This is a genomic window from Chthoniobacterales bacterium (assembly GCA_036569045.1).
GTDB lineage: Bacteria > Verrucomicrobiota > Verrucomicrobiia > Chthoniobacterales > JAATET01 > JAATET01.
The window spans coordinates 1-57,671 of the sequence record DATCRI010000029.1; the positions used below are offsets into that span (position 1 = coordinate 1).

Consider the following 57,671-nt stretch of genomic DNA (forward strand, 5'->3'; position numbering starts at 1 on the left):
CCCGCCGCGACGGCTCCATCTCCACAAAGTAGCCCTGTCGCGCCACAACCACCCCGCCCGTCGCGGTGACCTCGCGCCCCGAAGAATCCACGACGCGCGCGGTGACGTCGTAGCGCAGATCCCGTCGCCCATCGAGTGGCGTGCTCACCCGCATCTCCGCCGTGCCATCGGGCCCCGTGCGGAGCGTCTCGTTCTGCACAGCCCGGCCCGAATCGCCATCCTCCAGGGCGAACGGACGGACCGCAGTCGACTCGCGCACCTCGACCACGACCTTCGCATCCGCGACCGCGCCCCCGAAGTAATATTCCGCAGCCACCTTCACGGGAAACTCCTCCCCGAGTCGCAGCGGACGATCAGCATCGCCCACCGCCACGTTCACCTTGAACTCCGGCAGCCGATACTCCTCGAGGCGGAACAGCGTTTCCTCAGCAATCACTTCCTCCCCACTCGAGAACTGCACCTTGTATTCGCCCAGCGGCCACTCGGCCGGCAGCGGCAGATCGCCCCACGCCCCACCGAATTCCGTGAGCTTCACCTCCCCGGAGTCCACCTTCTCGCCGAGAGGACTCGTCACCGTGAATTTCACCAGTGCCCCGCGAGGCGTCGCGTAGGCGCCATCGGCTCGCTTCCGCGCGATCAATTTCCACCGCACCGTCTCGCCCGGACGATACGCCGCACGATCCGTGAACGTCTGGACTCGCCATTTCGCCGCGGGCTCCACTTCGGCCGATGCTTTGTCGCTCGCGATCACCGGCTGGCTGCCATTTCGGCCAAAAAGCAGAAGCGAGCCGTTCCAGTCCCGGCGCGTCTTTGGAAGCGTGAACGTCAGCAGGCCATCCGTCGCCGCACCACTCTCCACGGACTGCCAGTTCCATTGCCGATTCGTTTCCCGCACTCTCCACAAGATTCCGCCGCCCTCCTTCGCCCGGTCGCCCGTGCGCGCATCGCACAGAAAGGCAACGACCTGATCACCGACCAACTGGAAAACCGCCGCGCCCTGAGTCACCACGATCAGCGCGCGCGCTCGTTGCTCGCTGGCCAGAGCCTCGAGCAGATACGTCCCCGGCTCCGCAATCTCCTCGAGCCGGAGCATGCGTTCCTCCGGTTCGTGACTCCCCGCCGGCGGCCCCGCTTCTTTCCACTGCCGCACCATGCCCTCCGCGCCTGCCCGCACCGCGTCGATCCATCGCTCAGGATCCGTCTTCGGCGACGGCACGAAATCTCGAGTGAGGTCGACCCGGGAGAGCGTGAACTGCACTTCGCCGACATTGCGCCACGTTGCGCGCACCACGGGCTTCGTGCCCGGCAGGAACTGATGCTCGGCCCGCAGCTCGAGCGCCGGTCGCGTCAGCTCCGCGATCTGCGCCGCGGCCTTCTCTGTCAGAGCCGAGCGGCCCTTGGGGAATTCCTTCTCGAAGCGGCGAAACAATTCCAGCGCTCGACCGTAATCCGGCCCGAGAACGAGGCGATCGCCATCCCATTTTTCCGCACCCGCGACGAGGTTCCACTCCGCCCACTCGAAAAGAGCGGATTCGTAAACCGCCGTATCCGCGCCCGCCTCGACCGCCGCCTGGAACTCCCGACCCGCGCGACGCTGGGAATACGGGTCGCCGTCCACGGCATACCAGCGGCCAAGGAAATAGTGAGCGCGCGCCTGCTCCTCACCCGGCGGCGCAATGCGAAGGGCGTTCGCGAGCACGTCCAGCGGCACGCGCCGCTCATTCCCGCGCTGCCCGGGAGGACCCGTCGCCTTCCAGACGATCGCCAGATAACGTGCACGCGCCGCGTCGAGGTCCGTGGAGGCCGCCCAGAACTTCAACGCACGCTCGTAGTCCGTCCACCCGCGCATCCAGTCCTTCTCGATGGCCAGCCACGAGTCTCCGAGCGATTCCGCCGCCTCGGCCGCGAGCGCCTCCTTGTCGCCGGCGAGAACTTCCAGCTGTTTGCGCGCCTCGGCGAGCTGCGGCGCATCCGGACGCGATCGCCAGAGCGAGTCCGCGAGATAAAAACTGAGCGTCTGCCGGTCTTCGGGCGGCACTCCCAGTTTCTCCGCGTCGCTCCATGCCTGGTGCGCCAGCGCGTAGGATTGCTCGGAATAATAGTCCGCCGCCCGGGCCTGCAGCGTGGCATAGCGCTCCGCCGCCGACTGGGCGAAGGCTCCGCCGACCATGCCCCACCCGATCGCGAGGCCACAGGCTACGCGCGCCCAGAACAGGGAAGGACCAGAATTCATCTCCCTACGATAACGAGATCGTCGCCGCCCACCGGCGAAAACTTTGCGCGCAGACGCGTTATTTCCGATCCGCGTCGAGGGCGGCCTTCACGGCCTCCTCGATCTCGGCGAAGAGCGCGGGATCGTTCTTGAGGGCTTCCTTCGCGGCATCGCGCCCCTGCGCGAGCTGGGCGCCCTTGTAGCTGAGCCAGGAGCCGCGCTTTTCGAGGATGTTCTTCTCGATCGCGAGGTCGAGCAGCGAGCCCGCGCTGGAAATCCCCTCCGCATACATGATGTCGAACTCCGCCTCGGTGAACGGCGCGGCGACCTTGTTCTTCACGAGCTTCACGCGGGTGCGGTTGCCGGTGACGGCCCCGTCGCTATTCTTGATCGCGCCGATGCGGCGGATGTCCACGCGCACGCTGGAGTAGAATTTGAGCGCCTTGCCGCCGGGAGTCGTCTCGGGATTCCCGAACATCACGCCGATCTTCTCGCGGATCTGGTTCGTGAAGATGACAACCGTGTTCGCCTTGGAAATGAAGGCCGTGAGCTTGCGGAGGGCATTGCTCATCAGGCGGGCCTGCGCGCCGACAACGGCGTCGCCGATCTCGCCCTCGAGCTCGGACTTCGTCACGAGCGCCGCAACCGAGTCGAGCACGATGACGTCGAGCGCGTTCGAGCGCACGAGCGTCTCGCAGATGCGCAGCGCTTCCTCACCGGAGTTCGGCTGGGAAACGAGCAGGTCGTCGAGCTTCACCCCGAGCTTCTTCGCGTAGGTCGGGTCGAGCGCGTGCTCCACGTCGATGAAGCCCGCAAGGCCGCCGCGCTTCTGCGCCTGGGCGATCACCGTAAGCGTGAGCGTGGTTTTCCCGGAGGATTCCGGTCCGTAGATCTCGATGATGCGGCCACGGGGGAAGCCCCCCACGCCAAGCGCCCGGTCAATGAGAATGTTGCCAGTCGGAATGACCTCGACCTCGGAATGCGTCGCATCGCCAAGCCGGCGAATCGCCTCGCTGCCATAGTCCTTCTCGATCTGCTGAAGAGCCAGGTCGAGGTTGCGGTTACGGGCGATGATCGCCTTGTCTTCGGCGGGAGCGGTTTCAGTCTTGGCCATGATTCAGGGATGCGTTGGCGGAAGCGTAGAGCCGCCCCGGCGGCCGCGAAATGAAAAACTCCCGCCGCCCCGAAGGAATCGCTCTTGCCATGCCGCGCCCGGTTTTTCAACTTGGCCGTTCACCGACGAATGAATTCCCAGCGGCTCACCTTTTTTCTGCGCCTCGGCAGCACGGTGACCCTCTGGGCGATTATTCTCGCGTCGATCTTCTCCGGCCGGGAATGGGCTTTCTTCCTCGTGATCGCGGGCATGCCGATGATCGCGCTCTGGGAATACTTCCGCATGCTGGACAAGGACGGCATTCCGAACTTCCAGCTCACTGCGCTCATCTCCGCCGCGGTCTTCCTCGGCGGGAGCTTCTACTACTCGAGCGTCAACGGCTCCGCCCGCGCGCTCGACGTCGACATGGCGATCCTCGTGCTGTTCGTCATCGTGATGTTCGCCCGCCAGATGTTCGTTTCCATTCGTGACCGCGAGCCGCTGCAAACGCTGGCCTACACGCTCTTCGGGCTGTTCTGGATCATCTGGATGTTCAGCTTCATCACGAAGATCCTCTTCCTGCCGCCGCGGTCACCGGCGGGCGATCCCACCGGGCAGTTCTACGTGCTCTTCCTCGTTGCGGTGACGAAGTTCAGCGACATGGGCGCGTATGTCTTCGGCAGCCTTTTCGGCAAACACCCGTTCGTGCCGCACATCAGCCCGAAGAAGACCTGGGAAGGATTCTTCGGCGCGCTGTTTGCCTCGCTGCTCGCCGCCTTCGGCCTGCACTGGCTCATCCCGACGAAACTCGCGGCCTTCGGCACGATCGATCTCGCCGTGCTGGGCCTCGTGCTCGGCTTCGCGGCGGTGATCGGAGACCTCGCGGAATCCATCGTGAAACGCAGCACGCAGATCAAGGATTCCGGCGCCGCGCTGCCGGGCATCGGCGGCACGCTCGACCTCATCGACAGCCTGCTCTTCACCGCGCCGCTCCTCTATTTCTACATGCGCTTCGTGCTCGGCATCTCATGAGGAAACGCCGGGTCGTCATCCTTGGCGCGACCGGATCCATCGGCCAGAGCGCCCGGCAGGTCGCCCGCAATCTGCCCGACCGGATGGAAATCGTCGGCATGGCGGCGCACTCGAATGCCGCCGGCCTCGCGGAAGCCGCCGCCGAGTTTCCCGGCGCCCGCACCGTGCTCGCCAGCGCTCCCGGTGGCGCGGACGCACTCATCGCCCTCGCCACCCTTCCCGAGGCCGATCTCGTGCTCGTTGCCATCGTCGGCACGGCCGGCCTGGCCCCGGCGCTCGCCGCCATCGAGGCAGGCAAGGATATCGCCGTCGCCAGCAAGGAGATCCTCGTGCTCGCCGGCGAGATCGTGATGGCCGCCGCCCGGCGCAAGGGCGTCCACGTGCTGCCCGTCGACAGCGAACACAACGCCATCTTCCAATGCCTCGAGGGCCGCGCCCCGGACCACGTGCGCCGGCTCATCCTCACCTGCTCGGGCGGGCCGTTCCGCAAGACGCCGGCCGAGGAAATTGCCCTCGCCACCCCCGCGATGGCGCTGAAACACCCGACCTGGACGATGGGGCGCAAGATCACGATCGATTCCGCCACGCTCTTCAACAAGGCGCTGGAAATGATCGAGGCCCGCTGGCTCTTCGACGTCGGCATGGACCGCATCGACGTCGTCGTCCACCCGCAGAGCATCGTGCATTCGCTCGTGGAATTCGTCGACGGCTCGCAGCTCGCGCAACTCAGCCAGTCCGACATGTGTTTCCCGATCCAATACGCGATCACGTATCCCGACCGCGTCGCCGGAGCGCTCGCTCCGCTCGATCTGGCGACGGCGGGTCGACTGGAATTCGAGGCCCCGCGCGAGGATGTCTTTCCCGCCCTCCGCCTGGCCCGCGAAGCCGGCGCCACCGGCGGCACGCTGCCTGCCGTGCTGAACGCGGCGAACGAAATCGCGGTCGACGCCTTCCTCGGAGACCGAATCGCGTTCCCCGATATCTGGCGTCTCGTCGAAGAAACCATGGCGGCGCACGCCGTCGTTCCCCATCCCGATCTCGCGACCCTGCTCGAAGCCGACGCCTGGGCGCGGCGAACGGCCTCCGCCCGCTAAAAGCCGAAAAGGCGCTCCGTCATGCGGAGCATCCCCTGAGATCTTCTTTGCGAGAACCGCTGGGAATTACTCCTCGCCGCCGCCGTCGTCGCCACCACCGTCATCGGAGGAGTCGTCACCGCCCTCGTCCGCCGAGTCGTCAGCCTCATCCGCTGAGTCGTCACCCTCATCCGCCGAGTCGTCGCCCTCATCCGCTGAGTCGTCGCCCTCATCCGCCGAGTCGGCGTCCTCATCCGCCGAGTCGTCGCCCTCATCCGCCGAGTCGGCGCCTTCATCCGCCGAGTCGTCGCCCTCGTCCGCCGAGTCGTCGCCTTCATCCGCCGAGTCGTCGCCTTCTTCCGCCGAGTCGGCGCCTTCTTCCGCCGAGTCGGCGCCTTCATCCGCCGAGTCGTCGCCCTCGCCCGCCGAGTCATCGCCCTCGTCTGCCGAGTCGGCGTCATCGGCAATGTCCTCCTCGGTGTCCTCCCACGAGTCGTCCTGCGATTCTTCGTTGGCCTCGAGGCTTTCCTCGTAGTCGGACTCCTCGATGTAGGTGTCTTCAGAAACTTCCTCGCTGCTCGATTCTTCGACGTAGCTGTTGTATTCGGACACTTCGGTTTCCGAGATGCTCGAATCCCACGTGTAGTCGTATTGATACGAGATGTCGGCTGACTCGTAGTAGGACCAGTCACTCACCGAGTAGGAGTCGTAGTATTCCCAATAATAGGTGTCTGCCTGTTTGAACGACGTATCAACCCACGCCCACTCGGTGCGATAGGTCACCGGCACATAGTAGGTATAGGCATCGTATTCGCCGGAGAGGTAGTCGAAGAGCTCGAGCGCGAGGAGGAAGCCTGCCAGCGTCTCCTTCGCGGAGGAGATCGCCTTCGATTGCTTGAACAGGCCGTCGAGGTCGGCCACGAGCTTCTTGTTGCCTTCCTTCACAGCCTTCTCACGCACCGGCGCGAGCTTCGCGACGAGTTCGGCCTGCTGCGTGCGGAGTTTGGCGAAAGTCTCCTTTTCCTTGTCGGTGAGCGGACCACCAGCCTTCTTGCGGGCGGCTTCTTTGCCGAAATTCGCACGCAACGCGTCGAAGGAATCGAGCACGATCTTCACGCCATCGTTGATCGGCTTGTTCACGATGCCGATGCGCGGCGCGGTCACACGGAGCCTGCCGACGGCGGTCGCCGTGTCGCTGAGCGTCTTGAAATAGGCGGGATCCTTCGCCGCGAGCTGCTTCCTGAGCGTCTCGGTGTTGCTGGCGACCGTCTTGAGGGAGGCAAAGAACGGCGCGGCGGCCTTCGATTTCGGATCGAGCTTCGCTTCCTTCGCGCCCTTGCCGATGAGGGCGATGCCTTTCTCCACTTCGGTGATCAACGCCGTCGCATCGACCTTCTTCGCGGGTTTTTCCGCATTCTTTTTCTTCGCCGCCGATTTGGGCTTCGCGGGCGAGGGAGACGCCGCGGCTGGGGCGTCAGCCGCGTGAGTGACCGGGGTCAAAGCGAGACCTCCAACGAGGAAAACGCGCCAGGCGATGATGGGAAGGACGACGAAACGAACGGCGGATCTGAGCATAGAATGGATGCGAAGGGGGAGCCTAAGTTCATGGCGAGACGCGAATTACGGCGCAAGAAATTTGCGCGCCAGAGAGTCAGAAAGACGGACTATCTCTCAGCCCAATACGCAAGGCCGCCGAAAATCAGGCCTTGTAAAAAGCCGCGATGGTCGCCACGACCTCCGCATGCTCGGCATCGGAGAGTTCCGGGAAGATCGGCAGCGCGATCGTTTCCGCCGCAGCTCGCTCGGATTCCGGAAAATCGCCCTCGGCGTGCCCGAGATACGCGAAACATTCCTGCCGATGCAGGGGCACCGGATAGTAAATGCCATGTCCGATACCGTTGGCCGCAAGATGAGCCGCGAGCTCATCGCGCCGCGCGGCGCGCAGCACGTATTGGTGGAAGATGTGATGCTCGGCCACCTGGCCGGCGAAAGGCGTGGCCGGCAGCGTGAGAAATTCCAGCAGGCCCTCGCGGGCAAACGCGGCCGCGTATTTCTCGGCATTCGCGCGGCGGGCGGCGTTCCAACCCGCAATGTAGGGCAGCTTCGCGTGAAGAATGGCGGCCTGAAGCGCGTCGATCCGGAAATTACCGCCAACCTTGTGGTGAAAATAGCGCTGCTCCATCCCGTGATTGCGCATGAGGCGCAGCTCGCTCGCGAAAGCCGCATCGCGGCAGGTCGCGAGACCGGCGTCGCCGAAGGCCCCAAGATTCTTGGCCGGGAAAAAGCTGAAGTAGGCGGAGTGGCCGAGCGTGCCGGCCTGGCGCACGCCATCGCGGGAGGGATATTCCGCGCCGATGGCCTGGGCGGCGTCCTCGAGCACGGGCAGATCGAACTCCGCGGCGAGATCGTTGATTGCATCCATCTCGCAGCAGAGACCGAAAAGGTGCACCGGACAGATCATTCGCACGCGGTTGCCCCGGGCGGTGCGCAGCACGCCCTCGGCGTCGCGGTGGCAACGCTCGCGCAGGCATTCCTCGAGCCGGGCCGGGCTGAGGTTCAGCGTGACGGGATCGATGTCGACAAAGACGGATTCCGCGCCGACGCGGTGGATGCAGCCCGCGGTCGCAAAAAACGTGTAGGGCGTCGTGATGACCGCATCGCCCGGCCCGATGCCGGCTGCCATGAGCACGGCGAGCTGCGCATCCGTGCCGGACGACATGCCGACGGCGTGGCCGCAGCCGATCTGCGCGGCGATGGCGCTCTCGAAGGCCTCGACCTTCGGCCCGAGGATGAAATGCTGCGAGGCGACGACGGCATCGATCTCGCGCTGCACGTCCGCGCGAATTTGCGCGAACTGTCGCGTGAGATCGAGAAGGGGAACGGCCATTACGACGGCGCCGCTCCGTTACTTGACGACACCAAATTCCGCGCGGCGATTCTTCGCGTCGTTGCTCGGATCGGCAGGCATTTCCTCGCCGAAGCTGACGGTCTGAAGCCGGTCGCCGGAGACGCCCATGCCGATGAGCGACTCGCGCACGGCCTGCGCGCGACGTTCGCCGAGGCCGCGGTTGTATTCCTCGGTGCCGGCGCTGTCGGTGAAGCCGGCGATGATGATGTCGTTCTTGCCGCCCTTCACGGCGCTCGCGACGGCGTCGAGCTTCGCGAGTTCGGCATCGGAAACGGTGAAGCTGTCGTAGGCGAAGTAAACGGGCTGGAACTGGCTGCGATCGACGGTGCCTCCGAAGAAATTCGCGCCCTCGACGCGATCGGGCAGCGGCGTGCCGGTCACGTAGTCGCCATCGACGCCCACGGAGTCCTCGCCGCCGTGCTTTTTGCCGGCGCAGGAGGAAAAGGCAATGGTCGCGCAGGTCGCGAGGGTGAAGAGGAGAGTGGGCTTCATGCGGGTATTAAAAGCGGAGGTTGGAATAAGGAAATGAGGAAATCAGGAAAAAACGTCAGTGCGACCAGGTGGGCTCGGAGACCTTGCCGAGGCCGCTGACGATCGGCACCGTGCGGCCGTTCTGGGCATCGAGAAGGACGAGCGAAGAGCCCGTGCTGAAGATGATGTGGCGGGAATCCGCGCCCCAGACGCCATCCTCGCCAGAGGCGAGCGTGCGCGTCGCGCCGCTATCGAGATCGGTGACGGCGATCGAGAAGCCTCCCGAGCGCACGGTGAACGCGATCTTCCGGCCGTCGGGCGACCAGCTCGGCTCGGTGCAGAAGGACTGGCCGGTGCTCACCGCGCCGGAGGCGCCGCCGTTCGCCGAAATGCGGAACAGTCGCGGACTGCCGGTCTCGTCCGACGAATAGACGATCTCGGAGCCATCCGGCGACCAGCTCGGCGAGGATTCCACCCCGCGCGTGCGAGTAAGGCGTTTCGCGCCGCCGCCATTCGCGCCGACGACGTAGAGCTCGGGATTCCCGTCCTTGCTGATCGAGCAGGCGATCCGGCCGCCATCCGGCGAGAACGCGGCGCCAGAGTTCGTGCCGGGGAACTTGATGATGCGATTGCGGGCGCCGCTGCCGAGATCGACGAGGTAGATGTCCGCGTAGCCACTCTGGTAACCGGTGTAGGCGAGCTTGCGGCCGTCGGCGCTGAGCGCGGGAGCGACGCTGATGCCGCCGTCGTGCGTGAGCTGGCGGACGTTCGCGCCATCGTAGTCGGCGGTGTAGATTTCCTTGCGGCCGGAGGAATTCCCGACGAAGGCGATCTTCGACGTGGCGATGCCGGGATGACCGGTGATCGTCTCGACAATGTCGTCGGCGAACTGATGCGCCACGGCGCGCGCGCCGCCGGAGTAGCTCTTCGAGAGAACCGTGCCGCCGCTGCGATCCTTCACCTGCCCCTGCAGCGATCCGCCGGAGGCCGTGCCCGAGACGACGTAGGAAGCCGTGCCCGCCTGGCCAAGGCTGAACGCGCCGGCAAGCGTGAGGTCGTTTTGCAGGACTTTCGTCACCGCCGGTCCCTCGCCACCGCCGATGCCGGTGAGGGCAAGGTTGATCGCGTCGCTCTTGCGAATCGTGATGGTGGGAGTGTCCTGCGCGACAGCGGAGGAGAGGGCAAGCAGCGCCATGGCGCCAAGGCAGAACGGAAGTCGGGATTTCATGGCCAGATAGCGATTGGGCCGATACCATGCCGCGCGTTCCGTGCGCTTTTCAACTACGAAGAGAATTCCTTCTCCGGCCGACCACGCCACCCAGATCCGACCGTGGCGCGACGCCCTGCTCGCAGGAGCGACCGTGGCCCTCGCAATTTGCCTCGGTGCGACCATCGTCTACCAGCGCGCGAAGGCGGAAAAACTCATCGACGTGCATCGTCACCTCGGCGAGATCGCGAGCCGGCTGAGCAAATCCAGCATATCGCCGATGCGCTCCGACGCCCTCGATGCGCTCGTCGGGTCGCTGCGCACCGTGCGGGACACCGCCGCGGAGGTCCGCCGCATCTACACCTTCGCACTGGAGGACGCGGAGCAACAAACGCGGCTGGACACCGGCTATGTGAAGGAGGCCTCGGGGTCACGCCCCCTGCCCCCGCACGCCCGGCAGGCGCGCGCGCATTTCCGCGAAATCGCCAATGCAGTCAAGGACGCAAGCTGGAGCGTGGTCGAGGACACCAACGCCACGGTGTTCTCCCTCGTTTTCGACGACCACTCCCGGCCAACGGGAATTCTCGCCGTCGAAGCGGACGCGGACCAGCTCCTCATCGGCCTTTCCACGATCCGGCAAGCCCTGTGGTTCACCTGCTTCCTCGGCGGAACGGTGGGCATCGGGGCCGGCATGGTCGTCTGGCATCTCCGGAGACGCGCGGCCGCCGCGCAATGGCAGCTGCGCGAAAGCCGGCACATCGAGGAAGCCGTGATCGCGTCGCTCGGCGAAGTCGTTTACACCTACAATCCCGAAGAGGCGCGGTTTCGCTGGCGCGGAAATATCCATACGCTGCTCGGCCTCACCTCGGACTATGGCGGCGGCGGTCTCGACGCCTGGGTCGAGCGTCTGCATCCCGACGATCGCTCTCGCTACCTGATGACGCTCGAAGCCGCCGCCGCAAACTCCCAGCCGATGAGCCTCGAGTATCGCGTGCGCAGCGACACCGCCGGCACCGTCTGGGTGCTCGACCGCGCGCAACCCGTGCATTTCGAGGACGGCCGCTCGCACCTCACGGGCGCATTGATCGATCTCACCACGCAGCGCCGCGCCGAGGAGGCCCTCCGCATCTTCTTCGAGGGCACCGCCATGGCCCACCTCGCTTTCGACGGCGACACGATCGTCGACGCCAATCCCGCAGCGGTGGAGCTCTTCGGTGCGCCGGACAAGGAAACGCTCCTCACCCGGCAGGGGTGGATGCTCTGGCCCCGTCGGCAGGCCGGCTCGATGCTCTCCGCCCAGGAATGGTCGGAGCGCGTGATGTCCGCCGTGGAGGCCGGCTCGGCCCGTTTCGAATGGCAATTCCTGCGCTTCGACGGCTCGGCGATCGAATGCGACGTTTTCGTGCGTCCCACGATTTTCCAGGATCGCGAGGTTCTCATGGTCGGCTGCCTCGACATTTCCACGGCCAGGCGCGCCCAGGCCCGGTTGATCGAGAGCGAGCAGCGGTTCCGCGACGTCAGCGAGGCCATTGGCGAGTTCATCTGGGAGGTCGACCGGCACAGTCGCTACACCTACGCCTCGTCCCGCGTGAAGGACGTGCTCGGCCTCGACCCCGCCGAAGTTCTCGGCCACACGCCGTTCGAGTTCCTCCCGGCAGAGGATGTCGAGGCCGTGAAGGAGCGGTCCGATGCCATTTTCCGGGAAGGTCTCCCCTTCCGCAATTTCGAGCACCGCGTGCGCCAGCCCGATGGCTCGATGCTCTGGATCAGCGTAAGCGGCGTGCCCAGCTACGACGCCACTGGCCAGATCACCGGCTACCGCGGCGCGTCCCTCGACATCACGAAACACCGCGCCTACGAGCAGGAGCTCGTTCTCCAAAAGGACGCCGCCGAGGCCGCCGCCCGCGCGAAGAGCAACTTCCTCGCGATGATGAGCCACGAGATTCGCACGCCGCTCAACAGCGTCCTCGGGTTCGCCGATCTTCTCCTCGACACGCCACTCAATCCCACCCAGCGCGACTATCTTCAGACGGTTCGCGGCAGCGGCGGCGCCCTCCTCGTGCTGCTCAACGACATTCTCGATTTCTCCAAGATCGAATCCGGTCAGATGGAGATCGAAATCCGGCCCACCGATCTCCGCGGGAGCGTGCAGGAGGTGCTCGACCTCCACCGCCCCGGTGCGAACGCCAAAGAGCTCGACCTCTCGCTGCACATGGCGGCCGACGTGCCAGCCCGGATCCTCACCGACCCCTCCCGCCTGCGGCAGATTCTCCTCAACCTCGTCGGCAATGCCGTGAAATTCACCGCCGCCGGCAGCGTGCGGATCGACATTTCCCGACGCGCAATCGATGGCACCGAAAGCCTCCGCATTCTCGTCGCCGACACCGGCATCGGGATCAGCCGCGAGCAGCAGGAGCGTTTGTTCAAGCCCTTCATCCAGGCCGACTCTTCCACCACGCGCCGCTTTGGCGGCACCGGCCTCGGCCTGGCGATCAGCAAACGCCTCGCGAACCTCCTCGGCGGCGAGCTCGGCCTGCTCGAGCACAACGGGCCCGGCGCGCAATTTTTCTTCGACCTGCCGATCGACGTCTCCACCGAAGAATCCCCGATTTCGGCGAGTTCCCAATCCGTCGCGAAGAAGTTCCTCGACGGTGCGCAACTTCGCATCGCCCGCCGGGCTCCCTGGGTGCTCGTCGTGGACGACAACACCCTCAATCGCCGACTCACTTCCAAGCTCCTGCACCAGCTGGGCGCGGAAACCGATACGGCCGCAAGCGCCGAGGAGTGTTTCGAGAAGGTCTCCATCACCGCCTTCGATTTCGTGCTGATGGACGTCCAGATGCCCGGGATGGACGGCCTCGAGGCCACCCGGCACATCCGCGATCTGGAAACCAGAACCGGGCGCAAACCCCTCGTTATCATCGCCCTCACCGCCGACGCCATGGTGGGCGACCGCGAGCGCTGCCTCGCCGCCGGGATGAACGAATATCTCACAAAGCCGCTGCGGCGGGAGTCGCTCGTGCGCGTGCTGGATTCCTATCGCGACGAAGCCCCGGCGTGAACGGAGCCTTGTCACCCGCGCGGGGCGCGTGCATATTCCCCGCTCCCCACAAGACGAAGTTTTGCGAATGAAGGTTTATATCGACGGCGAGTTTTACGAGAAGGAGAACGCGAAGATTTCCGTGTTCGACCACGGCCTTCTTTACGGCGACGGCATTTTCGAGGGCATTCGCTTTTACAACGGCCGCGTCTTCCGCCTCGAGGAGCACATCGACCGCCTCTACGACTCCGCCCGCGCCATCTGCCTGAGCATCCCGATCGACAAGGCCGCGATGATGGCTGCCACGGTGGAAACCATCCGCCGCAACGGGCTCCGCGACGGCTACGTGCGCCTCGTCGTTACCCGCGGCGACGGCGATCTCGGCCTCAATCCCGCCCTCTGCCCCAGGGCCACGATCATCATCATCGCCGCGAAGATCACGCTCTACCCGGCCGACAAATACGAGAATGGCCTGATGGTCGTGACCTGCTCGACCCGGCGCATCCCGCACGGCGCGCTCAGCCCGATGGTGAAGTCGCTGAACTACCTCAACAACGTGCTCGCCAAGATCGAGGCGCAGAATGCCGGCGCCGGCGAAGGCCTCATGCTCAACGAGCAGGGCTACGTTTCCGAATGCACCGGCGACAACGTCTTCATCGTGAAGAACGGCAAGCTCTACACGCCCCCGATTTCCTCCGGCGCTCTCGCCGGCGTGACCCGGGCGGTCGTGCTCGAACTCGCTGCCGAGGAGGGCATCCCGGTGAGCGAGCCGGACATGACCCGCTACGACATTTTCACGGCCGACGAGTGTTTTCTCACCGGCACCGCGGCGGAAGTCATCCCCGTGGTCATGCTCGACCGCCGCGACATCGGCGACGGCAAGCCGGGACCGATCACGAAGCGTCTGATGACCCGCTTCCATGAGTTGACACAGAGCACCGGCACTGTGATTGATTAGATATGCAATGCGACGTTTGCGGTGAGAAGGACGCCAGCGTCTTCCTCACGCAAATCGTGGAGGGGAAGATGCAGAAGGTGAACCTCTGCGAAGCCTGCTCCAAGGCCAAGGGCGTCAACGACCCCACCGGCTTCGCCCTCGCCGATCTTCTTCTCGGGCTGGGCGCCGCGCAACAGCTCGAAAAGAGCCCCACCACGGCCAAGTGCCCGGTCTGCGGCTTCACCCAGGCCGACTTCAAGAAAACCGGCCGCCTCGGCTGCAGCGAGTGCTACACCACTTTTGCGGATGGCCTCGCCGGCATGCTTGCCAATATGCACAAGGGCACGACCCACGTCGGCAAGGCACCGGGCGATCGCGCGCATCGTCGCGAACTGACCGCAAAGATGAAATCCCTTCAGGCCACCCTCGACGAGGCCGTGGCCACCGAGAAATACGAGGAGGCCGCCACCCTGCGGGACGCCATCCGAAAACTGGAGACGGAGCTCGCGTCATGAAACTCTCCCGCATCATTTCGAATGCGGGGGAATGGCTCTCGGGCGACGGCCCGAATCGACAGGTCGTCGTCAGCAGCCGCATCCGCCTCGCCCGCAACCTCACCCGCACCGCCTTCCCCGGCTGGGCCAAGCGCGCCGAACGCCTCGAAACCCTCGGCCTCATCCGCCCCGCCATCGAGGCGTTGCCGGAAATGCACGACGCTTACGCGCAGAATCTTACGGAACTCACCGCGTTGGAACGGCAGGTGCTCGTAGAGAGGCACTTGATCAGTCGCGAACATGCCGCCAAGGGCGCCGGGAGCGCCGTCGTAATGAACGTGGAGCAGACCCTCAGCTTCATGATCAACGAGGAGGATCATCTCCGCATGCAATCCATCCGCTGCGGCCTTCAGCTCCACGAGGCCTACGCCGCCGTTGACAAATGCGATACCCAGCTCGCGACCCGGCTCGACTTTGCCTACCACGAGGAGCTCGGCTATCTCACCGCCTGCCCCACCAATGTCGGCACCGGCATGCGCGCTTCCGCCATGCTTCATCTGCCCGGCCTCGTGATGGGCGACCAGATCAACAAGATCATCAACTCGGTGAACAAGATCGGGCTGGCCGTCCGCGGTCTCTACGGCGAGGGCACCGAGGCGATGGGCAATCTTTTCCAGGTCTCGAACCAGACCACCCTTGGCGAAAGCGAGGAACAGATCATCGACCGTCTCAGCGAAGTGATCATCCACATCGTCGAGCACGAGGAAAATGCCCGCCAGCAGCTCGTCGAAAAGCGCGCCACCACCGTGCTCGACCAGATCGGCCGCGCCTACGGCGTCCTTTGCCACGCCCACAGCATGACCTCGAAGGAGGCCCTCAACTGGCTCTCCATCCTCAAGCTGGGCATCGATCTGGGGCTCTTCCCCGACTCGGCGCGCGTCACCATCGACGAGCTCTTCATCGAGACGCAGCCCGCGCATTTGCAAAAAGGCACGCAGGGCCAGAAGATGTCGGCCGAAGCCCGCGACGCCTTGCGAGCCACCCTGATCCGAGCGAAACTGAAACCGCTTCCCGAACCGGATATGACGAAAGTTCCCCTTTCGCCCGTGTCCGATTCGAACGAAGCTACCGAAGCCAAAAAGGAACCCGATGATGAATAACTTCACGCCGCGAGCCCAACAGGTGCTCGCTCTCGCCCGCAAGGAAGCCGACCGATTCAACCACAATTACGTCGGCACCGAGCACCTGCTCCTCGGGCTGATCAAGCTTGGTCAGGGCGTTGCCGTGAACGTCCTCCAAAAGATGGGACTCGATCTCGAGACCGTCCGCATGGAGGTCGAAAAACAGGTCGGTTCCGGTCCCGAAACCAAGATGGTCGGCAACATTCCCTACACGCCCCGCGTGAAGAAGGTGCTCGCGCTTGCCAGCAAGGAGGCCAAGGCGCTCCAGCACAGCTACGTCGGCACCGAGCACATCCTGCTCGGCCTGCTCCGCGAAGGCGAGGGCGTTGCCGCCCGCGTGCTCAAGAGCCTCGAAGTCGACATCGAGCGCACCCGCAATGAGATCCTCAAGGAACTCGACCCGAATTTCTCCGCTCAGGAAGAGGGCGGCGGCGAAAACATTCCCGCCGAAGCCGGCACGAGCAAGAAGGATGGCAAGACGCCCGCCCTTCGCGCCTTCGGCCGCGACCTCACCGAGATGGCCCGCAAGGCCGAGCTCGACCCCGTCATCGGCCGCGCCGACGAGATCGAGCGCGTCATTCAGATCCTCTGCCGCCGCACGAAGAACAATCCCGTGCTCATCGGTGAGGCTGGCGTCGGCAAGACCGCCATCGCCGAGGGCCTCGCCCAGGAAATCATCGCCGGCAACGTGCCCGAGCTGCTCCGCGACAAGCGCGTGATCACCCTCGATCTCGCCCTGATGGTCGCCGGCACGAAATACCGCGGCCAGTTCGAAGAGCGCATCAAGGCCGTGATGGACGAGATTCGCAAAGCCAGGAACGTCATCCTTTTCATCGACGAGCTGCACACCATCGTGGGCGCCGGTTCCGCCGAAGGCGCGATGGACGCGAGCAACATCATCAAGCCCGCCCTCAGCCGCGGCGAGCTCCAGTGCATCGGCGCGACAACGCTCAACGAATATCGCAAATACATCGAGAAGGACTCCGCCCTCGAGCGCCGCTTCCAGCAGGTGAAGGTCGAGCCGCCCTCGGTCGAACAAACCGTCCAGATTCTCAAGGGCCTGCGCCCGAAATACGAGCAGCACCACAAGGCGATCATCAGCGACGAAGCCCTCGAGGCCGCCGCGAAGCTTTCCGACCGCTATCTCACCGGCCGGTTCCTGCCGGACAAGGCGATCGACATCATGGACGAAGCCGGCGCCCGCGCCCGCATCGGCGCCATGACGCGTCCACCGAACGTCAAGGACATCGAGGCTGAGATCGAAACGATCAAGACCGACAAGGAAGCCGCCATCAAGGCCCAGGACTTCGAGCGCGCCGCCTCGCTGCGTGACGCCGAGAAGCAGGCCAAGGACAAGCTCGACTCCGTGCTCGCCGAATGGCGCGCGAAGAAGGAAGAGCAGGAAGTCCACGTCACCGAGGACGACATGATGCATGTTCTCTCCAAGTGGACGGGCGTTCCGCTCAGCCGCATGGAGCAGAAGGAAACCGCGAAGCTCCTGGCGATGGAAGAGGACCTCAAGGGCAAGGTGATCGGCCAGGACGAAGCCGTCGTGGCCATCAGCAAGGCCCTGCGCCGCAGCCGCGCCGATCTCAAGGATCCGCGCCGCCCGATCGGTTCGTTCGTGTTCCTCGGCCCCACCGGCGTGGGCAAGACCTTCCTCGCCCGCACGCTGGCCGAGTTCATGTTCGGCGATCCGGACGCCATCATTCAGCTCGACATGAGCGAATACATGGAGAAGTTCACCGCCTCGCGTCTGATCGGTTCGCCTCCCGGCTACGTCGGCTACGAAGAGGGCGGCCAGCTCAGCGAAGCCGTGCGCCGTCGCCCGTATTCGGTCGTGCTCTTCGACGAAATCGAAAAGGCGCACCCCGACGTCATGCACCTCCTCCTCCAGATTCTGGAAGAGGGCAAGGTGACCGACTCGCTCGCCCGCAAGATCGACTTCCGCAACACGATCATCATCATGACGTCGAACGTCGGTGCCGAGCTGATCAAGAAGCAGACCTCGCTCGGCTTCCACGTGCCGAAGCTCGACGACAGCTACGACACGATGCGGGAGAAGATTCTCGAGGAAACGAAGCGCGTCTTCAAACCCGAGTTTCTGAACCGCCTCGACGACATCATCGTCTTCCACACGCTCACGAAGCCGGACCTCATCCGCATCGTGAATCTGGAGATCGAGAAGCTCACCGCCCGCCTCCGTGCGAAGTCGATCCACATCGAACTCGACGACAGCGCGCAGGAGCTCCTCATCGAGAAGGGCTACGACCCGAGCTACGGCGCTCGCCCGATGCGCCGCGCGGTCGAGCGCTACTTGGAGGATCCGATGGCCGAAGAGCTTCTCCGTGGCAACATCAAGGACGGCAACGTCATCAAGGTCAGCCGCGCCGGAGACAAGCTCACCTTCCTCAACGAGCCGAAGGAAACCGAACCCGTCGCCCTTACCGAGACGACCACGGAATAACCATTTAGCCGCACCAATAAACAGCCCGGAGAAGAAAACTCTTCTCCGGGCTGTTTTGGTTTTCGAACTTCGAGCCTCACCGAATGTGAAACATGACCACTCCCCTCGGAAGGCCGCACGATAGACGCATCCGCTCGCTCGGCGTTCGCGAGAGTTTCCCCAAGGACATGAAATTGTCGCGTCGAAGATTCGCCGCGTTCACGTGGATCGAATTAAAATGATGACGCGCGATGCGGAGGCTCGGAAAGCGAGCATGGATTGGACGGCCGTGAGATCAGGGAATCGAACGCGGATCGCCTCTCTGAGAGGCTCGGAGCGCACATCTTGTCGTTTCGCGCGAGCTTGCTAGCCTGCGGCCTGCGCCATGCTTCGCTTCCTCGTCGCTCCTCTTCTCAGCGCCGCCCTGCTCGGCTGCGCTTCGTCTTCCCGGGAACCCAACCCGAATCTCACGCTACTCAAAGCCGAGAACGTCGCGTGGCACGACTCCGGCGCCTACGACCGGGCCTTCGCGCGCGCGGCGGATCCCGCCCGGCGCACGCTGGAGGGTTACCTTCGCGGCGTCACTCCGCAGAACTTCGCCGTCGTCTTCGACATCGATGAGACGCTGCTGTCGAACTGGCCGTATTTGAGCGCCGGCCAGTTCGCCATCAGCGCCGAGACTTTCGCCGCCTGGACGATTCGCGAGCACGGCATCGCGCTCACTCCGATGCGGGAAGTTTACGCGAAGGCGCACGCCTACCAGATCCCGATCTTTCTCGTGACCGGTCGCGATGAATCCCTGCGCGCGGCCACCCAGCGCGACCTCGAGGAGGCCGGCTACTGGGGCTGGAGCGGACTTTACATGAAGCCGTCGAGCTATCGCGACCCGTCGATCATTCCATTCAAGTCTGGCGTTCGCAAAATGCTCACCGAGCACGGCTACCAGATCATCCTGAACGTCGGCGATCAGGACAGCGACCTTGCCGGCGGATATGCCCGCCACCGGTTCAAGCTGCCGAATCCCTTTTATTACCTTCCCTGAGGCGGGCTTTCACCGCCCCAGGGAGTCGGAAATCGATTAACGGAGGAAGGCCTCGTGCAGGCCGCCGTCGACGGTGAGGATCTGGCCGGTCGTCTTGCTCAGGCGCGAGCTCACCCACATGAAGTAGGCCTCGGCCTGGTCGGCAGGCGTGATCGGCACCTTCGTGAGCGTGCGGTCGGCGTAGAACTGCGCGAGCTTGCTCACCAGCGACTCGGTCTCCTCGTCGTCCTTGTAGGGAATGTTGTATTTCGCGAGCGAGCCGATGACGCGGTCGCGCGGGAACATCGCGGAACCCTGCACGACGGTCGCCGGGGCGACGCCGTTCACGCGCACGAGCGGAGCGAGCTCGATGGCGAGCTCGCGCACGAGGTGATTCGCGGCGGCCTTCGACGTGTCGTAGGCGAGACTGCCTTTCTTCGCGACGACGGCATTGGCGCTCGTCGTGAGAACGAGATTGCCGCGCAGCCCCTGCTCCTTCCACGTCTTGTAGGCTTCGTCGGCGACGAAGTAGCTGCCGGTGACGTTGATGTTGAAGGTGAGCGCCCACTTGTCGTCGGGAATGTGGCCCGTCGTGTCGCTCGGGACGAAAATGCCGGCCGTGACTTCGATGGAGTCGAACCCGCCGTAAGCAAGCGCGACCTCATCGAGCATCGCGCGGATGCTGGCGCGATCGGTGATGTTCGCCGCGAGGCCGATGGCCGGACCGCAGCCCGAGATGCCGGTGCCAGCGACGCCGATGCCGACGCCATATTTCGAGGTGATCTCGTCGGCCGTGGCCTGGGCGGCGGCGGCGTTGAGGTCGACGCAGACAATGTGCGCACCTTCCTTCACAAGGCGATGGGCGACTTCCTTGCCGATGCCGCTGCCGGCGCCGATGACGATGTGCACCTGGCGGGCGAGTTCCTTCTCCGCGGGCATGCGCTGGAGCTTCGCTTCCTCGAGGAGCCAGTATTCGATGTCGAAGGCCTCCTGCTGCGGGAGCGCGATGTATTCATCGATCGCCTCCGCGCCGCGCATGACCTCGACGGCGCAGTTGTAGAACTCGGCGGTCACGCGCGACTCGCTCTTGTCCTTGCCCCAGGCGACCATGCCGAGGCCGGGGATGAGCACGACGGTCGGGTTCGGGTCGCGCATCGCGGGGGAGTTCGCGTGTTTGCACGTCTCGTAATACTTCGCGTAGTCCTTCCGGTAATCCGCGAGGCCGTCGGCGAGCAGTTTCTTGAGCGCGGCGACATCGTCCTTCTGGGGATTCCAGTCGACGTAGAGCGGCTTGATCTTCGTGCGCAGGAAGTGGTCGGGGCAGCTCGTGCCGAGCTCGGCGAGACGGGCGGCATCCTTGGAATTGACGAAGCGCAGGATCTTCTCATCGCTTTGGACGGTGCCGATGCAGCGCTTGAACTGGCTCACCTGCCCGCGGAGCCACGGGAGGATCTGGGCGAAGACCTTATTGCGCTCGGTTTCCTCGAGCGTCTCGTATTTCGCGCCGCCGAAGGCCTTCGCGTCGCCGCCCTTGGCCTGGTATTTCTCGTCGATGTAGGCCGAGGCTTTCTCGATGAAGTCGAGGGTGTGCGTGTAGCACGTCTTCGCATCGTCGTCCCACGAGATGAAGCCGTGCTGTCCCATCATGATCGCCTTCACGCCGGGCGTGGCCTTCTCGATCTCCTGCATCGCGAGGCCGAGCTCGAAGCCGGGCCGCATCCACGGCACGTAAGCCATCTCGCCGCCGAAAATCTCCTGCGTGAGCTTCTCGCAATGCTTGCTCGCGGCGATCGCGATGATCGCGTTCGGATGCATGTGGTCGACGTGCTTGCCCGAGAGGAAGCTGTGCAGCGGCGTGTCGATCGATGACGGGCGCGGGTTCAGATTGAAGGTGGTGTGCGCGTAGGCCCCCACCATTTCGTCCTCGGCGGGCGACTTGAGGCCCTTGTCGGCGCGGGCGCCGTAGCTCGACTGCAGGCCGATGAGCTTATCCTGATAAAGGGAGGAGAAATTTTCGCGCTTGCTGGTGCGGAGATCGCCGCCAGAGCCCTTGACCCAGAGCACCTCGACGTCCTGGCCGGTGAGGGGATCTTTTTCGACAATCTTCGAGGAAGTGTTACCGCCGCCGGTGTTGGTAATGCGCTGATCAGCGCCAAGAATATTCGAGCGGTAGACGAGCAGGTCGACGAGAGACATCGAGCTGGCTTTTGTGTCGTCCCAAGAGTGATTTACGAATCGATATTGCATCAGAAATGGCGCTGGGTAGCGATTGGGGTGAGCCAGTGACTTTTCGTTTTCGAGTGTTGCCCTGGCAAGGACAAAGCGCCACCCTCACATTCTCGTCACTCATGCAAGGTCGTCGTCAGCCCCCTACTTTCCTCATCTGACCCATGACGGATCGAGTCTTCCTGGCAGTCGACATCGGTGCTGGCAGCGGCCGCGTCCTGGCTGGCATTTTCGATGGAAAGACCCTGCGCATCGAGAACGTGCGGCGCTACCCGAACCAGGGCATCCCGCTGCCTACCGGCTGGCATTGGAACCTCCCGCAGCTCTTCGCGGAAATCGTCACCGGCCTCGGTGAGGCGCGCCAGAAATACGGAAACGCCCTGGTTTCCGTCGCGGTCGATTCCTGGGGCGTGGACTACGGCGTCGTCGACGCCGGCGGACGCCTGCTCGGGCTGCCCTGGATGTATCGCGACTCCCGCAACGACGGGATGATCGACGCCGCTACGGCGCTCGTGCCGAAGGAGGAAATTTATCGCCGCACCGGCATCCAGTTTCTCCCTTTCAACACCGTTTTCCAGCTCATGGCCGAGCAGCGGGCGCATTCCGAAACGATGCGCATCGCCGAGCGGCTGCTCTTCGTGCCCGATCTGCTCACCTTCTGGCTGAGCGGCAAGAAAGTGACCGAGCGCACCATCGCCAGCACTTCGATGCTGCTGAAGGCCGGCAAGGCCGAATGGGATCTCGACCTCGCCGCCGCGGTCGGCATTCCTACGCATCTGCTCAAGCCAATCACCGAGCCGGGCGTGCTGGTCGGAGAACTGCGCCCCGAACTCGCCGCCCAGACCGGCTGCACCGGCCTCAAAGTCGTCACGTGTGGCGGCCACGACACCGCCTCCGCCGTCGCCGGCGTGCCCGCGGTCGATGCAAATCCGCTCTTTCTCAGCTCCGGCACGTGGTCGCTCATCGGCTGCGAATTGCCCGCGCCGATCGTCACCGCCGAGTCGGCTGCCGCCGGCTTCTCGAACGAGCAGGGCCTTTGCGGCACCACGCGCTTCCTCAACAACGTCACCGGCATGTGGCTGCTTCAGGAGTGCCAGCGCAACTGGCGCGCTCAGGGCATCGCCATCGAGGATGGCGAGCTCGCCCGCCGCGCCGCCGACGCCCGAATCGACTCCCTCATCGATCCCGATCACGAAAGCTTTGCCAAGCCCTGCGACATGCCTGCCGCGATCACCCATTTCTGCAAAGCGACCGGCCAGGCCGAACCACGCTACCCGGCCGAAACCGCTCGCGTGATCGTCCAAAGCCTCGCCCTGCGCTACCGCGAACTCGCTGCGCAACTTCGCGCCTGGATGCCCGCCCCGCCATCGCGCCTGCACATCGTCGGCGGCGGCTCGCAAAACGCCCTTCTCAACCAATTCACCGCCGATGCGCTCGACCTTCCCGTCGAGGCCGGCCCCACCGAGGCCACCGCGCTCGGCAACATCCTCGCCCAGCTCCTTGCCTCGGGCGAGATCTCCTCGCTCGCCGAGGGCCGCGCGATCATCCGCGCCTCGTTCGCGCAGCAGGTCTTCACTCCGCAGGACGCCAGCCAATGGATCGACCGTGCCGGCGCCTTCGCCGCGCTGCGCCGCTGATTTTTTAGAGATGCCCAAAACTGGAGAAAATTCCGACGTCGTCCTGATTGGCAGCGGCATCATGTCCGCCAACCTCGGCGCGCTCCTCAAACGCCTCGATCCCAGACTCACGATCCAGGTCTTCGAAGTCACCGACGGCCTCGCCCAGGAAAGCTCCCACGGCTGGAACAACGCCGGCACCGGCCATGCCGGCATCTGCGAACTCAGCTACACGCCAAAGCGCGAAGCCGACGGCACGGTGAGCGCCGCGCATCCGATCAAGATCTTCGAACAGTTCGAGAAATCCCTGCAATTTTGGGGCAGCGCCGTGCGCGACGGCATGGTGACGAACCCCTCGGAGTTCATCAATCCCGTGCCGCATCTCAGCTTCGTCCACGGCGAAGAGCAGGTCGATTTCCTCCGCGCGCGCCACGCCGCGATGTCCGCCCACCACTTCTTCGAGGAGATGGTTTACTCGACCGACCGCGCGACGATCGGCTCTTGGGCCCCGTTGCTCGTCGAAGGCCGCGGCGAGGTGCCCATCGCCGCCACGCGCATGGACGACGGGACGGACGTCAATTTCGGCTCCATCGCCCGCAAGCTCCTCGCGTGGCTCGGCCAGCAGGAAGGCTGCGGCATCGCGGCCGGTCATCGCGTGATCGACATTCGCAAGGACGGCACGGGCTGGGAGCTGGAAGTCCGCGAACTGGCAACCGGCCACACCTTCACGACGCGCACGAAATTCGTCTTCGTCGGTGCGGGCGGCGGCAGCCTGCCGCTGCTGCAGAAGTCCGGCATCCCCGAGAGCCGCGGCATCGGAGGCTTCCCGATCGGCGGCCAGTGGATCGTCTGCGACAATCCCGAGATCGTCGCGAAGCATCAGGCCAAGGTCTACGGCCAGGCACTCGGCGCCGCGCCCACCATGGCGGTGCCGCACCTCGACACGCGCATTCTCGACGGAAAGAAGACACTGCTCTTCGGTCCCTTCGCCGCATGGACCACGAAGTTCCTCCACGGCAAGGGCAGCCCGCTCGACCTCCCGCTTTCCATCAAGCCGCACAACCTCGCCACGCTCGTCAACGTCGGCATCCACAATCTCGACCTCGTCCGATACCTCGTGCAGCAGGGCACGCAGAGCATGAGCGACCGCATGGACGTGCTGCACGTGTTCTATCCCGCCGCAAAGGCGTCGGACTGGCGCCTGATCGACGCCGGCATTCGCGTGCAGGCGATCAAGGAGACCGACGGCAAGGCCGGCATCGTCCACTACGGCACCGAGGTCATCACGAACCAGGAACGCACCATCTCCGCACTCCTCGGCGCGTCACCCGGCGCCTCCGTCTCCGTCGACATTGTTCTCGAGGTCATCCGGACCTGCCTCCCGCACCTGCTCGAAGGCCCGACCATCCGCGAGCTCATTCCCACGTTCGGAATCGACATCAAGCAGGCGGAAAACGCCGCCTTCTTCCGCAACGCCCACGCCCGCGCCGAACAACATCTCAAACTCCGCCCCTGAGTCCCAGTATCCCCGCTGGTGAAGGAAGCCGGATGCAAGCGTTCTTCCACACAGGGCTTCACACTGTTATTTTCACGGGCATGGCCTCCAGGGAATCCGAGCTTCTCGACACCTGGATCGCCTGCCCGGAATGCGCCGCCGCCTGCCGGGATCGCCCCCTGCCGCCCGGGGCCGCACTCTTCTGCCGCCGCTGCGGCGTGCGGGTGAAGAAATCCTCCGGCCAGCGCTCGCTCCAGCGGGCATGGGCGTTTGCCGCGACCGGGCTGATGCTCGTGCTCCTCGCGAACGTGCAGCCCGTGCTCACTTTCGATGTCGCGGGAAACACGCAATCCAACCTCATCGTCACCGGCGTCGCCGGCCTGCTCGATCAGGGTTACTGGCCGGTCGCCGCGCTGGTCTTTGTCGCGGGAATCGCCGGCCCGGCCATTCACCTCGCCGCATCATGCTACGTGCTCTCCGCCTGCTGCCTGGGACTGCGCTGGCCCGCCCTGCACGGTGTGGCAAAAGTTTGCGAGATCATGGAAGGCTGGAACCTCGTTCCGGTCTATGCCGTGGCCACCGTCGTCGCGGTCGTGAAACTCGACATGCTCGGCACGGTGGCGTGGCAGCAGGGAGCGCTGTGGATCGTGCTGCTGTCGCTCTGCTCTCTGCTCACGTCGCAATTCTTCGACCGAGACCTCGTGGAGCGTCGTCTGAAACAACTCGAATGAGCACGCGCGGCGCCGACTCCCATCGCCTGCAACTCGCGCAGGCCCTCGTCGTCACCGGACTCATTCTCTACGTGCCGGCAAACGTCCTTCCCGTGATGACCATGACCGTCGTGGGCGACGTGGAGCCGCTCACCGTGCTCGGCGGCGTCCAGGAACTCTACGATTCCGGCCTGTGGCCCATCGCGGGCATCGTATTTCTCGCCAGCATCGTCGTGCCCTTCTGCAAGCTCGCGTGCCTGAGCTGGCTGCTGCTCATGCACGGCAGCCCGCGCTGGCAGCGACAGCGGGGCGCCCTTCGTCGCATCGTTCACACGGTCGGGAGCTGGTCGATGGTGGACGTGTTTCTCCTCTCGATTCTCGCGGCCGTCGGACAGCTCGGCGCACTGGCGAGTGTGCAGGCGGAGCCAGGCGGGCTGTTCTTTGCCGCGGTGCTCGTTTGCACGCTCTTCGCTTCGGAGAGTTACAACTCGCGCCAGATCTGGCAGACCAGAGAAGCAACCACATGAACGAAGAGAGCAGGGCAGAGAGGGAACCCGAAGACCACGGCCAGATCGTGACCCGGCCGGGCTGGCGTATCTCGTGGGCATGGCTCTTTCCCGTGCTCGCTGCCGCGGCCACCGCGTGGCTTTTCTGGACGAACTGGAAGTCGAACGGCCCCGAAATCGAGGTCGTCTTCGAGAGCGCTCCCGGCATCCAGGCCGGAAAAACGCCCCTCCTCTATCGGGGCGTCGTCGCCGGCACCGTCACCCATGCGCGGCTCGATGCCACTCTCGACAAGGTCGTGCTCACCGTGCGCCTCAAGGAATTCGCCGCCGCGCTGGCCAGCGAAGGCACCGTCTTTTGGATCGACCAGCCCGTCGTCGGCCTCGGCGAAACCTCGGGCCTCGACGCGCTCATCCAGGGCAATTCCCTCCAGGCCCGCCTAGGCGGCGGCGCGCCGACCACGCATTTCGAGGGCCGCGATCGCGTGCCGGTCACGCCGCTGGAATCCCCCGCACTCATCCTGAAGCTCCGCGCCTCGAACATCCCGTTCCTCGACCGCGGCTCGCCCGTGTTCTACCGCGGCGTGCAGGTCGGCGTGATCGAGGACAAGGCTCTCGACGCGTCCGGGAATCCCTTCCTCCGCGCGCTCATCGAGAAGGAATTCGCCGCCACCGTCCGCAACAATGCCCGCTTCTGGCCGGTGCCCGCCACATCCATCCGGGTCGGCCCCGGCGGGGTGAAACTCGACATGCTCGGCCTGAAGGCAATCCTCCTCGGCGGCGTGGAATTCGATATCTTCGGCGTGCCAGGCGCCGAGGTCCCGGACGAGACCGAGTTCACCCTCTACCCGGACGCCTCCATCGCCCGCGCGACCGGCGAGCCCGTGCACATCACCTTCCGCGACGGCCAGGGCCTCGTTGCCGGCCAGACCGAGGTCCGCCATCTCGGCGTGGTCGTCGGCACCCTGGAGTCCGCCCGGCTCGACACCGCCAGCGCGACGGTGGACGCCGTCGTTCGCTTCCACCCCGACTTCGAAAAACTTCATCCCGCCGGCACCACCTTCACGCTCATCCGTCCGCGCATCTCGCTGGAGGGCGTCTCGGGCCTCGAGACCCTCATCGGCGGCCCCTACATCGATTGTGAACCCGGTCCCGCCGGAGAAATCGCCACGACCTTCGCCGGCCACACCATCTCGGACGACGGCCTCGACACCGCGGAGTCCGAGAAATCGGGCGTTCACATCACCCTGCGTGCGAAAACGCTGCCGAATCTCGCGCCCGGCGCCCCCGTCCTCTACCGCGGCCTCCTCGCCGGAACGGTGAAGGCGAAATCCATCGACGCAAAGGGCGAGCCAGTCCTCGATGTGGTTATCCGTCGCAACTTCGCCCCAGCGCTGGCTCGAAACGCGCGATTCTGGTCCGTGCCGCCGGCCGCCGCGCAGGCCGGCCCCGGCGTGCTGAAGATCGACGTTGCCAGCCTCCAGACCCTCCTTCAGGGCGGCCTCGCCTTCGACGTCTTCGGATCTCCGGAGCCCGTCGCCGAAAATGGCGCGACCTTCGATCTCTTCGCCTCCGAGAAGTTCGCCCGCGCCATTTCGCCAGCGATCCAGATCACGTTCGAAAACGGCCAGGGACTTCTCGCGGGCGAGACGCAGGCCCGCTACCTTGGCGTGCCCGTCGGTATCGTCGAGGCCGTCCGCGCCAGGGATGGCAAGGTGCAGGCGACCGTGCGCTTCGAGGCCGGCTACGACTTCCTCCGCCGCGAGGGCTCGGACTTCTCCATCGTTCGCCTCGACGTCTCGCTGAATGGCGTATCCGGCGTCGAGACCGTCGTCAGCGGCGTCTACATCGAGTGCGTGCCCGCCCCGGGCGGCCGTCTCGCGGAGAGTTTCTCCGCCGTCACCCCGGCAAAGGCCGAGTTCCAGGAGGAAGCGGAATCGGATTTCGAAGTCACGGTGACCACCGCCCGCACGAACATCGCCGTGAACGCGCCCGTGACCTATCGCGGCATCGAGGTCGGCAAGGTCGCCCGCAAATCCCTTTCGCCCGACGCCCGCAAGGTCTCCCTCGCCGTGATGATCAATCCGCTCTACGCCAGCCTCATCCGGGCGAACACGAAATTCTGGGACGCCGGCGGCATCCGCGCCTCGCTCGGCTTCTTCGCGATCAAGGTGCAGACCGCTTCGCTCGACGCCCTCGCCCGCGGGGGCATCGCCTTTGCCACGCCGAACGCGCCGAACATGGGCGCCACCGTCGAGCCCGGCCACGAGTTCGAATTGAACGCCACCCCGCGTCGCGAATGGCTGGAGTGGGCCCCGGCCCTTCCCTCGCGTTAGGCCGCCATCTGCGTGCTCGGCGGCATTTTCATCACATCAGCGCTTCGTCACGACCCCGCCGCTCTCCGCGGCGTCGGGCTTTTCGATCCGAGAGGTCGAATTGGGCGCCAGCTCGATGACCGCTCCCTTTTGAGCCTTCGCGAACCACTTGCTGTCCTTCACGTCGTTGTGCTCGACGATCGCGCGGGCTCCCGCTCCGTCAGCCAGCACGAACACCGTCGACTTCCGGCTCACGTTGTTTCGCACCGTCACCGTCACGCCGGATTTCACCCGCACCGGCTTGACGCAATCCTCGAAATAGCAGTCCTCGATCACGATGTTCTTCCCGGCATTGAGCTGGATCGCCTTGTCCTTCGCGCCGCGGAACGCGCAATTGCGGATGATCAGATTGTCCGCACCATTGGCGGTGATCGCGTCCTCGCACACTTTCGGGAAGATCACGTTCTCGATCACTGCGTTCTTCCCGCTCACGTGGATGCCGTCCGGCGCCTCGACCACCACCGCGTTGCGCACCGTCACGCCCTCGCCCTGCACGGAGATCACCGGCTCCATGTGTTCGTTCTGCGAGCAGTCGCCCTCCCCGGTCCACTTCAACGCGTCTCCACCGAAGCTCACCGTCCGGCCATTCTGAGCGAAATACTGGATCGCATTAAACTTCCGCGTTTTTTTCGGCTTCTGATCGAAGACGGAGGCATCCGGGGCCGCAATTGCGGGCAGAGCCAGCAGGAGAAAAAGCAAATACCGCATTTCCCTTCATCGTCCGCGACCGGGGCCTTCGCAAAAACAAAAATGGCCGGGAGCGATCCCGGCCAATCGGCATTCAAACTGTTCGGCGTTCCCTAGAGTCCCGCGAGAAAGAGATCCACGTTACGCGCATTGTCGTGCAACTCCGCAACGAAGCGGGCGCATCCCGCCTGCGCATCTCGCAGCGCTTGCGGATCACCAAGGAGCTCCGTCGCGCCCTTCACCAGCGTCTCGAAATCGCCATCGGCAAACCGTCCCGGCGCGAATCGCTCGAACAGATCGTCGGGGTTCACCGCCAGCGAAAGCAGGGCCGCAGTGCCAAGTCCGGCCTGGATGAAGCTGTTCGGCCAGCCTTCGAAGGAGGACGTATTCACGAAAATCCGCGCCGCATCATAATGCGCCTGGATCTCGTGATAAGGAACGCGCTCGATGAACTCGAGGTTGGCGAGACCCTTCGCGCGGGCCGCCACGGCTTCCCACAAGGCCACATCCTCCCGCGGACAGATCATCCGGCATTTCGCCGCAGGCATGCGCGTCACGAGATCGAGAAAAAGGTGCGGCTGCTTGATCGGCTGGCAGCGAGCGACCCACAGCAGGTCGATCGCTTTTTCCGTCGGCCGCTCCGAGCGGCGCGGCAGGATGAGATTGCGATACAGTCCGCAGGACAGCCCCTGCCGGGCAAACTGCGCCCCCTGGTAATCGCTCATGGCGAAACGCCGGTCCGCCCCGCGCACGCCGGCCTCGAAGAAGGCGCCTCGAAGCGGATTCTCCCGACGAAACTCGCCGTTCACTTCGGTATCGAGTCCGCAAATGAACACGAGCCGGCTCCCGGGCACGCGCACGCGGTGCAGAAGATACAGCCACGTCGTCCATCCGAGAATGAGCACGAAGTCAGGTCGCTCATCGCGGAGCAGCGAAACCACCCGAGGCACCGCCCGCAGCGTATCGAGCAGACCTCCGGTCTGAAACCGGCCGCCGTTGCGCGTGCGCACTCCCTCGAAAACAAGGCCGTCGCGCTGTCCGCAGTCGCCGCCAATGATCACCACTTCGTGGCCGCGACGCACGAGTTCCCGCGCCAGCAGCGCCACCTGCAACTCCGCGCCGCCCGACACGCGATCGGTCGATGGATCCAGCGCCAGATGCGCGTAACTCGAGAGGAAACAAAACTTCATTTGCGCACCGTCGCGGCTGCCATTCGCACCCAGGGCATCCGAGGCAGGCTGGCCCGATCGTAACGGGCCAGCGCCCGCAGGAACGCCCCCCCTGCACCCGCTCGGCAGGCCCGATAAAAAAGGGAGTAATGCTGCTCGGCGCGCAGGCGGGCAAATCCGGCGCCCATTCTTCGTCCCCGCAGGAAACCCCACTCCAGCGCCTTCACCGCCTCGAAATACGTCTCCCAATCCGCGGGCAGATCTCCGGCCCAGGCCTCCGCAATGGCGCCTCGCTCCTGCCCACCGAGACCCGGGGCCATTGCAGCCATGTGGTCTTCCAAGATTCGTCTCACCGCCGCCACGCGCTCCCCGCTCTTCTCCGCTCCGGCCATGATCGACGCGGAATGCAGCCGGTATTTCACGAGCGGCTGCCGCAGCGTCACCACCGGAAACTCCGCGGCCACGCGCGCCCAAAGATCGAGATCCTCGCAGGCCGGGCGATCCCGGTAGCCGCCCAGTCGATCGGCAATGATTCCCCGTCGAAACAACACACTGCCATGCGCAAACGGCGCCCGAAAACAGAGGTCCCACGCCACGAGGTCAGCGTGCCCGCCGGTGCGCCAGCGACCGCGATACCGATCGGCTTCGTCGATGAGCAGCGCGTCTGCACCGATCAGCGGAACCGCCGGATTTCCTCGCACAAAGCTCATCTGCGCGGCCAGTCGTCCCGGCGCGCTCAGGTCATCGGCATCCTGCCGCGCAATCCACTCGCCCCGCGCCTCCGCCAGCCCGTGGTTCAGCGTCGCGACCAGACCGAGATTCTGCGGATGATGCAGCACCCGCACGCGCGGATCGCCCGTGGACTCCAGAATCTTCCGGGTTTCATCCGTCGAGCCATCGTCGATCGCCAGCAGCTCGAAGTCGCAGAAGCTCTGCCGCAACACGCTGCGCAGCGCCGCGGGCAAATGACGTGCGCCGTTATGGACCGGCAGCAGCACGGTCACCGCCGGGGATTTCATCGCGCCAGCAATCCCGCAAAAATTTCCGCGTGGCGATCCACCCATTTCACGCGATCGAAACTGGCCGTCGCTCGTTCGCGAGCCGCTTTCGCAAACTCGCCGTGCCGGGACATGATTGCCGTCACCGCTTCGGCAACCTGTTCGGGATCGGGCGCGTGGTCGCCAGTCCAGTCATCGGGCACCTCGACCAGTCGCCCCGCCTCTTCGCCGACGAGCTCCGGCATTCCGCCGCTCCGCGAGCCGATCACCGGGAGGCCGCAGGCCATCGCCTCGATCGGCACCGTCGGGCACGGGTCCTTGTATTTCGGATGCAGCAGCACGTGAGCCTGCCGGTAAAGCCGCGGCGCCTCGGCCTGCGTGAAACGCGGCAACAGCCGCACGCGATCGCCGAGTCCGCTCCGCGAGACATACGCCGCCACCTCGCGATCGCCATCCGGCCAGCGAAACTCCCCGGCAATGGTCAGTCGCACCGACACCCCCCGACGCACGAGCGCGGCTAGGGCATCGAGCGAAGCGCGCACGCGATAGAACGAGTGATTCGTCCCCATCGCAAGAAGCTCCCAGACATTCGGAGGCGGTGGGGACGACGCCGGCGAAAACACCGCGAGGTCGACGGGGTTCCAAAGCACCTCCGCCGGCGCCGTGACCGGGCCAAGGTAGCGATCCGCGCAATCCCGGCAGAACGCGCTTTGATAAACGACGTGATCAGCCTGCGCGATGAGTCGTCGCATGGGTTCGTTGAACCACGGATACTGCGTGCCGCTCCACGCGGGATAGGCGACGCCGTTCTGATTCCACACCACGGGAATGCCTCGCCGTTTCGCCCACGCGACCAGCTCTTCCACGTGCGGCACGAGATGCAGCACGCTGCTCACGAGATAGAGGACGTTGAACCCCTCGCGCGCTTCGCCGAATCGGTCCCGCAGATGCGCGAGCTTCACGCCGCCGCCGATCCGGGCCTCGTTCTCACGCACCGGCGGCTCGATCCATCCGAAGTTCGGATGAATACCCTCGCCGGCTTTCGGCGGCAGGGCCTGCAGGCGCCGACGAAAGGTCGCCCGACCTGGCGCGTGATACGCCAGCCGCGCCGCGGCGACCGCCTCGTGCCGCGCGCGTTCCCACGCGGACACCGGCTCGACGATCTTCACGCCCATGGCAGATCGCGGCCCAGCAGTCGCGCGAGTTCGGCATTACGCGGCGCGAAAAAGGCGCGCAACTCTGCCTCGGTCTCCGCCGGCATCCACTCCTTGTAATCACCCTCGCGAGCAATCGGCAGCGAGGACAACGGCACATTCTGCAACCCGATGTGCTGGATCGCGCGATTCGTGATCGCCAGCGGATCCGCGAAAAACTCTTCGCTGACGAGAAAGAGACATTGTTCGCGAGGAAACACCTCCAGCCACCGCTCCACGGCCCTCGCATACCAGCCGCACAGGACGTAACGGGCGGGGTGCCAGGCCTGCCGCGCAGCGGAGTCCACGATCGGCAGCACGGTCGGATCGTCGAGCCAGCGCATCGCGCTCCGCACCGTCGCGGAGAAATCGGCCCTGTCCGAACCGAACTTGCGAAACATCTGGAAGTCGGACCACGCCCGCTTGACGGGATCGCGGAACAGAAAAATCAGCCGGGCGTCGGGCACGACATCGCGCACCTCGCGCGGCGCCACGGGATTCGCGAAATATTCCACACTGCCGTCTCCGACGAGGAACTTCGCTCCGGGCCAGCGAATCGGGTAATTCATCGCCGCCCGCAGCCGGCTTCCCGGCCAGTGCACGAAGTTCGTGGGCTCCTTGCGCTGGCCGCGCCGCACCTGCGGGTGCGTCACAAGAAATTCGTAGAGCGTCGACGTGCCGCACTTCGGCGCGCCGGGAATGACGAACGACGGAAGCGGACGCAGCGGCGCCGTGGCGAGACGAAACGCCTTCTCGATTTCAAATCGCAGATCCGGGGGCCGGCTCATGAATTCACTTCCGCTCTCATTCTCGTCGCCATCCTGCCGCAGACCGCCGGCCAGGTGAAGCGCTCGCTCACCATGCGCCGACCGGCCTCGCCGAACTGGCGGCGCAACTCCGGAGAGCGCAACAGACGTTCCAAAAGCCCGGCGAGTTCTTCCGGCGCGCCGAGCAGGCCAGTGACGCCGTCGGCAACGCGTTCCGCATTCCCGCCCACGCGCGTGGCAACGACCGGCAGTCCGTAGGACGCAGCCTCGGCCAGCACCGACGCGGAGGGATCCATGCGGCTCGGCAGGCAAAAGACATCCGCGGCGCGGTAGCACTCCGCGACACGGCCGGGATCCAGCCGGCCAAAAATCTTCACCCCGGGCTCCGTGATCGTCGGAGAACATCCCACGATCCACAGCTCCGCGTCGGGGTTCTTCGCCCGCACCGCACGGAATGCGGCGACGAGTTCGGGGCCGCCCTTGCGCTCCCAATCCACCCCGACAAACAGGATCACCCGGCCGCTTCGCTCGCCAGCCTCGAGGCCGTCGGCACCGGCCACATTGCATCCGGAAAAGACACATTCCACGCGCTCCGAAGGCACGGAATAATCCTCGATCACGGACTGCGCCGCGAACCCGCTCGACACGAAATTGCAGTTCGTTCCGGCATAGAGCTCGCGTTCCATTTGCCGCCAGGCCGCGGGCACGGGCAACAAGGGTTTCGGCTCCGGATAGCGGAGATTCGCGAGATACGTGTGGTCGGTATAAAGAAAATGCGGCACTCCGGGGTGCCGCGCGTCGAAGAGCGATTGCGTCTGGAAGATGAGCGCCGTGTCGGCCGGATCGACCCTCGTCCGAACCCATTTGCGCACCCCTTCCAGCACGACGGGAATGCGCGGGAAGAAGTCCCGCGGCGGCTGGCGTTGCCGAAGAATCCGGCCACCGTAGCGCACTCCGGACTCGGCCGTCGCCCGCAGCCACAGCGCCGGGTTTGCGCCCACGATGTCGCGCTCCACGTCGACTACGGTCCATTCGAGCTCGGAAAATTCGGCGCGCAGGCCAGCGAGCACGGCGTCATTGATCAGCGAAAACTCCCCGATCCGGAAGAAGAAGGCGCACCGCTTCATTCCGTTTCGCGATCGCAGACTTCCGAGACCCACGCGGCATGCTGCGCGGCCACGACACGGGTTTCGTAGTGGTCGCTCACCGTGTTGCGCGCCGCTCTGCCGGCCTGCCGAAGGGCGGTCTCGTCGCTGAGGAGATTGTCAAAAGCCTCGAGCCATTGCGCGGAACTTTCCGCGATCGCAATCGCACCTGAAGACGAGCGCTGCGCGGCGTCGATGTAACTGGGAACCGGACTCGCGATCGCCGGCAGCTCACACGCCATGCCGAGAGTGATCTTCCACTCGGTGTGCGATTGATTGTAGGGCGTATCCAGGAAGCGTGGCGACACGATCACCCCGCCGGCGCCATACAGCTCCAGCAGTCCCCGCACGTCGCGAAAGCGATGAAAGGTATGCGGCACGCGTTCGAGGAACCGCTCGAAGCGCTCTCGCACCTCGGCCGGCCAACGGCTCCGCGCGGTGGCGACATCGTCGGTGACGAGCTGCAAATGGATCCGATCGGCTCGCGCGAGAAACGCCTCCTCCGCGGCCAGAAACTCGAACAACTTCGCGGCCATCCCGCTCCACCAGACCTGCAGACGTCCCTCGCGAAATGGCTCCCGCTGCACCGTCGTCGGGCACAGCCCCAGGTCGACATTGTCCGGCACCCATCGGGCCCGGGGATTATAGGCCCGGCAGACTTCGGTGAGATGACGCGACGATCCGATCACGCCATCGGCGAAAGCCGTCATTGCGATGGCGTCGGCCCGTTGCTGCGATGTCGGGACCATGGCGTCCAGCCGGGCCGCGCCCTCGAATCGCGTGTAATAATCGACGTTTGCCTCGAAGATGACCTTCGTGCCGGCCGCGCGCAGTCGGCGGGCAAGCGCGAGACAATGCGGTCCCATCGATTTCAGGAACACGACCGCTGCATAGCGGCGCCAGGGCCGGTAGAGCTCGTAGCGGGGAGCGGACGTGACATCCCGAAGCGCCGCAGCGAGCGCCCGGAAGCGCATGAAACTCATCGGCGATCCCGCGTCGTCCCATCCGGTAAGGAGCCGATGCGGGGGCATGCCTCGCGCGAGGGAGGCCAGCTCCGGCACGCGGCTGTTCACAATGAAGCCGACGCGCCTCACGATCCGGAAATGGCTGGCGAGAGAAACGCGGCGATCGATTCCGTGACGAGCGGCCCCCGCGCATATTTCTGCTCCTTCCAATCCTCAGCGCGACGTCCCGTGATCGCCGCGCGAACGCGAGCGACCAGCTTCCCCAGGCTCCAGGCGTGACGATCCATGATGTTCCGCCGGGGGGTGACCTTTCCGGCGTCCCGCGACGAACGATCGAGAAAGCAAAGATGCAGACATCGAAAATCCGCGTCCGCCCAGGTCGATTGGTCGTGCAGATTCAGGCGCTTCGTCGCATCGAAGCCGGAGCGGAATCGAATCTCGCCACCGTGCAGTCGCTCGACGATCTTCCCGTTCCACGCATCGATGGCAGCAAAGTTGTAGAGCTTTGTCATGCTGCGGCACGGCGGAGCCAGATGGCCGTCGGCGATCACGCCCGCGAAATCGAGCCGCTTCACGTTCAACACATTTCCGAAGACGGCCCACCACGCGTCGAACTCACCAGCCTCGAGACGAGCCCGCATTCGCCGCAGGCCGGCAGGATCGTAGATTTCGTCGCCGTCGACGCCGAACACCCATGTATTGGTGCCGGCGTAGGCCTGAATCATGCGATGCGACTCGCCGGAGTCACGGCAGCGACGCACGACCAACTTGCGCCCGAACTCACGGGTCAGCCGCCCAAGAATGACGGTCGTCTCGTCCTGCGACTCGTGGTCGCACACAAGAAATTCATCGCAGAAGTCGATGGCATTCCGGATCGCCCATTCGACGAAACGGTCCTCGTCGCGCACGAGCATGATGCCGACAATCTTCACGCAAACTTCAGCGGCTCGAGGATCTCGATCCAATCTTTGCGGCCAACGATCGAGAGGAAGAACAACGCATTGGGATTGATGACGCCCTTGCGCATGAGCCCGCTCCAGATCAGCGGATACGGGCCGTGGTAGTAGTGATGGACACCGAGAATGCGGTCGTCGATCGCGGCGCGCGCCTTGTCTCCGGCGAGCGTCCGCACGGCATAGCGGTAGAGGTCCGTCGTGCCCTTGAAGCGATTCAGCAGGTCGGGATACCTCATCGCGGCGTGGGAGCTCCCTTCGATGCGATAACAATGCGCGGTAAGTTCCGGCGGAAGTCCGGCATCCTTCGAACCGCCCCGACGCTCGAACGCCCATGGCGTGTGTTCGGTCTCCGGCAGCCATGCAATCAACCGGTCGAGCAGCTCGCGCAGGGCGTCGACCCTCCAGAGAGCGGGATGCAGCGGGTATTTCCAGAGGACCTCGGGGTCGCAACGATCGACCTCCCAATCCCGCCAGCGGACGATATTTCCCTGCAACGCGCGCCCCTGGCCATAGCCGGACAACGAAATGCTTACCGCGCCGAGTTCCTTCATCATCGCCGGCAGGGTCTCGTTGAGATGCTGCGCGTGGCAGCGGCCAAGCGGAGGATGGTCTTCGAGGATCAGGTAGACCTGCGAAAAGCCGTCCGCAATGAGGTCGTCGCACGCGGACCGGGTCACCTTCATCCAGTCGCGCGGATCGTCGCGCAGCGGCAAGGCCATGGGATCGCCCCCGAGACCGCACAGGCGCAGCGGCGGTGCGTCTTTCCAGAACTCGCGCAGACGTTCCCGCGTGAATTCCATCAGCGGGCGATACTTCTCGCAGGTCGAAATGAGGATGCAGGTATTCACAGGCGTCCGGACTCGACGACGAGCCGTTGAATCGTGTCCGCAAAATCGAGGACCATGCGCTCTCCCGAAGGCAATCGCTCGAGCAACCGGTGCCGGAGATCGCCCAGCCGGTCGACCGCCTTGCGCACCGCGCCCGCCACATCGTCGCGAAAACCGATGCCGTAGCGCTCACCGGCCTCGACGATCCCGCCGCCATCTTCGTGATACACGAGCGGCAGCCCGCATTGCGCACCCTCGACATGATGCATGCCGCACGGCTCCCACCGCGATGCGGTGAGGTAAAGATGGCACTCCCGCAACTTTGCGGCGAGCGGGGCCCCGACCATCGGACCGAATGTCTCCGTCGCCTTCCAGGTGATCTCTTTCGGCCAGCGCCCAATCACGCGGAACGCGACGCCGGGCAGTTCACCGGCCGCGATCAACTCGTCGAGCCGCTGATAAATGTCGTAGCCCTTCAGCCAGTTGTCGGACCAATGGTGGGTCACGATACGCACCGTCTCACCCGGCCCCGGGAGGTGATTGCCGATCGGGTGATACACGCGGGAGTCGGCCCCGTTGTAGATGATCTCGTGAGGCAGGGCAGGATCATACCACCGCTCGACGAAGTATTCCTTGAGCCACTGCGAGATGAAAACGGTGTGGTCCGCGAGAGCATTCGTGCGGCGCAGCAAATCGTCGATATCCGCCGTGCCCTTGCGTTGATCGCACTCGTTGATGCGATGCAAAATCGGCACCTGCGGGTTCGCCTCGCGGAATCGCTCGAGCTCCGGAAGGCCGAACTTCTTCGCGGGATGGTCCCTCCGCGGGTCGATCACCAGGACGACATCCGGGTCGGCCCGCAGGTCGAAGACAACGCGCCAGCCACGACGCCACATGCAGTTCGAGAGCTGCGAAACGAAGTGGCCCGCGCCACCCCAGGAGGCTCGCGGAGGCACGAGACTGATGGCCAGCGTGGGTTTGGGTTTGGAAAAAAACATCAAAAAAATCAGGGAAGGAAAAGAGCGCCCAATCGGCGGGAAAAATCGTCGATCCGACCATGCCGGCAGGCGGCCTCGCGAGCCGAGGCTCCAACCTGCGCTCGAAGCGCTGGATCGTCCAGCAGGCGTTGCAATGTTGTCCGGAGAGCGTCGGACGAACCGGGGTCCACCAGAAAAAGATCGCGCCCGTCGACAAAGTCCTCCCCGGTCCACAATCCACGCGTGCGGGACAGAATCACCGGGCGACCGCACGCCATGGCCTGCAGCGCGACGCTTTGTCCGGAAGGCTGGATCGCATCCTCGAGCGGAACGACGACCACAAACGCGCGCCGATACAACTCGCGCAACTCCTCGTCAGTGACCGCCGGCGCGTGCCAGGTGCCGCGCAGATGCTCGACGTGGGCCGGCAGGGGGGGCAGCGGTCTCCCGGTCACGATCTTAACGGGAACGGAAAGATCCTTCACCGCCGCGACGAGCGTCGCGTAATCGCGCCGGCCGTCATTACCCACCGCCAGCACGAACTCCGGCTCGCGCGGGACGGGCGTCCAAAAATTCACATCCACGCCGAACGCATTCGCGTGCACCCGCTCCGGCGCGACCCCGCACTGCCGGATCGTCTCGGCCCGCTCGGCATCGGCAAACAGAACGACCTCCTGGTCGCGCATTACCCGCTGCGTCGCCTGCTGACGCGCCCCGCAGAGCGGAAAATTCACCAGACCACAGTGGATTCCGACGATCCGAGCTCGGAGAAAGCCGCGCAGCTTCCAGAGCGCGAGGGCGTTTGCGTGCGAGGTCGAAGCGGCAACCACGACATCCACGGCCTTCAATCGCCCCAGCACGCGGCCGATCGCGACGACATGCTCGCCTCGTGTGCGCACCGGGGTGCGCGCATCGAAAAGCCGGTTGTAGATCCCCGCGAGGACCGAGCGGCGCGGCTCCGGAGCGTCGATGCAGACGACATCGTGGCCTGCTCGCGCGAACTCCACGGCCCCGTAAAAAAAATCGGACGGCACCCGACCTTCGAGCGCCGCCGGCCACCGGGCCTCGCGCCCACCCGCATAAACAAAGGCGATCTTCACCGGCCGGCGCTGGAAAAAATTCGCCGCTTCACGAACCGCAGCACCTGCTCGGCGAGCACGAAGGGAGAGACCGCCGCGTGGATCAATCCCCCCACCCAACGGCCCGGCGCGGAGAGAATGCCGAAATGCCGGGCGGTGAGCTGCAATGCGCTCGGATAAAACATGCGGATGCCATGGCTCGCGTTCACCCATCGCTCGAGTTCCTCCATCTTCGGGCCGCGCCCGTGAATGATGCGCACGCTGCACCGTCCGACCGCGGCAGGCATGACGGTGCGGAGATTGTATTCGGGCGGGAGCACGGAAAACGTGAGCGGCGAGCGATAGAGGGCTTCTCGAAAAGCGGGCTGGTCGCTGTCCATCTTTCCCGTCTCGGCGACCTCCTTCTCGTAGAGCCGCAGCCAGTCCTCGAAGAGCGCATTCATCTCCGGCGAGCGGCGGTAGGCCAGCACTCCGGTATTCAGCTCCGGGAAGCAGTTTGGCGTCACGAACGGGCGATCGTGGCGATAGGGCGCGTGGGCGAGCGCGAGATCGACGCGGTCGAGGATCTCGAAGAGATCGGGCACCGGGGCGCAGAGATACGTGTCGGTATCGAGGAAGATCGTGCGCTCGAACGGCGTGTCGCAAAGGGGGGCGATCTTGTCGATGAAGGAATGGCGCGGGTTCGCGATCGGTCGCACTTCATCGAACACATCGGCCGGCAGATCCGCCTGATCCGTGTAGACGATGATCGGAACGCCGGGCATGTGCCGCCGCACGGAACGCGCCGACACGAGCATTTCGCCGACGTGTCGCCGCCCCGTCGCGATGTAAAGAACCCCTGTTTGCATCCGGCGTTATGAAGAGCGCGACTCGAACTGCCGCGGCCAGCCCTGCACCATCACGGGAGTGGAGCGGAAGACGATTCGCCGCAAGACTTCGTCGGTAACCTTCTCCGCAAGGCGGGAATCGAGCCGTCCGACAGCCGTGCGGATGCGATAGGACAGGAAGTTGAAATCGAGCGGGCCGTTGTGATGCCGCCCAATCTCGGCGATCTCCCGCATGCGCTTCCAGCCGCCGGTCGAGGTCTTCGTGTCGTCGTAGTAACGGATCTCGGCAAGCGTCTCCTCGATGGCAACGACGTCGTCGCACTTCGCCGCGAGGCGAATGAGGAGGTCCCAGTCCATCGCATAGTGGAGATCCTCGTTGAGGCCACCGATCTCGAGATACAGGTCGCGACGAAAGAACATGGCCGGCTGCACAACGCGGTAGGCAGTCCTGAGATGGCGCCGATTGAAGGGGCGAAACGGCACGGTGTAGATCTCGCGGCCGTCGCGGTCCATCTTCGCCCCACGTCCAAAGACGACGCCGGCCCGGGGGTTGTCGCGAAAGGTCTCGCCGACCGTCAGCAAGGCGCCCGGCCGAAAGCGGTCATCGGAATTCAGCCAGCAGGTGATCTCGCCAGTTCCAAGGCGAACGCCCTTGTTGATGCCGTCGCTCTGGCCGCGGTCCTTCTCGCGAAGGATGCGCATGGGCAGGCGGTCCGCCCAGCGCGCGAGAATCTCGGGCGTCGCGTCGGTCGACATGGCGTCGACGACGATGTGCTCGAGATTCGGGTAGGCCTGCGCCTCGATGCTGGCAAGCGTCTCCTCGATGAACTCCGCCTGATTGTAGGTCGGCGTGATGACGGAAATTTTGGGAAGCATGGATGGTCCCTCGCTAGAAACCGGGCTCCTCGCCGGGGTCGTCGGATTGTTCGCGAATCGCTCCGGTCGCCAGGCACTTCATGACCTTGGCGAGATTCTGTTCAGCCTGTCGGGCGGCGTTCGTCTCGCGCTCGAGCGCAGTCTCGAGCTGAGCGATCCTGCCGATGAGGGAGTCGTGCAGCGCACGGGTGCGGGTCGCCTGTGCCGCGAAACGCTGATCGGCGCGCCGGAAGACAAACCACACCGCCGCGGCCGTCAGTCCGGCATTGGCGAGGAACACGAGAAGGATGATCCAGATCATGACGCCGACGCCTCCGCATGGGTTTTCCAGCGCGCCCGGAATCCCGCAATCTCTTCGTCCGAATAAAAATGCCGGGCCACGCGCGAGCTGTAAATTGCGTCGAGCTGGCGGGCGTCGATTCGCAATTTCTCGCGAAAGCTCTGGTAGAGGTCCGAGTAGGCCTTCGTGGAGCCGTCGTTCGAGCGCTCGCGCTCGAGCGAGAAGGATCGATCGAAACCGGCAGCGAACTCCGAACCAGCAAACCATTTCTCGAGCGCCGGCAGGAAGACTCGCGGCAGGTCTTCGAGACGAAGCAGCATCAGTCGCGTCGTTCCACGCTGGAAGAACTGGTAACCCTGTTCACGATCGAACGGCCGGTCGAAGACATCGATGCCGAAAACGCCGCGCAGCTCGCGATCGAACCACCGATCGTAGAGGCCGCCGCGCCACCGGGTCTTGAAAAGCTCGATCAACTCGCCGACGAGGAGGTCGTTCTCGGCGGGCGTGACAGGCGCATCCGAGGCGACCGAAGGCTTCAGCACGCGCTCACAGATCCGGCGCCCCTCGGCGGAGAGGCGGAAGATCCATTTGCGGTCCAGATTCTGGAAGAAGGCGGAGACGTTCCGGCCCATCGGCTCGCGCACGAGCGAGATCATCCACCAGTCGCGAACGAGTCCGCCGGCGCCGAGAAACTTGCGCAGTTCCACGCTGCTGACGAGATGATCCGAGAGCTTGGTGCGCGGCGAATCGGGATGATCCATCCATGCGACGAGGGATTTCAGCAGCGCGACCTCGTCGAAAACGTGGGTCTGGTGCACCCGGCGATCGGGATACATGCGCTGGAGCACATGGGCAACGGTGGTCGAGCCCACCTTGCCGACCTGATGGACGCAAAGAATCGAGGAACTCACGGCTCGGGCGTCTTCAATTCGTGGATCCGGCGATCGACCTCCTGAAACCGTTCCAGATTCTGGATCGAGGTCTGCGTCAATCCCCGGGCGACCTGCGTGAGGGCGTGGGCCGCGCGCCTTTGCTTTTCAAGCTCCTTCCCCTGTCGACGGAGATCCTCCCTCGCCTCGAGCAGACGGCCGTGGGCGCGATCCAATCGCTCGATGCGCGCGCGCAAGCCGTCCTCGCCATTGAGCTGGCCGTAGATCCGGCGTTCGCTCTCGCGAAGAAGCTTCGTGAAGTGCGCCCGCAGGAACAGCCCAAAGACCACCAGCATCAACGCGGAGATCACCAGGCTCCCGCCAAGCGACAGAAGGAGAATCGTCGAGGGACTCATGGAACAGAACCGGCCGGGGCGCCAATCACCGAAGCCTCCCCGGCTCCGGACCACTTGCGGGAAAACTCCGCAATCTCCGAGTCGGTATAGAAATGACGCACGCCGGGGGATTGATAGATGGCTTCGAGATCGCGAGGTTCGAGCGCAAAAGCGTCGATGAACCCGCGGTAGAGGCGCGCGTAGGACTTGGTCGTTCCGTCATTCGCGCGCTCGCGCTCGAAGGCCTCGCCATGGGTCGGTGTGACCGAGAAACCCGACCCCTCGAGCCACTCGGCCATTCCTCGGCGGAAGACTCCGCGCAGGTCTTCGAGACGAAAGACGCCGAGACGCACGCGCCCGGCCTGATAGATCCGGTAACCGGCCTCGGTCGGGAACGGCTCCGCAAAGACGTCGATTCCGAAGACGCTTCGCACCTCGCGGTCGAACCACGCGCGATATTTCTCGCCGTGGTAGCGGGTCTTGAAAAGCGCGAGGAGGTCCTGGATCAGCGCCGCCATTTCCTCGTCATCGACCTCGGCGGCAGAGGCGTTCGTGCCAAGCATTCGCTCGCAGACGCCCCGCGTCCCCGCTGGCAGCTCGTGCATCCAGTGCCAGTTGAGGTTCTGGAAAAACGCCGAGATGTTGCGAGCGACCGGTTCGCGCACAGCGCTGAAAAGATACCAGTTTACCGGCAAGCCGGGATGCATGAGGCGCCGGCGCAGCTCGATACTGCTGACGATGTGATCGTGCAGCTTCACGTCCGGCGCGAGCGGATGATCGAGCCAGGCCTGCATCATCGCCAGCACGCCGGCTTCGCTGAGCACGTGCGTCTGGTAGATCGTCTCGCCGGGCAGGATTTGCTCGAGGCTGCGGACAAGGCTGGTGGACCCGACCTTGCCGACCTGATGGACGCAGAAGAGATTCGGGATCATTGACCGGGGGAACCAGGCGCGGCCGCAACCCGCGGAAAGGGCCGCAGGCTCGGAATGTGATCGTGCCGTGGAACGAGCGACCGCGACTTCATGCTGAGGTTGCTGAAATGCACCGCGCCGGCGGATTCCCAGCCTGGGCGACCGAACTCCGCACAACCGGCCAGCGATTCGAACATCCATGTGTTCTTCGTGAGAATCATCATGTCGGAAACGTGCAGCTTGCCCTGCAACCGGTCATCCGGCGCCACGGCATAGGCTGCGAAAAAGCGCGCAACGCGTTCGTATTCCGCCGCGGTGCCGCTCACGAGGCACGGCACGCTGCGTTCGTAGAGCGCCAGCCGGCCGGCAGGACGCGGGGTGAACCCGTAGTTCACGACATCGTAGTCGCACATGAAGCCGCCGCCCGCCTGGGCAACGGCGAGCCAGCGCACGTAGCAATAATAGTCGAGCTTGCGGCGGTTGATGCTCGGCAGATCGCGGTAGGCCAGAAGCATGCGTGAGACTTCCTGATCGACGCGCACCGAGGATTCATCGAGCACGATGGCCTCCCATCCATTGGCCTCCCAGCTTTCTTGCCAGAGCTTCACCAGCGCGGCCTCGTGCTCGGGAATCTTTCCATCGATCGGCGCGCAGAATGTGTAAACGACGGGCCGGTCCCCTCGCTTCACCTCGACCGGCCGGATGAAATCGCGTCGGACGAGACCGGGCACGTAGGACGTCGTGATGTTGCGGAAGATCTTTTCCGCCAGTTCCCCTTCCCGCATGAGCAGCTCGAGCGTTTCGCAATGCTGGTCGTAGTAATCGGTGTAGCTGATGTTGAAAAAGCCGGGGTGCGCTTCCTTCGCGGCATCCATTTTGTCCGCGATCTGCGAGGGCGCGTGATGGCTCCAGAAATACGTCTGGCCCTTGTCCGAGCGACCGTCACATCCGCCGATGCAGATTTCGCGGGCGAGCGTCGCCGCAACCGGCAGCATGAGCATCGTGAGGATGTTACCGGTCTGGTTGACCTGGTAATTCTCGAGCAGATCGAAATTGAAGCTGCCGAGCTTGTGGATCGGCACGCCAATGATGCGCGGGAGGACGTCCTCCGGAAAATGGGCGCAGTAATACGGGTAGTGCGTGATCGGCACCACAGCGTAGAGCGGATATTTCCGCATCGCATCGAGAAGATTCCGCCGGAACTCCGCCGCGTAGCCGGAGCAGCCGGCGTGAAAAACGGGATCGCCGCAGCACACGATCGAGGGCCGAATCCTGCCCATCAATCGCTCGTTGCGAATGAGGCTGTTCGATACGACCCGCACGCCGTCGAGCAGCTCCGCGTCGGCGACTTCCTCGAGATTCGGGCCGGTGCCGAAGACGTAGGCGCGCCGGCCGCCGCCGATCTTCGCGGCCATGTCGGCGAACTTCTGGCGACATTCGGCGATCACCGCGCTCCGGCAGGCGCCGAGCAGCCGCGGCACATCCAGCCACGTCGAGGCCTCGCGGGCATAGGTCTGCCGATCGACGTTGAAAAACGTGCGTCCCCCGCGGCGAAAGACGCCGTAGGAAGTCAGCCGGCTCGGCGGATCCCACAACTTGGAGTCCCACACAAGCACGATGTCCGCTTCGGCAACGAGCGCGCGTTCGTCGTCGATCCCCTCGACTTCGCGGAAGGTGAAAAGATTGCGCAACCGCGTCCGGCAGGCGGCGATCTCCTCGTCCATGTAGGCGGGCAGGCCCTCCTGAGCACCCATCCCCGGCTTCACGGGAATCGTCACGCTCCGGAGCTTGTCCTTCACGGGGCTGAGATACCAGCTCGCGCGATAAACGAGATCGGCCAGCACCTCGGGATCCGAAACGGTGGGCAGAAAGGTTACGCCGACCGCGCGTTTGGCGCCAAACGCGGCGATGGCCGGCCCCATCACGCCGCGCCGGGGCGGAAAGGAAATCAGGCGTTCGCCGAGCGAGAAGACGCGGGCCAGCTTCGGCAAATAATTCCGGGTGCCGGGCGATGCGGAGGAGGAGGGCATATCCGAACGAAAGTTAAGGTTGCGTCTTCGAAACGATCAGCCGGCCCTGGAGCGACCGTTCGACCTGACGACTCTCCCGCCAAAAGAGCATCAAACGCCGCCGCACGTCCAGACGAAGGATGGCGGCGAACAACGCGCGCAGATGAGTCGGGGAAAGCGCCGTGACGAGAGTCTCGGTGCGGAACCACGCGAAAGTCTTCGCGGTTTTCCCGCCACCGGAGAGGCCCGCATACCACGCCTTGCGAAGGTAGAGCACGGGATCCTTGATGGTTCGTGGACACTGGATCGCCGCGGGATCGAGCGCCAGCAGCACGCCAGGCTGGGTCGCCGGGATCTCTCCGGGGGCGGCAACCTCGCGCAGACCGCGATAATCGGGCGGCCATTGCTCGCCGAGGAACGGATAGCGCGCACTCCAAAGGAACCGCACCGGCTTGTCGGCGAGCAGCCCCTTTGCCGTCGCCCAATTGTCCGCGGGGTTCGATCCCTCGCCTGCGAAAACCAGGGCCGCCACCGTGGTGAGCGGGAATGCAGACGGGATCGCCCCACCGGCGCCGCGCAGGACGATCGTCCGCGTCTCGACTGAATACCGCGCGGAGAGATCGGCCACGGAAGGATTCACCAGAACGTCCCAGCCGCGCGCGACGAATTGCTTGAGCAACCGGGGTGCGATCTCGCCGAAGACCACGGCCACCTTGGTGGATGCCGCCGTCGCGAAGAACTGCGCCGCGACTTCGCAGTCGTTCAAGGCCATCCGCTGGAGTCGCGAATACGGGCCGAGCAGCATCCCGTCGAAGATTCCCGTCGCGCGGGGCAGTCGAGCCACAAGGTCCTGAAATTTTTTGCGAATGTCGTCGACGTTCAACTCGGCGAGAGCCCGCGCGCGGGCGGCGAGCGCTTTTTCGCGGAAGAGATCCGGCTGGCGGCTCAACTCGAGCAACGATTCGCGGAGCCGGGTTTCGTCGGGCGTATCGACAAGCACGGCGGCGCCAAGATCGGCGGCGCGGCGCACCGTCGCGATGCCTGGCGGACCAAAGACGATCAACGGCACGCCCGACGCGAGGCACTCGGGCAGCTTGTTGGCCATCGAGTATTGCGTGTAGGTGCGCGTGCGATCGTCGAAATTGTAGGCGATAAGCAGGGCGCCGGCGCTCCCGAGCAGTTTCGGGTAATCGGCCCACTCGACCGACGGCAGCACGGTCACCGCCGGCAGATCGCGGAAAGTTTCCTGCGCAATCTTGATGGCGGCCGGCAGCGCGTAGATCTCGAAGCGAATCGCGATCTCCCTGCTGAGCGCACTGACGACGCGGGCAAACTGCCCGACGCTGGCCAGCGTCATGTCGTCGGTGAGGCCGCCACTGTAGCGAATCACGAGCGGCTCGTCGGCGCGGCGAGAGGCGGGCGGTTCCGGCCAGTCCGCGGGGTCGATGCCGTTTGCGATTGGAACGAACTCGCAGCCGTAGCGCTCGCGATAGGCATCCGCCATTGCGTCGGAAATGCCGAGACGCACCGCAGAGGCGGTGAAAAGCTCACGCAGCGCCGGATCGATGCGGGCGAACGTGGCGGGATTCGTCTCTCGCAGGCGCTCGGGCCAGTCGTCCATCACATGCGTCACGACCGGCACGCCGAGGCGTTTCACGAGCTTCATCCCGAGCTCGAAAAACTCCGGGGGGCTGTCGGTCGGGCGGAAGTAGATCAGCTCCGGCTCGAAGTCCAGACACTCGCGAAACACCTCGTCGCTCGTGAATTTCGCCTCCCGGAGCGGCGGGTGGTCCGCCAAGGTATGCAGGCGAAAATACGTCGCATCGCGCGTGCTGAGCGGGCGAATCTGCAGGATCTTTTCCGGCGCCCAGCGCTTGAAAAGCGTCGCCTTGAGCTGGCCGGTCGCGTTGCGGGCGCCAAGCTCGGTGAAGTCGATGATGAGCGTGCGCGGGAGGTTTGCCGGGCGGCGCTCCAGCGCGGGAATGAACGACGGCGTGACCGTTCCGTATTCGCGCCCGGTCTTCTCGCCCTCGGAGATCAGTTCATCGAGCAGCCGGCAGTGGTCGAGGTAATAGTCGTTGTAATCGATTGCGAAAAACCCCGGATGCACGCCCTGGATGTTCTCCATCTGGTCGTTGATCTGGGTGCGCTTGTTGTGCGTCCAGAAATACGCGTCCTGGTTGAGCGGGCGTCCGTCGCAACCGAGCACGTAGATCTTGCGAGCCACCGTCGAGGCCAGCGGCAGCATGAGGTAGGTGAGAATGTTCGCGGTGGTGAAGACGCGAAACTCCGCCTCGAGATCGAGGTTGAAACCGCTCGGCTTGTCCGAAGGAATGCCGATCGTGCGGGAGCGCAGCTCGGGCATGGCGTCGGTGATCAGCCCGTAATACTTCTGCGGCACGATGATCGTGTAATCGTGGCGACCGCAGGATTCCCGCAGCTTCGCGCGGAAGGCCGCGGCGTATTTCGACGGGCCGTAGTGGAAGATCGGATCGGCAAAGACAAGGAAACGCGGGCGCACCCATTCCATCAGCTCCTCGTCGAGAATCGCGCTGTTGCAGACGACCGAGATCGCCCCCTCGAAATTCGTTTCCTTGAACGCCGCCAGCGAAGGCCCGGTCGCGAGGCAATAGGCCGTCTCCGCGCGCCCGACTTCCGCGAGGCAGGCCGCGAACCGCGCTCGGCATTGCTCCGATTCCGCGTCGCGATCGGCGCGCAGCAGGAAGTTGACCTCGATCCAGTTGCCAAATTCCTGCCGGGTGCGGGCGGCGTCCGCCGCAAAGACGCGCCGGCCGCGAATCGCCTCCGCCCAGGCTTCCGCGGAAATTCCGGGAATCTCCGGCGGATCCTTCACGAGGAGGATCACGTCGCTCTCGGCGACCCGTTCCAAAATGTCTGCAGCGGTCGGCGCAGCGACAATGCGCACGCGCGGTCGCAGGGCCGGGAAGATCGCCGCAATCGCGGGATCCATCGATTCCGGCACGCGCCATTCGACCGAGCCGAGGGCGGCATCCGTCGTGAAAATGACGACATCGTGGAAAGACGCCAGGCCGATGGCCCAGGCCATGCGGGCGAGCACATCCTGCAGCTCGACCTCGCTCTCGATGAGCGGGACAATGGTGATACGACGTCCGCTCATTCAGTCAGCGAGGAGCCCCCGAAACGGTCACGGTTTCAATCATCAAAAATCTGCGGTTCGACTACGAACTCCAGCGCTCAATCACGAGGGGCATGGCGGCACGCACGAGGATCAGCCCAAAGAACAGGAGCACAAGCGCCAGTCCGAGCGAGCCGAAAAACTGGGGAAGCACGGTCAGATGCTCCCCGGACACCAGCTGACGGGTCGTTGTGACAAGGTAAGTCATGGGGTTGATGCGACTGGCGAGCGCGTAAAAGCCGCCGGGTGGAAGGGCCTTCGCGGCAAAGACGGCCGGAGTGACGACGAGCCAGCCTTTCTCGATAATCGGGATCGCCAGCGCGATGTCACGGTAGAGCAGGCCAACCGGCGTGAGAAACAGGCCGATCGCGGTGCCGAACATCGCCACGCCGACCAGCGCCGGCAGGCCGAGGAGCGTCGTCGCCTTGAACGGCAGGCCGAACCACAGGAAGGCGAAGGTGATCAGCAGCAATTGGATGACCATCATGATGCCCAGCTTCACGAGGCTCGAGAGAATGATGGCCTCCGGCGGCACGACAACCTTCGTGACGACGCTGCGATAGCTTCCGATCACCTGGAGCGGCCCGCTCACCGCCGCAGCGAAGACCTGCCAGATGGACATGCCGATGAGGGTGAACGCGATCGTGGGAATTTTCGATTCACCGAAATTGATGAGGTCGTTCTGCTGCGCCACGGAGAGACCGACGGCCACCACGATGGGTGGAGCGATCATCCAGAACAATCCGAGCAGCGACTGCCGATACTGGGCGCGCAAGTCGCGCACCGCGAGGATGAGGGCCAGCTGCCGGCTGCCGACAGCATCCCGCCACATGTCGCCCAGCAGTTTCCACGGTTTCAGCAAGGCGCTATCCGCGCCGTAAACGTGGGTTTCGTAATGTCCGCTCTTAAGACTCATAAACTGATCAACAAATTTCCGGGACGGGAAGGAGAGCAATCATGCGGCCGCAGCTTCAAATTGCGACCCCAATTCCGCCTCACTGCCCCGATTTTTTTCCCTTTGTCAGCATGGCAACCAGTCGCTGCACCTGCTGCCGTTTCGCCCGGAAATACAGGCCGGCCAGCAGGAACCCACTGCGGTGCCGACGCTCGTAATCCGCGAGTTCTGCGCGGGCCTTGACGGTTTTCTCGCGAAAGCTGGTCGCCTCCGCGCGCGAGTCGGCGAGGCTCGTCTCGAGACGACCGATTCGTCCCTTGAGGCCCTCGATCTCCACAAGCAGGCGCTCGATGCGCTGGTCGCGCTGCTCGATGTGCCCGCGATTGAGGGTGATGCGATTGAGAAACTGCCGCGTGCGCACGTTCAGGCTGGCGTTCCACCCCGCGAGAATGCTCCGCGTCCGCTCGGGCAGGTTAGCGCCACGTGCGGCGAGCGGTGCCAGTCCCGACATCCGATCGAAGCGCTCCAGCGTGAGCGCCTCGCTGGGCCGATTCCCCCCAGTCGGGGAATGGACCACGAATCGCGAGATGCAGCGGGGCGTGATGACGATCCGCGCGTGCAGGCCGTGAGAAATCATCCACGCGGAATCCGCGTCATGTCCCCAGGCCTCGGGGAACGGTCGGGCCGCGAGAAATGCCCGCCGGTAGAGATTACTGGCGCTGCTGCCGAGGACCGTCTCGGGAACCGCGCTGGTGGAGAGGATGAAGGCCTCCACCGGATCGAGGAGACAGGGCTCCGTGTCTTCCAGTTCGTCGCAGAGGTGATGAATCGGCCACTTGCGCGGGTGCGGAACTCCATTCTCGTCGAACATCTCCGGCGGCGAAAGCACCATATCGGCCGCGGTTTCCTGCGCCACGGCCAGCAGATGCCCAAGGCCGGTCACATCGATCGCATCGCCGACGGTCGAAAAGTAAACGAACTCGGCGCTGGCCCGCGAAACCGCAAAATTCCAAGCCTCGTAAAGCCCGGGTGGCCGCGCGTAAAATTCCGCATGCGGCAGGTCGGACAAGCGCTCGCGCAGGTATTCGAAAGTGCCGTCGTCGGAGCTGTCCACGACGATCACCTGCGCCACGTCGGGCAGCCAGGCGGAAATCGCGTCGATGTGCGGCTCGATGGAGCCCATCGCATTGCGCGTGGGCACGATCACGGAAATCGGAAGCGTCATCGTCAATCCTTGCGACCAAAAATCGCCTCGCGGGCATGCACCCGCAGGGGCTTCTGGCGCTCCTGCCAGTATTTCTTGGTCATCTCGCCAATCTCCCTGCGGAGCTTGCCCACTTCGGACCGCAAACTGGCCACTTCCTTCCCCGCCTCGGCACGCTCCTTCTCGAGTTCACGCACACGCGCAGTGAGCGCCCGAATCTGAAAATGCGGCGAGCGCAGCGTCTCGGCGGACGGCTGCCAGAGCGCCCGGCGCCCCGGATTCTTCCGATGACGCGCCGCCGCCTGCCGGCAAAGCTCGATCGCGCGTGCGCCCCACTCGCGTCCCCGGGCGCGCTCCGCAGCGAGCGCGTCGAGTTCGATCGCGCTGCCCCGCCAGCCGGGGGTCGACCAGTCACACGAGGCAAGATATCCGGCCAGAGCGGAGGCGTCCTCCGTTCCGAAGAAAAACGCGCCCGGCACCTGTTCGCGATGCGTTGGGATGTCGGAGACGGCAACCGGCTTCCCAAACGCGAGCGCGTCCTCGACGGTCGTGTTCCATCCCTCGAACTCCGACGGCTGGATCACTAGGGATGCCCCACGCAACAACGCGGGTAAATCTTCGCCGGGAATTTCGCCGAGAAGACCGAGATGACCCTGGAGTTTTTCCCGGAAGACGCGCTGCACGGTCGCGGAGACCTGGGCATTTGCCGGATCGCGCGAATCAGACATCGTGCCGGCCATCGCGACAAATACATAGGGATTCATCGCTCGCGCCTGCACCACGGCCTCGACGACCACGCGGTGATTCTTGTGACGCCAGAACTGGTTGATGACGATCGCATATACCGGCGGCAGACCGTATTTCGCCCCCACCCACGAGGGATCGGCCGGCGGCGTCTCGTCATAGGCGAAGGACGACGGAAACGGCACCGTGCCGGTGATCGTCTCGACGTCGGGATGAAGCTGCTCGAGGTCGAACTTCACCGCATCGCTGGAGCACAGCATCGCGTCGCAGTTCTCCACGAGATAGCGAAAGTGGTGATCGCGCTCGCTGCGCTGGCTTTCGGAAAAATACTGCGGCAGCCGGGCGTGCTGGAAATCGGGAATCCAGCCGACCACGCCGCACGGAATGTCCTCCGGCATGATCTCGGTGGCCGGAAGCACGACGTCGATGCCGTGCTCGGAAACGAGCCGCGAAATCTCAGCCACGTCCGGCTGCTCCTGCTCCGAGCGGATCGCGGTCACGCCGGGAATTTCCGGCATCGCGCCACCGGCGCCACCGATCAGGCAGAGTTCGACGCCCGGCGTGAGCGCACTCGCGATGGCGTGCACCATGCTGCGCGTGTAGCTGCTGCCGGCGGTCCACGTAACGTGACCGCGATTGAGAAATCCGATTTTCATTTCGGCAAAACTTTTGGTTTTCGCGCCGGAGGGACCCACCGGGCGAGCGCGTCCGCAGTGCGAGAGGCCATCGCGGGATCAACCGGCTTCCGGGCAAGGATGCTGTAGAGGCGACCAGGCGTGCGATCACGATTGACGAGATCGCGTGCCGCCTGCCGCTGGAATTTCTGCAAAAAGGCAAAAGTTTTCGCGAAGCGCGAGAATTTGCCCGTGCGAATGCGATCGATCAGCATCCGCCGACGAGCCGCTTCGGTGCCGGGGAAAAAATTCAGGATGCTTTCGACGGCCCCCCAAACCTCCTGAATCTCAAATCCCGCATCGCAAAAGCTCGTGAGATAAACGGCAAGCGGGTGCGCATTCTCTCCGCCATAGAGCGGCTGCAGCGGATGTGAACCAAGAAACTGCGCCAGCTGCCGCTCGTCGTCCACGACGTGGTCGCGACTCGTCAGAATCAGCCCCCCGGGTTTCAAAATTCGTGCGAGTTCCCGCAGGCAGGCCGTGAGATCGGGCACGTGATGCAGCACCTGTCGCGCGATCACGGCGTCCATCGAGGCGGCCTCGATCGAGAACGGCGGTTGAGGATCGGTCAGAATGTCAACAGCCAGCCCCGTCTCGCGGCGCCACTGCTCGATCGCTCCAGCGCCAACTTCGTCGCTCCGATCCGGCTCGAGAGCCGTCACCTTCCAGCCATCCTTCGCCAGCGCGTAGCTCGTCACCCCGTGCCCGGCGCCAAGATCGAAAATCCGCCGACCGCGCCCATGTCCGAGAATTCGCCGCATCTCGCGATACTCCGCGCTTTCGGAAAAACGCTTCGCCGCGGGAAGCACCGGGAGATCGAAAAAATTGTCGAGGACGCCCTGCTCGTTGCCAGGCTGCCGCCGGAACCAGCGCACGGCTTCCTCCCAGGAAATGACATCGGCCATGATGGGGTCAGCGCTCGCTTTCCGAAATTTCGCGAATCACCCGTGCGGGATTACCCGCTGCCACGGTCCAGTCCGGCACGTCTTTCGTAACGACCGAACCCGCGCCGATCACCGCGCCTTCGCCGATGGTTACGCCCTTGAGAACGATGACTCGGGCGCCGATCCAGGCGCCTTTTTTTATCACTATCGGCGAGCGCGGACGCTGCTCCCAGTCGGTGAAACCCCCGTTGCGCCAGGCCTTCAAGTCGTGCTTCCGCACGCTGTAACGAATGTCGTGATTGTCACTGTCAGCGATTACGCCTCCGTAGGAAATGAGCACATCGTCCTCGATGGTGATCGCGAGCGTGCAATCCACCACGGTGCCGCCGCCGACGTAGACGTTGTCGCCCACGGAAATGCGGCTGTCCGAAGCTTCGGTGACGATGTGTCCCTCGATCAGGCATTCGCGACCGAAGGTGATCTGCCCCCCCTTCGCGCGGCGTTCAACGTGCCCGCGCACCTCGGTGTTTTCACCGCAACTGTATTTGAGTTTGGGTTTGCGTTCCGGCGTGGATTTTTCAGCAGCCGTCAGGGGAACATTCCCGGCAGCCCGGTCCAGCCTCCCGGCAGTCCATGCCAAAGCCTTTTGCCATAAAGATCGATCATTCATTAACTATCATTTCGCGATGCTCGCAACCCCTTCGCACTGTTGACACTGATTTCTTCCAAGCGGGCCGCCTCAAAGCGGCGGTCGGCTGATTGGGTATCGAAGACCCGCTGTCCGTGAGACGAGGACGGTGACATCGGATTCCTGTGGGTCGCGCCGGGGGGGGCGTTCACTTTACTTCAGGATCGGCTCCTAGATCGAACAGTTTGCGCCAGCAAGAAGCCGCTCCAGCGGCGCCACTCGATTTTCCCGATGAAGAATGTCGTGATACGCATTCCGCTCGGGAACAGGATGCAGCTCCCGCATCTGCAACATATCGGCGAGCTCGGATTCGTCGCGAACGGGACGCCATTCGCGCACGGAAAAATCGTAAAGCTTGACCACCTTTGCCGGCACTCCGGCCACGACCGCGAACGGTGGCACCGACTTTCGCACGATCGAACCTGCCGCGACAATCGAGCCCCTGCCCACTGTAAGATCGCCAAAGATTTTCGCATGGATGCCGAGCCAGCAGTTTTCCTCGATGATCACGCTGCGACCGGTGGTGACTCCTTGTTGCAGAATCGGCTGCATGGGATCGGTAAAAATGTGGTCGGCATCGGCCACGTATACATCCGGCCCGAGCACCACGAAATCTCCGATCTGAAGGCGGCCCGAGGTGGTTATGACTCCTCCTCGACCGATGAGCGTAAAGCGGCCGATCTCCAACCGGCCGGGCTCGTTGCGCATGCAGTCGTTCAGCCATACACGATCTCCAATGCAAGAGCCCACGCCGATACGAATCGTATCGAGGCCAATAACTTGCACATCAGTGCCGAAGCTTACCCCTGGGTAAGACTTTTCGAGAGCGATCCTCGCGCGACCCGCCTCACCCAAGGCGCGCCCGCGCCACCAATCCATGACCCCCCCCAGCATACTCAATTTCGTCCAATGTTCGGCAACGTCACTGCAGACAGAAGACCGTCGTTCCCACAAAAATCGCTATCGCTGACCGCTCCTCGAGCAACCGTCCGGAAGCAGGTCGGCCCCAAAAACATCGCAAAAATCCTGTCGCAAGTTCCCACTTGGACTAACCAACTCCAACCTGAGTCTGCCTGTAAAGCTCCCTCTTCATCCACTCGAACAGGACGCGACTGGGGCGCGCCCGTTTCGGAAAACGGATGCGGTTGGAGCTTCGCCGTTGGCTGGACGTCGCCGCGGACGCGCGACGCTCGCAATGCGTCCCACTTCCATCGAATCCGCGATTGGAAACAAGACAACGCGGCGGATAGAGCACAAGACCGTTCTGGGAAAAGACCGTCCAATACCAAAGGATGCCCCACGAATCGTTCTCACCCCGGAAGCGCCCCTTGAGCAGTTCGGAAAACGGATAACGGCCTTGGATGTCGTAACGATGTCGCAGGGCGGTATCGGTCTCAAGGTGCTCGCGACCGGGTGCGGTCACATCCAACTTTTGCCATGCGCGGCGCCATGTGGACCATCCCCACGTCGTCGTGAAAGGCGCAAAGAACGCGGGCACGAATGCGGGCATGTCGAGCCATTGATGCCCGCTGATCTGATAGACATTCTCACTCCGCACATACCGCTCCAGACCATCGAGATGAAATGTCAGGAACGACGGATCGAAGATCAAATCGTCCTCCAACACGATGACGCGGTCATGCTGCCCGAGGATTTTTCCGACGCCGTGAAGGATGGATGCCGAGAGCCCGCGGTTGACTGGCGAAATCTCCACCTCGGCGCCTGATCGCGTCGCCCACTCCCGCACCACCTCCTGCACAGCCGCGGTCGCCTCCATTCCGGCGGCATCCTTCGCCCCATCGCAGAACACGAAAGGCTTCGTGTGCTCGCGGCCCGCGCAGGCATCGTAGCTCGCGAGCATCGCGGCCAGATGACGGGGACGGTTGTAGCAAAAAATGGCGACGGGAATCGGATCGTTCATGCCGGGGAACGGTGAAAGATTTTCAAAACGTTTCCGAAAAAAGTCCTGAAGGAAAAGCGCAGGCTCTCTCCATCCGGCAGACGCAGGCAGACGAGCGTGAGGGCGCAAATCGCTAGCGGATAGAGGGCAAAGACTCCGTAGGCATATCGCGGATTCCCAACGGGAACCGCAAAGCCAACGAGAAAATTCGCAAGGCAGGCCCCGAGAACGAGGACGCCCGCGATGTTCCGTCTCGCCAGCAGGACAAGCGCGGACAACAAGCCCGCCCATGCCCATGCGTCTGGAGGGATCCGGCCGACCCCAAGAGGGTCACGCAGGGCCATCGCAGAAGGCAAACGAACGTAGCCTTGTTCGGTGTCGCGCATCCATTTCTGACCCGGCGCCGTAGCGGGATAAATGTCGCGCGGCGTATCGAAGAAACTGGCGAACGAAGCGCGGTAGTCTTCCGGCGAAAGCCACGAGTGCCACCGGAACACGTCGCCCAAATGCTGGTGGTAACGTTCCGGCGAAAGCCCTCGAAACATCTCAACGCCGTCCATTGCAACGCAACTCGTATCGACCATCGCCGAGGACGCGAGCCCATGCCGGACGCGTTTCGCCAGGAATTCCGGATTCTCCGTTAAAATCGTGTCGCCGAGATCCTTCAGCTTGGCGTCCACTTCACGTTCCGACATTCCGGATTTCAGCATAAGCAGCGCGAGCTTCCGTGCATTCTCCGCGCCGAAAGGGGCGTTCGGAGTCAGAATTGGACGGAGGACCTCACGCTCGGCAGCAGAAAAGGTTTCGATCTTATTGCGAACCGCATCGCCCGGAGAACCATTCAAATAGGTGGCGACGATCAGCCGATTTACTCCGACTCCCGGTAAAAACCAGTCGCCCGTCGCCAGCCAACGGCACGCTGGATAGAAGAGCACGGCGGCGATTGCCGCGACCGCGAGAACGACCGAAGCAGCGACCTTTCTCGACGGGCGGCCCAGCCAGAGACCTGCCGCAGCCATGGAAAAAATCAGCGCGCCGTAGTAGCTGCGAAACTGCGTCGCGAGGAAGATCGTTGCGGCGGTCGCCAGGAGGAGCCAAAAACTCGAAAGGGGATTCCGAAAGAGCAGCACACCCAGCCCGAATCCGCAAAGAAGCAGGGAGCCCGAAAGCGACTCCGTCATGAAGGCATTGTGAAACGCCTGCAAAAACGGACTCCATGCGATCAGGGACCCGGCGAGAAGATGAACGACCCTGGGGCGACCGACCGTGAGTGCTCCCAATGCCAGAACAAGACTTCCGAGGGAGATCATTCGCTGAAAAATTTCGAGAATTGGCCACTGCCACCCGACCGGAAGACGATTCAGCGCCCAGCCGAGCGAAGGCAGGCCGATTTGCAGGTGAGACAGCGCCAGACGCCCGTAGCCGCTGTTGAATTCCTGATAAGCCGCCGCGTCGCCCAGCGTAGACGCCAGTCCGGCGTAGTTGAATCCGTCGATCCAAAACGTGGCCCCCAGCACACTGCCGAACCACACGTAGGGGACGGAGAGGATCAGCACGAAGAACCACCATGGCAGGGGAAAACCAAGGCCGGCACGAATCACCCTGCCAGTCGATCCGAAGGCAGACATCAGACGCGTCGACGCGCGAGCACGCGCATGTTCGAGGCCCGCCCGAGCAGGGCAGGCGCAAGATCCAGCGCCCAGCCGACAGCCATCGGGAGGGGATTATTCATACTGAAAAAACGCGCGACCGGGCCATTTCCAAACACATCCTGCAGCACGTGGTTCCAAGACCACACCCAGATGACGGCCGCGGGAAGGGTGCTGATCGAAATCACGTCAAAGCCGCAGAGATCGAGCATTCGCCGCATCGAGAGGGGATCCCACATCGTCCAGTGACGCGGGAAATGGTAACCGCCCCACGTGCGACGCCGGAAGAACGGGCGGTCCCAGCCATTCATGTTTGGTGTCTCGAGGCACAGGACGCCGCCGGGCGACATCATTCGGTGCAGGCTGGTTAGCAATTCGCGCGGGGCAGCGACGTGCTCGATGACCTGCATCATCGTGACAACGTCCAGCGAACCTGAATCGAAGGACATCTCCTCGGCCCGAACACAATGCCCTTGAAATCCCTTTGCGCGAATGCGCCCCACGGCCGCTTCGTCGAGTTCAGACCCGTGCAGCCGCGCCGGCTCGTAGCCGCAGCTGGCAAAAGCCTCGAGCAAACCTCCGTCGCCGGCGCCAATATCGAGGACAGACGCCCGCTCGACCGAGCGACCGAGTGCGGAGGTAACAGCCCGAGCCTTTCGGACGTTCCGCTGGAGCCGGGCCTTCAACACCACCGAATTCCCCTGCCCGTCGAAATCGTAGGAATAATAATCGTCCGAGGCGTAGATCTGTGGCAGCGCGGAGACTGCCGGGCGAGGGTTCAGATAATAGGTCCCGCATGCTCCGCAGACGACCATGGAGAACTCCTGATCGCCACTGCTGTGAAAATCGAAATCAGGTCCCCGCGCCTCCAGTCTCGCCTCGCAGCTACCGCAGACGGGACAGACA

The 57,671-nt window shown here is 64.2% G+C and carries 48 protein-coding genes (1 of these 48 running past the window's edge); 13 read left to right on the forward strand and 35 right to left on the reverse strand.

Annotation, left to right across the window (positions count from 1 at the left end):
* Window positions 1-2,233: MG2 domain-containing protein (locus tag VIM61_06060; GenBank protein ID HEY8899957.1), on the reverse strand; the 2,233-nt coding region annotated here is incomplete at its 3' end.
* A gap of 58 nt (window positions 2,234-2,291) precedes the next feature.
* Window positions 2,292-3,326, reverse strand: coding sequence for a recombinase RecA (recA, locus tag VIM61_06065; GenBank protein HEY8899958.1), 1,035 nt, complete (start codon window positions 3,324-3,326; stop codon window positions 2,292-2,294).
* A 129-nt stretch (window positions 3,327-3,455) separates the two neighbouring features.
* Here recA and VIM61_06070 point away from each other — a divergent pair, with 129 nt between their 5' ends.
* On the forward strand, window positions 3,456-4,337 hold the full coding sequence (locus tag VIM61_06070; GenBank protein ID HEY8899959.1) for a phosphatidate cytidylyltransferase: 882 nt from the start codon (window positions 3,456-3,458) through the stop codon (window positions 4,335-4,337).
* Window positions 4,334-5,431, forward strand: coding sequence for a 1-deoxy-D-xylulose-5-phosphate reductoisomerase (gene dxr / locus VIM61_06075; GenBank protein ID HEY8899960.1), 1,098 nt, complete (start codon window positions 4,334-4,336; stop codon window positions 5,429-5,431). Before VIM61_06070 ends, dxr begins: the two co-directional genes overlap by 4 nt.
* Window positions 5,432-5,497: 66 nt before the next feature.
* Here dxr and VIM61_06080 read toward each other — a convergent pair whose 3' ends face one another.
* The 4 genes from VIM61_06080 to VIM61_06095 all read right to left on the reverse strand — a co-directional run bounded on the left by VIM61_06080 (window position 5,498) and on the right by VIM61_06095 (window position 10,017).
* Window positions 5,498-6,985 carry a hypothetical protein gene (locus tag VIM61_06080; GenBank protein ID HEY8899961.1) on the reverse strand — a complete coding sequence of 496 codons (1,488 nt, stop codon included), beginning with the start codon at window positions 6,983-6,985 and terminating at the stop codon, window positions 5,498-5,500.
* A 124-nt stretch (window positions 6,986-7,109) separates the two neighbouring features.
* A complete protein-coding gene (locus VIM61_06085) occupies window positions 7,110-8,297 on the reverse strand; it encodes a DegT/DnrJ/EryC1/StrS family aminotransferase (GenBank protein HEY8899962.1) in 1,188 nt (395 codons plus the stop codon).
* 18 nt (window positions 8,298-8,315) lie between these two features.
* Window positions 8,316-8,810 carry an OmpA family protein gene (locus tag VIM61_06090; GenBank protein HEY8899963.1) on the reverse strand — a complete coding sequence of 165 codons (495 nt, stop codon included), beginning with the start codon at window positions 8,808-8,810 and terminating at the stop codon, window positions 8,316-8,318.
* Window positions 8,811-8,865: 55 nt separating this feature from the next.
* Window positions 8,866-10,017: a hypothetical protein gene (locus VIM61_06095; GenBank protein ID HEY8899964.1), complete on the reverse strand. Its 1,152-nt coding sequence runs from the start codon at window positions 10,015-10,017 to the stop codon at window positions 8,866-8,868.
* A gap of 133 nt (window positions 10,018-10,150) precedes the next feature.
* Here VIM61_06095 and VIM61_06100 point away from each other — a divergent pair, with 133 nt between their 5' ends.
* The 6 genes from VIM61_06100 (at window position 10,151) to VIM61_06125 (ending at window position 19,136) form a co-directional block, all read left to right on the forward strand.
* Window positions 10,151-13,057: a PAS domain S-box protein gene (locus tag VIM61_06100; protein ID HEY8899965.1), complete on the forward strand. Its 2,907-nt coding sequence runs from the start codon at window positions 10,151-10,153 to the stop codon at window positions 13,055-13,057.
* A gap of 67 nt (window positions 13,058-13,124) precedes the next feature.
* Window positions 13,125-13,994 (forward strand): branched-chain-amino-acid transaminase, encoded by an 870-nt coding sequence (gene ilvE / locus VIM61_06105; GenBank protein HEY8899966.1) that lies wholly within the window; start codon window positions 13,125-13,127, stop codon window positions 13,992-13,994.
* A 2-nt stretch (window positions 13,995-13,996) separates the two neighbouring features.
* Window positions 13,997-14,488: a UvrB/UvrC motif-containing protein gene (locus VIM61_06110; GenBank protein ID HEY8899967.1), complete on the forward strand. Its 492-nt coding sequence runs from the start codon at window positions 13,997-13,999 to the stop codon at window positions 14,486-14,488.
* Window positions 14,485-15,627: a protein arginine kinase gene (locus tag VIM61_06115; protein HEY8899968.1), complete on the forward strand. Its 1,143-nt coding sequence runs from the start codon at window positions 14,485-14,487 to the stop codon at window positions 15,625-15,627. Before VIM61_06110 ends, VIM61_06115 begins: the two co-directional genes overlap by 4 nt.
* Window positions 15,617-18,115 carry an ATP-dependent Clp protease ATP-binding subunit gene (locus VIM61_06120; GenBank protein HEY8899969.1) on the forward strand — a complete coding sequence of 833 codons (2,499 nt, stop codon included), beginning with the start codon at window positions 15,617-15,619 and terminating at the stop codon, window positions 18,113-18,115. The genes VIM61_06115 and VIM61_06120 overlap by 11 nt, the downstream gene beginning before the upstream one ends.
* Window positions 18,116-18,479: 364 nt before the next feature.
* Complete coding sequence (locus VIM61_06125) at window positions 18,480-19,136, forward strand: HAD family acid phosphatase (protein ID HEY8899970.1); 657 nt, start codon at window positions 18,480-18,482, stop codon at window positions 19,134-19,136.
* Window positions 19,137-19,172: 36 nt separating this feature from the next.
* Here the strand turns inward: VIM61_06125 and VIM61_06130 are convergent, their stop codons facing one another.
* Window positions 19,173-21,362, reverse strand: a complete 2,190-nt coding sequence (locus VIM61_06130) for a bifunctional rhamnulose-1-phosphate aldolase/short-chain dehydrogenase (GenBank protein HEY8899971.1) — start codon at window positions 21,360-21,362, stop codon at window positions 19,173-19,175.
* Window positions 21,363-21,505: 143 nt separating this feature from the next.
* Between VIM61_06130 and VIM61_06135 the strand changes: the two genes are divergently transcribed.
* The 5 genes from VIM61_06135 (at window position 21,506) to VIM61_06155 (ending at window position 28,001) form a co-directional block, all read left to right on the forward strand.
* Window positions 21,506-22,978 carry a rhamnulokinase family protein gene (locus VIM61_06135; protein ID HEY8899972.1) on the forward strand — a complete coding sequence of 491 codons (1,473 nt, stop codon included), beginning with the start codon at window positions 21,506-21,508 and terminating at the stop codon, window positions 22,976-22,978.
* 10 nt (window positions 22,979-22,988) lie between these two features.
* The gene (gene mqo, locus VIM61_06140) at window positions 22,989-24,473 is read left to right on the forward strand and encodes a malate dehydrogenase (quinone) (GenBank protein ID HEY8899973.1); all 1,485 of its coding nucleotides are present in this window, start codon (window positions 22,989-22,991) and stop codon (window positions 24,471-24,473) included.
* Window positions 24,474-24,553: 80 nt separating this feature from the next.
* A complete protein-coding gene (locus VIM61_06145) occupies window positions 24,554-25,183 on the forward strand; it encodes a paraquat-inducible protein A (GenBank protein ID HEY8899974.1) in 630 nt (209 codons plus the stop codon).
* The gene (locus tag VIM61_06150; GenBank protein HEY8899975.1) at window positions 25,180-25,689 is read left to right on the forward strand and encodes a paraquat-inducible protein A; all 510 of its coding nucleotides are present in this window, start codon (window positions 25,180-25,182) and stop codon (window positions 25,687-25,689) included. Before VIM61_06145 ends, VIM61_06150 begins: the two co-directional genes overlap by 4 nt.
* On the forward strand, window positions 25,686-28,001 hold the full coding sequence (locus VIM61_06155; protein ID HEY8899976.1) for an MlaD family protein: 2,316 nt from the start codon (window positions 25,686-25,688) through the stop codon (window positions 27,999-28,001). Before VIM61_06150 ends, VIM61_06155 begins: the two co-directional genes overlap by 4 nt.
* 36 nt (window positions 28,002-28,037) lie before the next feature.
* Here the strand turns inward: VIM61_06155 and VIM61_06160 are convergent, their stop codons facing one another.
* From VIM61_06160 to VIM61_06295, 28 genes are all read right to left on the reverse strand, one after another.
* Window positions 28,038-28,748, reverse strand: a complete 711-nt coding sequence (locus VIM61_06160) for a pectate lyase (GenBank protein ID HEY8899977.1) — start codon at window positions 28,746-28,748, stop codon at window positions 28,038-28,040.
* Between the two features lie 92 nt (window positions 28,749-28,840).
* Complete coding sequence (locus tag VIM61_06165; protein ID HEY8899978.1) at window positions 28,841-29,917, reverse strand: glycosyltransferase family 4 protein; 1,077 nt, start codon at window positions 29,915-29,917, stop codon at window positions 28,841-28,843.
* Window positions 29,914-30,915: a glycosyltransferase gene (locus tag VIM61_06170; protein ID HEY8899979.1), complete on the reverse strand. Its 1,002-nt coding sequence runs from the start codon at window positions 30,913-30,915 to the stop codon at window positions 29,914-29,916. Before VIM61_06170 ends, VIM61_06165 begins: the two co-directional genes overlap by 4 nt.
* Complete coding sequence (locus VIM61_06175) at window positions 30,912-32,069, reverse strand: glycosyltransferase family 4 protein (GenBank protein HEY8899980.1); 1,158 nt, start codon at window positions 32,067-32,069, stop codon at window positions 30,912-30,914. The genes VIM61_06170 and VIM61_06175 overlap by 4 nt, the downstream gene beginning before the upstream one ends.
* A complete protein-coding gene (locus VIM61_06180) occupies window positions 32,060-32,875 on the reverse strand; it encodes a sulfotransferase domain-containing protein (GenBank protein ID HEY8899981.1) in 816 nt (271 codons plus the stop codon). The genes VIM61_06175 and VIM61_06180 overlap by 10 nt, the downstream gene beginning before the upstream one ends.
* Window positions 32,872-33,981 carry a glycosyltransferase family 4 protein gene (locus VIM61_06185; protein HEY8899982.1) on the reverse strand — a complete coding sequence of 370 codons (1,110 nt, stop codon included), beginning with the start codon at window positions 33,979-33,981 and terminating at the stop codon, window positions 32,872-32,874. Before VIM61_06185 ends, VIM61_06180 begins: the two co-directional genes overlap by 4 nt.
* Window positions 33,978-35,093, reverse strand: coding sequence for a hypothetical protein (locus VIM61_06190; GenBank protein HEY8899983.1), 1,116 nt, complete (start codon window positions 35,091-35,093; stop codon window positions 33,978-33,980). The genes VIM61_06185 and VIM61_06190 overlap by 4 nt, the downstream gene beginning before the upstream one ends.
* Window positions 35,090-35,896, reverse strand: coding sequence for a glycosyltransferase family 2 protein (locus VIM61_06195; GenBank protein ID HEY8899984.1), 807 nt, complete (start codon window positions 35,894-35,896; stop codon window positions 35,090-35,092). Before VIM61_06195 ends, VIM61_06190 begins: the two co-directional genes overlap by 4 nt.
* Window positions 35,893-36,768, reverse strand: coding sequence for a hypothetical protein (locus VIM61_06200; GenBank protein HEY8899985.1), 876 nt, complete (start codon window positions 36,766-36,768; stop codon window positions 35,893-35,895). Before VIM61_06200 ends, VIM61_06195 begins: the two co-directional genes overlap by 4 nt.
* Entirely contained in the window at window positions 36,765-37,745 is a 981-nt protein-coding gene (locus VIM61_06205; GenBank protein HEY8899986.1) for a hypothetical protein, read from the reverse strand. Before VIM61_06205 ends, VIM61_06200 begins: the two co-directional genes overlap by 4 nt.
* Before the next feature lie 8 nt (window positions 37,746-37,753).
* Window positions 37,754-38,824, reverse strand: coding sequence for a glycosyltransferase family 4 protein (locus VIM61_06210; protein HEY8899987.1), 1,071 nt, complete (start codon window positions 38,822-38,824; stop codon window positions 37,754-37,756).
* Window positions 38,821-39,651 carry a hypothetical protein gene (locus tag VIM61_06215; protein HEY8899988.1) on the reverse strand — a complete coding sequence of 277 codons (831 nt, stop codon included), beginning with the start codon at window positions 39,649-39,651 and terminating at the stop codon, window positions 38,821-38,823. The genes VIM61_06210 and VIM61_06215 overlap by 4 nt, the downstream gene beginning before the upstream one ends.
* A 6-nt stretch (window positions 39,652-39,657) precedes the next feature.
* On the reverse strand, window positions 39,658-40,506 hold the full coding sequence (locus tag VIM61_06220; GenBank protein HEY8899989.1) for a glycosyltransferase family 2 protein: 849 nt from the start codon (window positions 40,504-40,506) through the stop codon (window positions 39,658-39,660).
* A 13-nt stretch (window positions 40,507-40,519) separates the two neighbouring features.
* Window positions 40,520-40,807, reverse strand: coding sequence for a hypothetical protein (locus tag VIM61_06225; protein HEY8899990.1), 288 nt, complete (start codon window positions 40,805-40,807; stop codon window positions 40,520-40,522).
* Window positions 40,804-41,697 carry a putative capsular polysaccharide synthesis family protein gene (locus VIM61_06230; GenBank protein HEY8899991.1) on the reverse strand — a complete coding sequence of 298 codons (894 nt, stop codon included), beginning with the start codon at window positions 41,695-41,697 and terminating at the stop codon, window positions 40,804-40,806. The genes VIM61_06225 and VIM61_06230 overlap by 4 nt, the downstream gene beginning before the upstream one ends.
* The gene (locus VIM61_06235) at window positions 41,694-42,071 is read right to left on the reverse strand and encodes a hypothetical protein (GenBank protein ID HEY8899992.1); all 378 of its coding nucleotides are present in this window, start codon (window positions 42,069-42,071) and stop codon (window positions 41,694-41,696) included. The genes VIM61_06230 and VIM61_06235 overlap by 4 nt, the downstream gene beginning before the upstream one ends.
* The gene (locus VIM61_06240; GenBank protein ID HEY8899993.1) at window positions 42,068-42,982 is read right to left on the reverse strand and encodes a putative capsular polysaccharide synthesis family protein; all 915 of its coding nucleotides are present in this window, start codon (window positions 42,980-42,982) and stop codon (window positions 42,068-42,070) included. Before VIM61_06240 ends, VIM61_06235 begins: the two co-directional genes overlap by 4 nt.
* Window positions 42,979-44,991: a hypothetical protein gene (locus VIM61_06245; GenBank protein HEY8899994.1), complete on the reverse strand. Its 2,013-nt coding sequence runs from the start codon at window positions 44,989-44,991 to the stop codon at window positions 42,979-42,981. The genes VIM61_06240 and VIM61_06245 overlap by 4 nt, the downstream gene beginning before the upstream one ends.
* A 13-nt stretch (window positions 44,992-45,004) precedes the next feature.
* Window positions 45,005-48,109, reverse strand: a complete 3,105-nt coding sequence (locus tag VIM61_06250) for a hypothetical protein (GenBank protein ID HEY8899995.1) — start codon at window positions 48,107-48,109, stop codon at window positions 45,005-45,007.
* Window positions 48,110-48,170: 61 nt separating this feature from the next.
* Complete coding sequence (locus tag VIM61_06255; GenBank protein HEY8899996.1) at window positions 48,171-49,043, reverse strand: ABC transporter permease; 873 nt, start codon at window positions 49,041-49,043, stop codon at window positions 48,171-48,173.
* Window positions 49,044-49,122: 79 nt separating this feature from the next.
* A complete protein-coding gene (locus VIM61_06260; protein ID HEY8899997.1) occupies window positions 49,123-50,247 on the reverse strand; it encodes a glycosyltransferase in 1,125 nt (374 codons plus the stop codon).
* Window positions 50,248-50,249: 2 nt separating this feature from the next.
* On the reverse strand, window positions 50,250-51,626 hold the full coding sequence (locus VIM61_06265; protein ID HEY8899998.1) for a glycosyltransferase: 1,377 nt from the start codon (window positions 51,624-51,626) through the stop codon (window positions 50,250-50,252).
* On the reverse strand, window positions 51,623-52,549 hold the full coding sequence (locus tag VIM61_06270; protein ID HEY8899999.1) for a class I SAM-dependent methyltransferase: 927 nt from the start codon (window positions 52,547-52,549) through the stop codon (window positions 51,623-51,625). The genes VIM61_06265 and VIM61_06270 overlap by 4 nt, the downstream gene beginning before the upstream one ends.
* Window positions 52,550-52,556: 7 nt before the next feature.
* Complete coding sequence (locus tag VIM61_06275; protein ID HEY8900000.1) at window positions 52,557-53,048, reverse strand: acyltransferase; 492 nt, start codon at window positions 53,046-53,048, stop codon at window positions 52,557-52,559.
* Between the two features lie 339 nt (window positions 53,049-53,387).
* Window positions 53,388-54,110: an acyltransferase gene (locus tag VIM61_06280; protein HEY8900001.1), complete on the reverse strand. Its 723-nt coding sequence runs from the start codon at window positions 54,108-54,110 to the stop codon at window positions 53,388-53,390.
* 154 nt (window positions 54,111-54,264) lie between these two features.
* Window positions 54,265-55,137, reverse strand: coding sequence for a hypothetical protein (locus VIM61_06285; GenBank protein HEY8900002.1), 873 nt, complete (start codon window positions 55,135-55,137; stop codon window positions 54,265-54,267).
* A complete protein-coding gene (locus VIM61_06290) occupies window positions 55,134-56,744 on the reverse strand; it encodes a hypothetical protein (GenBank protein ID HEY8900003.1) in 1,611 nt (536 codons plus the stop codon). The genes VIM61_06285 and VIM61_06290 overlap by 4 nt, the downstream gene beginning before the upstream one ends.
* A protein-coding gene (locus VIM61_06295) for a class I SAM-dependent methyltransferase (protein ID HEY8900004.1) crosses the window boundary here: on the reverse strand, window positions 56,744-57,671 show its 3' portion. Its footprint extends 29 nt past the window's final position; the window shows 928 of its 957 coding nt (coding positions 30-957); the start codon falls outside the window, past its right edge; its stop codon occupies window positions 56,744-56,746. The genes VIM61_06290 and VIM61_06295 overlap by 1 nt, the downstream gene beginning before the upstream one ends.

Bases quoted from the DNA above. Each gene is read 5' to 3' on its own strand.
- recA (HEY8899958.1), bottom strand. From the start codon at position 3,326: ATGGCCAAGACTGAAACCGCTCCCGCCGAAGACAAGGCGATCATCGCC.
- VIM61_06070 (HEY8899959.1), top strand. From the start codon at position 3,456: ATGAATTCCCAGCGGCTCACCTTTTTTCTGCGCCTCGGCAGCACGGTG.
- dxr (HEY8899960.1), top strand. From the start codon at position 4,334: ATGAGGAAACGCCGGGTCGTCATCCTTGGCGCGACCGGATCCATCGGC.
- VIM61_06080 (HEY8899961.1), bottom strand. From the start codon at position 6,985: ATGCTCAGATCCGCCGTTCGTTTCGTCGTCCTTCCCATCATCGCCTGG.
- VIM61_06085 (HEY8899962.1), bottom strand. From the start codon at position 8,297: ATGGCCGTTCCCCTTCTCGATCTCACGCGACAGTTCGCGCAAATTCGC.
- VIM61_06090 (HEY8899963.1), bottom strand. From the start codon at position 8,810: ATGAAGCCCACTCTCCTCTTCACCCTCGCGACCTGCGCGACCATTGCC.
- VIM61_06095 (HEY8899964.1), bottom strand. From the start codon at position 10,017: ATGAAATCCCGACTTCCGTTCTGCCTTGGCGCCATGGCGCTGCTTGCC.
- ilvE (HEY8899966.1), top strand. From the start codon at position 13,125: ATGAAGGTTTATATCGACGGCGAGTTTTACGAGAAGGAGAACGCGAAG.
- VIM61_06110 (HEY8899967.1), top strand. From the start codon at position 13,997: ATGCAATGCGACGTTTGCGGTGAGAAGGACGCCAGCGTCTTCCTCACG.
- VIM61_06115 (HEY8899968.1), top strand. From the start codon at position 14,485: ATGAAACTCTCCCGCATCATTTCGAATGCGGGGGAATGGCTCTCGGGC.
- VIM61_06120 (HEY8899969.1), top strand. From the start codon at position 15,617: ATGATGAATAACTTCACGCCGCGAGCCCAACAGGTGCTCGCTCTCGCC.
- VIM61_06125 (HEY8899970.1), top strand. From the start codon at position 18,480: ATGCTTCGCTTCCTCGTCGCTCCTCTTCTCAGCGCCGCCCTGCTCGGC.
- VIM61_06130 (HEY8899971.1), bottom strand. From the start codon at position 21,362: ATGCAATATCGATTCGTAAATCACTCTTGGGACGACACAAAAGCCAGC.
- VIM61_06135 (HEY8899972.1), top strand. From the start codon at position 21,506: ATGACGGATCGAGTCTTCCTGGCAGTCGACATCGGTGCTGGCAGCGGC.
- mqo (HEY8899973.1), top strand. From the start codon at position 22,989: ATGCCCAAAACTGGAGAAAATTCCGACGTCGTCCTGATTGGCAGCGGC.
- VIM61_06145 (HEY8899974.1), top strand. From the start codon at position 24,554: ATGGCCTCCAGGGAATCCGAGCTTCTCGACACCTGGATCGCCTGCCCG.
- VIM61_06150 (HEY8899975.1), top strand. From the start codon at position 25,180: ATGAGCACGCGCGGCGCCGACTCCCATCGCCTGCAACTCGCGCAGGCC.
- VIM61_06155 (HEY8899976.1), top strand. From the start codon at position 25,686: ATGAACGAAGAGAGCAGGGCAGAGAGGGAACCCGAAGACCACGGCCAG.
- VIM61_06160 (HEY8899977.1), bottom strand. From the start codon at position 28,748: ATGCGGTATTTGCTTTTTCTCCTGCTGGCTCTGCCCGCAATTGCGGCC.
- VIM61_06165 (HEY8899978.1), bottom strand. From the start codon at position 29,917: ATGAAGTTTTGTTTCCTCTCGAGTTACGCGCATCTGGCGCTGGATCCA.
- VIM61_06170 (HEY8899979.1), bottom strand. From the start codon at position 30,915: ATGAAATCCCCGGCGGTGACCGTGCTGCTGCCGGTCCATAACGGCGCA.
- VIM61_06175 (HEY8899980.1), bottom strand. From the start codon at position 32,069: ATGGGCGTGAAGATCGTCGAGCCGGTGTCCGCGTGGGAACGCGCGCGG.
- VIM61_06180 (HEY8899981.1), bottom strand. From the start codon at position 32,875: ATGAGCCGGCCCCCGGATCTGCGATTTGAAATCGAGAAGGCGTTTCGT.
- VIM61_06185 (HEY8899982.1), bottom strand. From the start codon at position 33,981: ATGAAGCGGTGCGCCTTCTTCTTCCGGATCGGGGAGTTTTCGCTGATC.
- VIM61_06205 (HEY8899986.1), bottom strand. From the start codon at position 37,745: ATGTTTTTTTCCAAACCCAAACCCACGCTGGCCATCAGTCTCGTGCCT.
- VIM61_06215 (HEY8899988.1), bottom strand. From the start codon at position 39,651: ATGCAAACAGGGGTTCTTTACATCGCGACGGGGCGGCGACACGTCGGC.
- VIM61_06220 (HEY8899989.1), bottom strand. From the start codon at position 40,506: ATGCTTCCCAAAATTTCCGTCATCACGCCGACCTACAATCAGGCGGAG.
- VIM61_06225 (HEY8899990.1), bottom strand. From the start codon at position 40,807: ATGATCTGGATCATCCTTCTCGTGTTCCTCGCCAATGCCGGACTGACG.
- VIM61_06235 (HEY8899992.1), bottom strand. From the start codon at position 42,071: ATGAGTCCCTCGACGATTCTCCTTCTGTCGCTTGGCGGGAGCCTGGTG.
- VIM61_06240 (HEY8899993.1), bottom strand. From the start codon at position 42,982: ATGATCCCGAATCTCTTCTGCGTCCATCAGGTCGGCAAGGTCGGGTCC.
- VIM61_06245 (HEY8899994.1), bottom strand. From the start codon at position 44,991: ATGCCCTCCTCCTCCGCATCGCCCGGCACCCGGAATTATTTGCCGAAG.
- VIM61_06250 (HEY8899995.1), bottom strand. From the start codon at position 48,109: ATGAGCGGACGTCGTATCACCATTGTCCCGCTCATCGAGAGCGAGGTC.
- VIM61_06255 (HEY8899996.1), bottom strand. From the start codon at position 49,043: ATGAGTCTTAAGAGCGGACATTACGAAACCCACGTTTACGGCGCGGAT.
- VIM61_06260 (HEY8899997.1), bottom strand. From the start codon at position 50,247: ATGACGCTTCCGATTTCCGTGATCGTGCCCACGCGCAATGCGATGGGC.
- VIM61_06265 (HEY8899998.1), bottom strand. From the start codon at position 51,626: ATGAAAATCGGATTTCTCAATCGCGGTCACGTTACGTGGACCGCCGGC.
- VIM61_06270 (HEY8899999.1), bottom strand. From the start codon at position 52,549: ATGGCCGATGTCATTTCCTGGGAGGAAGCCGTGCGCTGGTTCCGGCGG.
- VIM61_06280 (HEY8900001.1), bottom strand. From the start codon at position 54,110: ATGCTGGGGGGGGTCATGGATTGGTGGCGCGGGCGCGCCTTGGGTGAG.
- VIM61_06285 (HEY8900002.1), bottom strand. From the start codon at position 55,137: ATGAACGATCCGATTCCCGTCGCCATTTTTTGCTACAACCGTCCCCGT.
- VIM61_06290 (HEY8900003.1), bottom strand. From the start codon at position 56,744: ATGTCTGCCTTCGGATCGACTGGCAGGGTGATTCGTGCCGGCCTTGGT.